44 protein-coding genes and 1 riboswitch (1 of these 45 running past the window's edge) are annotated in these 57,671 nt (G+C 72.4%); of the genes, 34 read left to right on the top strand and 10 right to left on the bottom strand.

Annotation, left to right across the window (positions count from 1 at the left end):
- The first annotated feature begins 740 nt into the window (after positions 1-740).
- Positions 741-2,015, top strand: a complete 1,275-nt coding sequence (locus tag ACF08W_RS32830; RefSeq protein WP_392281532.1) for a cytochrome P450 — start codon at positions 741-743, stop codon at positions 2,013-2,015.
- 330 nt (positions 2,016-2,345) lie between these two features.
- Here the strand turns inward: ACF08W_RS32830 and ACF08W_RS32835 are convergent, their stop codons facing one another.
- The 4 genes from ACF08W_RS32835 to gcvT all read right to left on the bottom strand — a co-directional run bounded on the left by ACF08W_RS32835 (position 2,346) and on the right by gcvT (position 6,821).
- Positions 2,346-3,728 carry an L-serine ammonia-lyase gene (locus ACF08W_RS32835; protein WP_352280706.1) on the bottom strand — a complete coding sequence of 461 codons (1,383 nt, stop codon included), beginning with the start codon at positions 3,726-3,728 and terminating at the stop codon, positions 2,346-2,348.
- 139 nt (positions 3,729-3,867) lie between these two features.
- Positions 3,868-5,127 (bottom strand): serine hydroxymethyltransferase, encoded by a 1,260-nt coding sequence (gene glyA / locus ACF08W_RS32840; protein ID WP_352280708.1) that lies wholly within the window; start codon positions 5,125-5,127, stop codon positions 3,868-3,870.
- A gap of 22 nt (positions 5,128-5,149) precedes the next feature.
- On the bottom strand, positions 5,150-5,527 hold the full coding sequence (gcvH, locus tag ACF08W_RS32845) for a glycine cleavage system protein GcvH (RefSeq protein ID WP_385211672.1): 378 nt from the start codon (positions 5,525-5,527) through the stop codon (positions 5,150-5,152).
- Positions 5,528-5,705: 178 nt separating this feature from the next.
- Positions 5,706-6,821: a glycine cleavage system aminomethyltransferase GcvT gene (gene gcvT / locus ACF08W_RS32850; RefSeq protein ID WP_385211674.1), complete on the bottom strand. Its 1,116-nt coding sequence runs from the start codon at positions 6,819-6,821 to the stop codon at positions 5,706-5,708.
- A 140-nt stretch (positions 6,822-6,961) separates the two neighbouring features.
- Positions 6,962-7,059: riboswitch (glycine riboswitch) on the bottom strand.
- 164 nt (positions 7,060-7,223) lie between these two features.
- Between gcvT and ACF08W_RS32855 the strand changes: the two genes are divergently transcribed.
- The 10 genes from ACF08W_RS32855 to ACF08W_RS32900 all read left to right on the top strand — a co-directional run bounded on the left by ACF08W_RS32855 (position 7,224) and on the right by ACF08W_RS32900 (position 18,334).
- On the top strand, positions 7,224-7,919 hold the full coding sequence (locus tag ACF08W_RS32855; protein WP_392281533.1) for an AAA family ATPase: 696 nt from the start codon (positions 7,224-7,226) through the stop codon (positions 7,917-7,919).
- A 145-nt stretch (positions 7,920-8,064) separates the two neighbouring features.
- On the top strand, positions 8,065-8,835 hold the full coding sequence (locus tag ACF08W_RS32860; protein WP_392281534.1) for an enhanced serine sensitivity protein SseB: 771 nt from the start codon (positions 8,065-8,067) through the stop codon (positions 8,833-8,835).
- 302 nt (positions 8,836-9,137) lie between these two features.
- On the top strand, positions 9,138-9,917 hold the full coding sequence (locus ACF08W_RS32865; RefSeq protein ID WP_385211678.1) for an enhanced serine sensitivity protein SseB C-terminal domain-containing protein: 780 nt from the start codon (positions 9,138-9,140) through the stop codon (positions 9,915-9,917).
- A gap of 511 nt (positions 9,918-10,428) precedes the next feature.
- A complete protein-coding gene (locus ACF08W_RS32870) occupies positions 10,429-11,442 on the top strand; it encodes an ABC transporter permease (RefSeq protein ID WP_392281535.1) in 1,014 nt (337 codons plus the stop codon).
- Between the two features lie 95 nt (positions 11,443-11,537).
- On the top strand, positions 11,538-13,307 hold the full coding sequence (locus tag ACF08W_RS32875; RefSeq protein ID WP_352280722.1) for an ABC transporter substrate-binding protein: 1,770 nt from the start codon (positions 11,538-11,540) through the stop codon (positions 13,305-13,307).
- Between the two features lie 145 nt (positions 13,308-13,452).
- Positions 13,453-14,454: an ABC transporter permease gene (locus ACF08W_RS32880; RefSeq protein ID WP_385212137.1), complete on the top strand. Its 1,002-nt coding sequence runs from the start codon at positions 13,453-13,455 to the stop codon at positions 14,452-14,454.
- Entirely contained in the window at positions 14,451-15,551 is a 1,101-nt protein-coding gene (locus ACF08W_RS32885) for an ABC transporter ATP-binding protein (RefSeq protein WP_352280724.1), read from the top strand. Before ACF08W_RS32880 ends, ACF08W_RS32885 begins: the two co-directional genes overlap by 4 nt.
- Before the next feature lie 41 nt (positions 15,552-15,592).
- A complete protein-coding gene (locus ACF08W_RS32890; RefSeq protein ID WP_385212139.1) occupies positions 15,593-16,690 on the top strand; it encodes an ABC transporter ATP-binding protein in 1,098 nt (365 codons plus the stop codon).
- An 18-nt stretch (positions 16,691-16,708) separates the two neighbouring features.
- Positions 16,709-17,380 (top strand): trimeric intracellular cation channel family protein, encoded by a 672-nt coding sequence (locus ACF08W_RS32895; RefSeq protein ID WP_352280726.1) that lies wholly within the window; start codon positions 16,709-16,711, stop codon positions 17,378-17,380.
- A 69-nt stretch (positions 17,381-17,449) separates the two neighbouring features.
- The gene (locus ACF08W_RS32900) at positions 17,450-18,334 is read left to right on the top strand and encodes a thioesterase family protein (protein ID WP_392281536.1); all 885 of its coding nucleotides are present in this window, start codon (positions 17,450-17,452) and stop codon (positions 18,332-18,334) included.
- 317 nt (positions 18,335-18,651) lie between these two features.
- Here the strand turns inward: ACF08W_RS32900 and ACF08W_RS32905 are convergent, their stop codons facing one another.
- On the bottom strand, positions 18,652-19,281 hold the full coding sequence (locus ACF08W_RS32905) for a TetR family transcriptional regulator (protein ID WP_385211685.1): 630 nt from the start codon (positions 19,279-19,281) through the stop codon (positions 18,652-18,654).
- Between the two features lie 116 nt (positions 19,282-19,397).
- On the opposite strand from ACF08W_RS32905, the gene ACF08W_RS32910 reads away from it, so the two are divergent.
- From ACF08W_RS32910 to ACF08W_RS32920, 3 genes are all read left to right on the top strand, one after another.
- Positions 19,398-19,559, top strand: a complete 162-nt coding sequence (locus ACF08W_RS32910; protein ID WP_385211687.1) for a hypothetical protein — start codon at positions 19,398-19,400, stop codon at positions 19,557-19,559.
- Positions 19,560-19,614: 55 nt separating this feature from the next.
- On the top strand, positions 19,615-19,911 hold the full coding sequence (locus ACF08W_RS32915) for a DUF4190 domain-containing protein (RefSeq protein WP_385211689.1): 297 nt from the start codon (positions 19,615-19,617) through the stop codon (positions 19,909-19,911).
- Between the two features lie 140 nt (positions 19,912-20,051).
- Positions 20,052-21,062 (top strand): helix-turn-helix domain-containing protein, encoded by a 1,011-nt coding sequence (locus ACF08W_RS32920; RefSeq protein WP_385211691.1) that lies wholly within the window; start codon positions 20,052-20,054, stop codon positions 21,060-21,062.
- A gap of 59 nt (positions 21,063-21,121) precedes the next feature.
- Here the strand turns inward: ACF08W_RS32920 and ACF08W_RS32925 are convergent, their stop codons facing one another.
- Positions 21,122-24,946 carry a S8 family serine peptidase gene (locus ACF08W_RS32925; RefSeq protein ID WP_392281537.1) on the bottom strand — a complete coding sequence of 1,275 codons (3,825 nt, stop codon included), beginning with the start codon at positions 24,944-24,946 and terminating at the stop codon, positions 21,122-21,124.
- A gap of 398 nt (positions 24,947-25,344) precedes the next feature.
- Here ACF08W_RS32925 and ACF08W_RS32930 point away from each other — a divergent pair, with 398 nt between their 5' ends.
- Positions 25,345-26,514 carry a cysteine desulfurase family protein gene (locus ACF08W_RS32930; RefSeq protein WP_392281538.1) on the top strand — a complete coding sequence of 390 codons (1,170 nt, stop codon included), beginning with the start codon at positions 25,345-25,347 and terminating at the stop codon, positions 26,512-26,514.
- A gap of 45 nt (positions 26,515-26,559) precedes the next feature.
- Here ACF08W_RS32930 and ACF08W_RS32935 read toward each other — a convergent pair whose 3' ends face one another.
- Entirely contained in the window at positions 26,560-27,237 is a 678-nt protein-coding gene (locus tag ACF08W_RS32935) for an N-acetylmuramoyl-L-alanine amidase (RefSeq protein WP_392281539.1), read from the bottom strand.
- Between the two features lie 61 nt (positions 27,238-27,298).
- On the opposite strand from ACF08W_RS32935, the gene mnmA reads away from it, so the two are divergent.
- On the top strand, positions 27,299-28,423 hold the full coding sequence (mnmA, locus tag ACF08W_RS32940) for a tRNA 2-thiouridine(34) synthase MnmA (protein ID WP_385211699.1): 1,125 nt from the start codon (positions 27,299-27,301) through the stop codon (positions 28,421-28,423).
- A gap of 70 nt (positions 28,424-28,493) precedes the next feature.
- Here mnmA and ACF08W_RS32945 read toward each other — a convergent pair whose 3' ends face one another.
- Positions 28,494-29,297: an alpha/beta fold hydrolase gene (locus ACF08W_RS32945; RefSeq protein ID WP_385211701.1), complete on the bottom strand. Its 804-nt coding sequence runs from the start codon at positions 29,295-29,297 to the stop codon at positions 28,494-28,496.
- 158 nt (positions 29,298-29,455) lie between these two features.
- On the opposite strand from ACF08W_RS32945, the gene ACF08W_RS32950 reads away from it, so the two are divergent.
- The 10 genes from ACF08W_RS32950 to ACF08W_RS32995 all read left to right on the top strand — a co-directional run bounded on the left by ACF08W_RS32950 (position 29,456) and on the right by ACF08W_RS32995 (position 41,786).
- Positions 29,456-29,995 carry a TIGR00730 family Rossman fold protein gene (locus ACF08W_RS32950; RefSeq protein WP_352280747.1) on the top strand — a complete coding sequence of 180 codons (540 nt, stop codon included), beginning with the start codon at positions 29,456-29,458 and terminating at the stop codon, positions 29,993-29,995.
- Positions 29,996-30,024: 29 nt separating this feature from the next.
- Entirely contained in the window at positions 30,025-30,714 is a 690-nt protein-coding gene (locus ACF08W_RS32955; protein WP_352280749.1) for an SDR family oxidoreductase, read from the top strand.
- Between the two features lie 80 nt (positions 30,715-30,794).
- Positions 30,795-31,820 (top strand): methionine synthase, encoded by a 1,026-nt coding sequence (locus ACF08W_RS32960; RefSeq protein WP_392281540.1) that lies wholly within the window; start codon positions 30,795-30,797, stop codon positions 31,818-31,820.
- A 30-nt stretch (positions 31,821-31,850) separates the two neighbouring features.
- The gene (gene ligA, locus ACF08W_RS32965; RefSeq protein WP_385211707.1) at positions 31,851-34,052 is read left to right on the top strand and encodes an NAD-dependent DNA ligase LigA; all 2,202 of its coding nucleotides are present in this window, start codon (positions 31,851-31,853) and stop codon (positions 34,050-34,052) included.
- A gap of 395 nt (positions 34,053-34,447) precedes the next feature.
- On the top strand, positions 34,448-36,631 hold the full coding sequence (locus ACF08W_RS32970; RefSeq protein WP_385211709.1) for a putative bifunctional diguanylate cyclase/phosphodiesterase: 2,184 nt from the start codon (positions 34,448-34,450) through the stop codon (positions 36,629-36,631).
- Between the two features lie 255 nt (positions 36,632-36,886).
- Positions 36,887-37,183 carry an Asp-tRNA(Asn)/Glu-tRNA(Gln) amidotransferase subunit GatC gene (gene gatC, locus ACF08W_RS32975; protein WP_007266718.1) on the top strand — a complete coding sequence of 99 codons (297 nt, stop codon included), beginning with the start codon at positions 36,887-36,889 and terminating at the stop codon, positions 37,181-37,183.
- Between the two features lie 6 nt (positions 37,184-37,189).
- Positions 37,190-38,692, top strand: a complete 1,503-nt coding sequence (gatA, locus tag ACF08W_RS32980) for an Asp-tRNA(Asn)/Glu-tRNA(Gln) amidotransferase subunit GatA (RefSeq protein WP_352280835.1) — start codon at positions 37,190-37,192, stop codon at positions 38,690-38,692.
- A complete protein-coding gene (locus tag ACF08W_RS32985) occupies positions 38,689-38,928 on the top strand; it encodes a hypothetical protein (RefSeq protein WP_352280833.1) in 240 nt (79 codons plus the stop codon). Before gatA ends, ACF08W_RS32985 begins: the two co-directional genes overlap by 4 nt.
- Positions 38,929-38,943: 15 nt before the next feature.
- On the top strand, positions 38,944-40,452 hold the full coding sequence (gene gatB / locus ACF08W_RS32990; protein WP_352280831.1) for an Asp-tRNA(Asn)/Glu-tRNA(Gln) amidotransferase subunit GatB: 1,509 nt from the start codon (positions 38,944-38,946) through the stop codon (positions 40,450-40,452).
- A gap of 38 nt (positions 40,453-40,490) precedes the next feature.
- On the top strand, positions 40,491-41,786 hold the full coding sequence (locus ACF08W_RS32995; protein WP_392281541.1) for an SLC13 family permease: 1,296 nt from the start codon (positions 40,491-40,493) through the stop codon (positions 41,784-41,786).
- Positions 41,787-41,807: 21 nt separating this feature from the next.
- Here the strand turns inward: ACF08W_RS32995 and ACF08W_RS33000 are convergent, their stop codons facing one another.
- Positions 41,808-43,790 carry a protein kinase gene (locus ACF08W_RS33000; RefSeq protein ID WP_392281542.1) on the bottom strand — a complete coding sequence of 661 codons (1,983 nt, stop codon included), beginning with the start codon at positions 43,788-43,790 and terminating at the stop codon, positions 41,808-41,810.
- Positions 43,791-44,025: 235 nt separating this feature from the next.
- Between ACF08W_RS33000 and ACF08W_RS33005 the strand changes: the two genes are divergently transcribed.
- The 4 genes from ACF08W_RS33005 (at position 44,026) to ACF08W_RS33020 (ending at position 50,639) form a co-directional block, all read left to right on the top strand.
- On the top strand, positions 44,026-46,140 hold the full coding sequence (locus tag ACF08W_RS33005; protein ID WP_392281543.1) for a phosphocholine-specific phospholipase C: 2,115 nt from the start codon (positions 44,026-44,028) through the stop codon (positions 46,138-46,140).
- A 79-nt stretch (positions 46,141-46,219) separates the two neighbouring features.
- On the top strand, positions 46,220-47,695 hold the full coding sequence (locus tag ACF08W_RS33010) for a hypothetical protein (protein ID WP_392281544.1): 1,476 nt from the start codon (positions 46,220-46,222) through the stop codon (positions 47,693-47,695).
- 185 nt (positions 47,696-47,880) lie between these two features.
- Positions 47,881-50,085 carry an MMPL family transporter gene (locus ACF08W_RS33015; RefSeq protein ID WP_385211720.1) on the top strand — a complete coding sequence of 735 codons (2,205 nt, stop codon included), beginning with the start codon at positions 47,881-47,883 and terminating at the stop codon, positions 50,083-50,085.
- Positions 50,085-50,639 carry a GNAT family N-acetyltransferase gene (locus tag ACF08W_RS33020; protein ID WP_385212141.1) on the top strand — a complete coding sequence of 185 codons (555 nt, stop codon included), beginning with the start codon at positions 50,085-50,087 and terminating at the stop codon, positions 50,637-50,639. The genes ACF08W_RS33015 and ACF08W_RS33020 overlap by 1 nt, the downstream gene beginning before the upstream one ends.
- On the opposite strand, the gene ACF08W_RS33025 is transcribed toward ACF08W_RS33020, so the two are convergent.
- A complete protein-coding gene (locus ACF08W_RS33025) occupies positions 50,630-53,065 on the bottom strand; it encodes a helix-turn-helix domain-containing protein (RefSeq protein ID WP_392281545.1) in 2,436 nt (811 codons plus the stop codon). The two genes, ACF08W_RS33020 and ACF08W_RS33025, sit on opposite strands and share 10 nt — an antisense overlap.
- A 259-nt stretch (positions 53,066-53,324) precedes the next feature.
- Here ACF08W_RS33025 and ACF08W_RS33030 point away from each other — a divergent pair, with 259 nt between their 5' ends.
- The 4 genes from ACF08W_RS33030 to ACF08W_RS33045 form a co-directional block, all read left to right on the top strand.
- Positions 53,325-53,552, top strand: a complete 228-nt coding sequence (locus ACF08W_RS33030; protein ID WP_392281546.1) for a hypothetical protein — start codon at positions 53,325-53,327, stop codon at positions 53,550-53,552.
- Between the two features lie 65 nt (positions 53,553-53,617).
- Positions 53,618-54,787, top strand: a complete 1,170-nt coding sequence (locus ACF08W_RS33035) for a serine hydrolase domain-containing protein (protein ID WP_392281547.1) — start codon at positions 53,618-53,620, stop codon at positions 54,785-54,787.
- Positions 54,788-54,848: 61 nt separating this feature from the next.
- Positions 54,849-55,937: an alpha/beta hydrolase gene (locus ACF08W_RS33040; protein ID WP_392281548.1), complete on the top strand. Its 1,089-nt coding sequence runs from the start codon at positions 54,849-54,851 to the stop codon at positions 55,935-55,937.
- A 90-nt stretch (positions 55,938-56,027) separates the two neighbouring features.
- On the top strand, positions 56,028-57,671 hold the 5' portion of the coding sequence (locus tag ACF08W_RS33045; protein ID WP_392281549.1) for a hypothetical protein. Its footprint extends 87 nt past the window's final position; only the first 1,644 of its 1,731 coding nucleotides appear in the window; the start codon lies at positions 56,028-56,030; its stop codon lies beyond the right edge, outside the window.

The raw sequence follows: 57,671 nt of genomic DNA on the forward strand, positions 1-57,671 counted from the left end.
GCGACCCCATGTCGAACTTCATCCAGTCCCCCTGCCAACCCGATCGACAACCGATCAAACAAACGTCCCGACCATCCCTATCAATCCCGCCACGACCGAAGCAATCCGAGCCTCGGTCCGTGAACCCGTCGTGACAGGGCCGCAGCGCGTTCCGGACGGAGCCGATGAAGTGCACGAACGCGGTGGCTGGGCGATCCGGCGGACGGATCGGGCCGTCCCGAGGTCACCGGGATCCAGGAATCCATCGGTAGGTCTTCACGCTACGTACACAAGCGGCGGGTCGCGAGGGCGAACGCGGCGCCGTCGCTCCGGCCGATGGAGCGCGACCGCTCCAGGAGGGCGGCCGTCGACGGTCGCCGCTCTTCGCGTGACGTCCTTCCCTGGCCCCCGTCCCTCGTCCTCGGTCACACCCCCGCCCCAACGGCTGTGTGGTTGATCACCGCTGACGGTGCGGGGGAGGGGATGAGGTCGGGAGCAGGGGTATGAACCGGGCATAGCGTGCATACCCATGGCCGCAGGCGCTGGCCCGGCACCGTCCCGGCACCGTTCCGGCGCCACCCCCGAGCCATCCGCTCACGTACTGGGACAGAATGCCGTGCGGTCACCGGCTGCCGAACGCATCCTGACCCGCCGTTCGTACGTCCTTATCCGTGCCCCCACCCGCTTTCCGTATCCGCTTCCTCCCGTCCGCACCCGGCGTGCGGGCCGAACGACGAGCACTGGAGTGCAGATTGACCGCGATGACGTTGCGTTCCCGTATCACCGCCCGGATCGGGCGCAGCTATCTGTCCCGGATCCAGAAGTACGGAATCGGGTCCTCCACGGTCCGGCTGCTCCCCGACGACCTGCTGATGATGCTGCGCCGGAACGGGCTCGACCCGGTGGACAAGCTCGCCAGGACCCGGGCGAAGCAGCCCGTGCACAAGGTCACGCTGCCGTTCGGCATGGACGCCTGGGTGATCACCGGCTACCAGGAGTCGAAGGCCGTCCTCGGTTCGGCGGACGGCTTCAGCACCGACTTCGCCCACCTCGCGACGAACGCCGGGGTGGCCGCCGAGCAGAGCCCCGGCGGGCTCGGTTTCAGTGATCCGCCGGTCCACACCAGGCTGCGCCGCATCCTGACACCGGAGTTCACGATGCGCCGGCTGCGGCGGCTGACGCCCAGGATCGACGCCATCGTGGCGGAGCGGCTGGCCGCGATGGAGGCCGCTCCGGGCCCGGTCGACCTGGTGAAGGAGTTCGCGCTGCCGATCCCGTCGCTCACGATATGCGAGCTGCTCGGGGTGCCCTACGAGGACCGGGCGGACTTCCAGCAGCTCGCCATGGACCGCTTCGACCTCTTCGCCAGCACGACCGCCCCCTTCGGCGCCATGTCGGAGTCGATGGAGTACTTCCGGGGCGTGGTCAGGGAACAGCGGCGCAACCCCGGCGACGGGCTGCTCGGCATGATCGTGCGGGACCACGGCGACGACATCGGCGACGACGAACTCGCGGGCCTCGCCGACGGCGTGCTCACCGGCGGCTTCGAGACCACCGCCAGCACGATCGCGCTCGGCTCGCTCGTACTGCTCCGCGATCCGGACGTGCGGGAGCGGATACGCACCGACGACGCGGCGGCCGCCCCCTTCGTCGAGGAGGCGCTGCGCTACCTCTCGGCGGTGCAGATCGCCTTCCCGAGGTTCGCGCGCCGGGACATCGAGATCGGCGGGGTGGTGATCCCCGAGGGCGACATGGTGCTCTGCTCGCTGAGCGGCGCCAACCGGGACGCCGCGTACATCACCGACGACGGCCGCTTCGACCTGGACCGTGTCCCCGCCACCGGTCACCTGGCCTTCGGCCACGGCATCCACCGCTGCGTCGGCGCCGAACTGGCGCGGATGGAGCTGCGCGTCGCCTACCCGGCCCTGGTCCGGCGCTTCCCCGCGATGCGGCTCGCCGTCCCGCAGCAGAGCCTCGCCTTCCGCAAGCTCTCCATCGTCTACGGGATCGAGGAACTGCCGGTGCACCTGCGTTGACGAGGCGGGGCGGCCGGGGCGGTGGGGCCGGTGCGGGTGACACGCCGCTCCGGGGATGGCCGTGCGCGGCCGCCACGTCGTCACGATCATCGCCGCGGCGCCCACCCCCGCACCTGGAAACGGCCCGACGCCAGGAAGGGCAACGGTGACATGGGGAAGGGAGCCGCCCGCACCGCTTCCGCCACCGATCCAGGAGGCGTGCCGCGGCCGTTCACGCGGCGCGGTGGTGCCGGCAGCCGCTCCACCGGACGGACAGGGTGGGCCCCGACCGCGCCGGAAGAACGAAAACGCTGGTCAGGGCCTACATGCTCAGTATCAGGGCCTACATGCTCAGCACTCGATGATGTTCACCGCGAGCCCGCCCCGGGCGGTCTCCTTGTACTTGACGCTCATGTCGGCGCCCGTCTCCTTCATGGTCTTGATGACCTTGTCGAGGGAGACCTTGTGGCTGCCGTCGCCGCGCAGCGCCATCTTCGCCGCCGTGACGGCCTTGACCGCGGCCATGCCGTTGCGCTCGATGCACGGGATCTGGACGAGCCCGCCGACCGGGTCGCAGGTCAGGCCGAGGTTGTGCTCCATGCCGATCTCGGCCGCGTTCTCCACCTGCTCGGCGCTGCCGCCGAGCACTTCCGCGAGGGCGCCCGCCGCCATGGAGCAGGCGGAGCCGACCTCGCCCTGGCAGCCGACCTCGGCGCCCGAGATGGAGGCGTTCTCCTTGAAGAGCATGCCGATGGCCCCGGCCGCCAGGAGGAAGCGGACGACGCCGTCCTCCTTCTCCGCCGCGGTGGCGCCGCCGGCCGCGAAGTTCATGTAGTAGTGGAGCACCGCCGGGATGATGCCCGCGGCGCCGTTGGTGGGCGCGGTGACGACCCGGCCGCCCGCCGCGTTCTCCTCGTTGACCGCCATCGCGTAGAGGGTGATCCACTCCATGGCGTGGGTCTGCGGATCGCCCTCGGCGCGCAGCTGGCGGGCGGTGGTCGCGGCGCGGCGGCGGACCTTCAGGCCGCCGGGGAGGATGCCCTCGCGGGACATGCCGCGCGAGACACAGGCCTGCATGACGTGCCAGATGTCCAGCAGCCCGGAGCGGATCTCGTCCTCGGTGCGCCAGGCCTTCTCGTTCTCCAGCATCAGCGAGGAGATGGACAGGCCGGTCTCCTTCGAGAGCCGCAGCAGCTCGTCGCCGGTCCGGAAGGGGTGCGTGAGCACGGTGTCGTCGAGGACGATCCGGTCCTCGCCCACCGCGTCCTCGTCGACGACGAAGCCGCCGCCGACCGAGTAGTAGGTCTTCTCCAGGAGCAGGGCGCCGTCGTGGTCGAAGGCGTGGATGCTCATGCCGTTGGCGTGGTACGGGAGGGCCTTGCGGCGGTGCAGGACCAGCTGCTCGTCCGCGTCGAAGTCGATCTCGTGCATGCCCAGCAGGTTGATCCGGCCGGTGGAGCGGATGTGTTCCACCCGCGCGTCCGCCGACTCGACGTCCACCGTGCGCGGCGACTCGCCCTCCAGGCCGAGCAGGACCGCCTTCGGGGTGCCGTGGCCGTGGCCGGTCGCGCCGAGCGAACCGTACAGCTCGGCGCGTATCGAAGCGGTGTGGGCGATCAGGCCCTCGTTCTTCAGCCGGCGAGCGAACATACGGGCGGCGCGCATCGGGCCGACCGTATGGGAGCTGGACGGGCCGATGCCGATCGAGAACAGGTCGAAGACCGAGATGGCCACGGGGACTCCTCAGGGGGCTGGTAGACGTCGTTGTCTGCCGGGTGGTGCCGGGTGGTGCCGGGGTGGGACAAGGGTGGGGGCACCGCGCCCACGAGAGTGCGCGCGGTGCCCCGCCCGGTGGTGCGAGCCGCTTCCCGGATCAGCCGAGACCGGGGTACAGCGGGAACTTCTCGGCCAGCGCGACCACGCGGGCCTTCAGCGCGTCCGCGTCGTACGACGGCTTCAGCGCGGCGGCGATGATCTCCGCGACCTCGGTGAAGTCCTCGCTCTGGAAACCGCGGGTGGCCAGGGCCGGCGTACCGATCCGCAGACCCGAGGTGACCATCGGCGGGCGCGGGTCGTTCGGGATCGCGTTCCGGTTGACCGTGATGCCGATCTCGTGGAGCCGGTCCTCGGCCTGCTGGCCGTCCAGCTCGGAGTTGCGCAGGTCGACCAGGACCAGGTGCACGTCCGTGCCGCCGGACAGGACGGAGACGCCGACCTCGGTGACGTCCGGCTGCACCAGACGCTCGGCGAGGATGCGGGCACCGTCCAGGGTGCGCTGCTGGCGCTCCTTGAACTCCTCGGACGCGGCGACCTTGAAGGAGACCGCCTTGGCCGCGATCACGTGCTCCAGCGGACCGCCCTGCTGGCCCGGGAAGACCGCGGAGTTGATCTTCTTGGCGAGCTCCTGCGTCGACAGGATGACACCGCCGCGCGGACCGCCGAGGGTCTTGTGCGTGGTGGTCGTGACGACGTGGGCGTGCGGCACCGGGTTGGGGTGCAGGCCCGCGGCCACCAGGCCCGCGAAGTGGGCCATGTCGACCATCAGGTACGCGCCGACCTCGTCCGCGATCCGGCGGAAGGCGGCGAAGTCGAGCTGACGCGGGTACGCGGACCAGCCGGCGACGATCAGCTTCGGCTTGGACTCCTTGGCCAGCCGCTCGACCTCGGCCATGTCCACGACACCGGTCTCATCGACGTGGTAGGGCACCACGTTGTAGAGCTTGCCGGAGAAGTTGATCTTCATGCCGTGGGTCAGGTGACCGCCGTGGGCCAGGTTGAGGCCCATGATCGTGTCGCCCGGCTTGAGCAGCGCGAACATCGCGGCGGCATTGGCCTGCGCACCGGAGTGCGGCTGGACGTTCGCGGCCTCGGCGCCGAACAGCGCCTTGATCCGGTCGATGGCGATCTGCTCGACGACGTCGACGTGCTCGCAGCCACCGTAGTAGCGGCGGCCGGGGTAGCCCTCGGCGTACTTGTTGGTGAGGACGGAGCCCTGGGCCTCCATGACCGCGACCGGAGCGAAGTTCTCCGAGGCGATCATTTCGAGGGTGGACTGCTGGCGGTGGAGCTCGGCGTCGACGGCGGCGGCGACGTCCGGGTCCAGCTCGTGGAGGGAGGAGTTGAGAAGCGACATCAGGTGGTCCCTTGGGGTCTCTTTAGTTGCCGGAGAACTCGGTGTACTCGTCGGCGGAGAGCAGGTCCTTCGGCTCCTCCGCGACGCGTACCTTGAACAGCCAGCCGCCCTCGAAGGGTGCGGTGTTCACCAGCGACGGGTCGTCCACGACGTCCTGGTTGAACGCCGTGACCTCACCGGTCACGGGCGAGTACAGGTCGCTGACGGACTTGGTCGACTCCAGCTCGCCGCAGGTCTCGCCCGCGGTCACCTCGGAGCCGACCTCGGGAAGCTGGGCGTAGACGACGTCGCCGAGGGCGTTCGCCGCGAACTCGGTGATGCCGATCGTGGCCACACCGTCCTCCACGGCCGACAGCCACTCGTGCTCCTTGCTGTACCGCAGCTGCTGGGGGTTGCTCATGGTCTGAATTCTCCTGTACGCGGGGGAGTGCTGATGAACGGTGGTCTTACGGTGTGAGACGCGATTACGTCACTTCTGTGAAGTCGCCGCGCCGTTTCCTCCGGCCCGGCAGCATCGTTCCTTCGGCGCGGCCGTGCCGGTTCGCGGGGCGCCGGTGGGGTTCCCGGTGCCCGGCGCGTCACTTCTGACGCTTGTAGAACGGCAGCGCCACGACCTCGTACGGCTCCTGGCTGCCCCGGATGTCCACGGCGACGCCCTCGGAGCCCGGCGCGGCGTGCGCGGCGTCGACGTAGGCCATGGCGATCGGCTTGCCCAGGGTGGGCGAGGGGGCGCCGGAGGTGACCTCGCCGACGACCTCGCCCCCGACGGTCACGGGGAAGCCGGCGCGCGGCACCCGGCGGCCCTCGGCGACCAGCCCGACCAGCTTGCGCGGCGGGGCGGTCTCGGCGCGCTCGGCGGCGGCCTCCAGGGCCTTGCGCCCGACGAAGTCGCCCTCCTTCTCGAACTTCACGACCCGGCCGAGACCGGCGTCGAACGGGGTCAGCCCGGTGGTCAGCTCGTGCCCGTACAGCGGCATGCCCGCCTCCAGGCGCAGCGTGTCGCGGCAGGACAGCCCGCACGGGACCAGGCCGCGCCCGGCGCCCGCCTCGGTGAGCGCCTTCCAGAGCTGCTCGGCGTCGGCGGGGGCGACGAACAGCTCGAAGCCGTCCTCACCGGTGTAGCCGGTACGGGCGATCAGCGCGGGGACCCCGGCGACCGTGCCCGGCAGCCCGGCGTAGTACTTCAGGCCGTCCAGGTCGGCGTCGGTCACCGAGGCCAGGATCGCGGGGGACTCCGGGCCCTGGACGGCGATCAGCGCGTACGCGTCGCGGTCGTCGCGGACCTCGGTGTCGAAGCCCTCGGCCCGCGCGGTCAGCGCGTCCAGCACGATCTGGGCGTTGCCCGCGTTGGCGACGACCATGTACTCGGTCTCACCGAGCCGGTAGACGATCAGGTCGTCCAGGATGCCGCCGTCCTCGGCGCAGATCATCGTGTAGCGGGCCCGGCCCACGGCGATGGTGCCGATGTTGCCGACCAGCGCGAAGTTCAGGAAGGCCGCCGCCCCGGCGCCGGTGACGGTGATCTCGCCCATGTGCGACAGGTCGAAGAGTCCGGCCCGGGTGCGCACCGCGTTGTGCTCGTCGCGCTCACTGGCGTACCGCAGCGGCATGTCCCAGCCCGCGAAGTCGGTCATGGTCGCGCCCAGCGAACGGTGCAGGGCATCGAGGGCGGTGAGGCGGGGTGCGGTGCTCATGAGTATGACTCCCGGAACATGACGACAAGGACGATCCCTCCCCATCTGTCATCGGAACCTGAGAGGTTCGCCGAGAGCCCCGGACGGGTTCGGCTTGCACCTTGGGTGGAGCCGCGAAGCGGCCCGCTTTTCAGATCTGCCTCATCCACGCGGTACGGGGCCTGAGAGATTCAAGGGAGGAACTTGCTCCTTCGGCGCCCGGCACGGACAGTGACCGGGACTCTCCCGCGCGGATTCAAGCGGCCTTTATGCAGTTGGCGGGGTCATCATCGCACGCATCGCGCGGGAATGGGCCCCCGGTCCCCCGGTGGAAACCACCGACACGGGCGGTTGTGCCGCATTACCTTTTCTTTACACTTCAGGGGCATGGGGCTGGGGTGGGCCGACCGATGGGGGAGGGCGATGACGTTGCAGCGGTACGCGACGACCGCGGGGGGCGCACGGGGTGCGCCGGCCGAGCGGCCGGGGGGCGCGGTCCGGGCGGTGCCCGCCGGGTCGGCGCCCGTCGTGCGGGACCTGCGCGCGCGGGCCGGGCGCGGCCCGCGCGGGCTGCGCTTCGCGGCGGGGGACGTGGTGGTGGTCTCCGGGCTGCCCGGCAGCGGGAAGTCGACGCTGATCCGGCGGGTGGTGACGACCGCCCACGCCGTCGATTCGCAGGACGTCCGGGACCGCTGGGCGCGGGTGATGCCCCGGTTATTGCCCTACGCCCTCTACCGCCCGCTGGTCCGCCTCGACCACTACTGGGGGCTGTGGCGGGTGCTGCGTTCCGGCGAGTCGGCCGTCGTCCACGACTGCGGGACCCAGTCGTGGGTACGGGGCTGGCTGGCCCGGGCCGCCCGGCGCCGGGGCCGCCTCCTGCACCTGGTCCTGCTCGACGTCGACCCGCAGACCGCCCGGGACGGGCAGCGCGAGCGCGGGCGCGGAGTGTCGGCGTACGCCTTCGCCCGGCACCGCCGGGCGGTGGGCCGACTGATGGCGGCCACGGCGGACGGGGTGCTTCCGGCCGGCTGCGCCTCGGCGGTGCTCCTGGACCGGGAGGCGGCGGGGCGGATCGGGCGGATCGTCTTCACGGCCGGCCGGCCGCGGGCGGGGGCCTGACCCCCGGCCGGCCCGGGGAGCCGGTGGCCGGTGCCCGGCGTGGCCGGGGAGCCGCGGCGCCGGCCGCGGGGCCGCCCCGGGCCGGGCGCTAACCTTCTGCGCGGAAGCGCGGAAGCGTGGGTGAGAAGGGGAAGCAGGGGAAGCAGTGGACATTCCGGCGCAGGCCCAGGCGCATCCGCAGAGCGGGTGGCCGGCCAACGAGCTCGAAGAGGTGCTGATGGCCTCGCTGGGCAACCCGGAGGCGGGCGGCCGCCTCGTTGAGGTGCTCGGCCGCAGCCAGGTCTGGGTGCCGTTGCCCAACGGTGGCGGACCGGACTCCCCGTCCCTCGACCTGCCGACGATGGAGTTCGACGGCGCCGCGTACGTCCCCGTCTTCAGCTCCGAGCAGCAGTTCCTCGCCTGTGTCGGCAGCCACCTCTCCTTCACGGTCGCGCCCGCCCGCGACTTCGCCCGGGGGCTGCCGCCGCAGCTCGGCATCGTGGTGAACCCGGGCGGCGCGGTCGGTATGCCGCTGCCGCCGCCCGCCGTCGCCGAGCTCTGCCGGATCGGCCGCACCCCGCTGGACGGCCCGGCCAGCGGCGGCCGGGTCCGGCTGTTCGAGCCGGACTGGCAGGAGGAGCCCGTCGACTTCCTCGCCGCGGCGGCCGGGGAGTTCGAGGAGAGCGGCGTCGTCCTCACCGCCCGGCGGGCCCTGGCCAGCATCGAGGGCGGCGACCCCGTCCTCTTCGTCGGAGTGGAGTTCTCCACCTGGGAGGGGGCCGGGCGGAACGCCCCGATGGACGCCCTCGGCCGCGCCCTGGGCCGGGTCGAGGTGCCCTGGCCGGTCAACCTGGTGCTGCTCGACGTCGCCCAGGACCCGGTCGGCGACTGGATGCGGGAGAAGATCCGACCGTTCTACCAGCGCGCCGGCCAGTAGGGCGTGCTTCGGAAGTCCCGTCCGCCCCGGGGGCGCCCGGCCCCATGGCTCGCCGCGCTGCCGGGATCGCACGCACCGGACACCCCCGGGCCCGCCCTTCGGGCGGACGGCGCTCGCTTCCGAAACACGCCCCCGTACCTTTCCGGCCGCGCCGGACCCGGACACCGGCGCGCCCCATGGCGTCAAGTCGGTGTCATGACCGGCGCATAAGCTGGTTTCATGGCGGGTGCCTCGGCACCGGCCGCGCCCGTGTGCCCGGGAGCGGCCGGGCGGCACAGTGGATCGAAGAGGGGCGGGACCAGGTGAGTGCGTCAGGCACCGCGGCGGCCGGGCAGGTCGAGCACATGCTGGGCCAAGTGACGCCCGGACGCTACGACGCGTACGAGGCGCTGCTCCAGGCCCTCGCCCACGGCCGGATCTGGATGCTCCTGTGGCAGGGCCAGGCCGGATCGCCCGACGCCCAGTACGGGAACATGGAGGTGGACGGCCTCGGCTACGCCCCCTGCGTGACCTCCGCGCAGGAGCTCTCCGCCAGCGGCTGGAACCGCGCCCACGAGCTGGTCGACGGCGTGGACATCGCCCGCGCCCTCTTCCCCGACCGCTGGGGCATCTGGCTCAACCCGCACGCCCCCGGCGGCGGCGTCGGCATCCCCTGGCTGGACCTGCGCCGGATCGCCACCGGCCTCGACCGGATGCCCGCCGGCCCGCTCAGGCTCACCGAGCCCGCCATCGAGATCCCGCAGTTCTACGCCCTGCTCACGCAGACCGCCCACCGCACCCCCGCGGTCCGCTCGCTGCGCCGCGCCTGGGTGCAGCCCGCGCTCGGCGCCCCGTACCTCACCATCGGGCTCGACCTCTACGACGCCTCCCCGTCCTCGGTGGACGCGGCGCGCACGATGATGCAGCAGTCGGTCTCCGCCGTCCCGGACGGGCTGCCCGTCTCCACCGTCGCGATGTCCGACGAGTACGACCCGGTCGCGATGTGGCTGCGCGCCAACGCCCGCCCGTTCTACGACCGTGAGGCGCACGCCCCGGCGGCCCCCGCCACGGGATACGGCTACCCGCCGCAGTCCGCGTACTGATACCGGCAGGCCCCCGCCCGGGGAGCGGGGGCCGCCCCGTGTCGGCCGGCGCCCGTCCGCGTACCGGCCCGGAGCCCCGAAGCGCGCCGAAAGCCCCGAGAAGCGGAATGCGACATTACGTTTCCAGTCTCGCGTAACGTGCGCATATGCCACCAACCCCTCCTGCCCTGGAGGGAGTTCACCCCGGTCCGGACCCATCACGCCTTCAATGTCCGGGATTTGCGCCCCGCGCACCCCTGGTGGTGATTGCGCGGCGATTCTGCGGGACTGCCCCCTTGTGCCTCAACTGCCCCCTGTTCGGCGGTCGTTCGGCGGCGTCCGGATAACGGAACACCCAGGACCGCATCACGGTTAGGCATCCATTCGCCTGCCGGTATGGCTCCCTGTAGTGACGGCAATGAAGACTCCCGCAGCAAGGGCGTCTTGCCGCTCGCGTACGACTGACTGATCCGCGCCGCCACTGCGGCCAGTTCGGCCCGGCCACCGCCGGTTGAGAGGGGTCCTTGCCACGATGACGGCACCACTGCACGAGCCGACCAGGGAAGCGGATCCGGACGCGGTCGGCGGCCCCGTGGTCGACTCCGTCGACTCCGGGGCGAAGAAGGTCGAGGGGCGGTCGCTCAAGCAGATCGCCTGGAGCCGTCTGAAGCAGGACAAGGTCGCACTGGCCGGCGGCATCACCGTTCTCGTCCTCGTCCTGGTGGCGGTCTTCGCGCCGCTGATCGTCAGCCTGCTGGGGCACCCGCCCAACGACTTCCACCAGGACAAGCTCGACCCGCTGACCAACCTCCCGCAGGGCAGCCTGGGCGGGATGAGCGGCGACTTCCTCTTCGGCGTCGAACCCAACAAGGGCCGCGACATCTTCAGCCGTATCGTCTACGGCGCCCGGATCTCCCTGCTGGTCGCGTTCCTGGCGGCCCTGGTCGCCGTCGCGCTCGGCACCCTGTTCGGGATCATCGCCGGGTACTTCGGCGGCTGGATCGACTCGGTGATCAGCCGGATCATGGACGTGCTGCTCTCCTTCCCGCAGCTGCTCTTCATCATCTCCCTGGTGTCGGTCCTCCCCGACGACCTGCTCGGCCTCACCGGCAGCGGCGTGCGCATCGCCGTGCTCGTCGCCGTCATCGGCTTCTTCGGCTGGCCGTACGTGGGCCGTATCGTCCGGGGCCAGACGCTCTCGCTGCGGGAACGCGAGTACGTGGAGGCGGCCCGCAGCCTCGGCGGCGGACGGACCCACATCCTCTTCCGCGAACTCCTGCCCAACCTGGTGGCGCCGATCACCGTCTACGCGACGCTGATGATCCCCACCAACATCCTCACCGAGGCCGCGCTCAGCTTCCTCGGCGCCGGTGTCCGCCCGCCCACCGCCTCCTGGGGCGGCATGCTCCGGGACGCGCTGGAAACGTACGAGCACGACCCGATGTTCATGGTCTTCCCCGGCGTCACGATCTTCATCACCGTGCTGGCCTTCAACCTCTTCGGGGACGGGCTGCGCGATGCTCTGGACCCCAAGGGAACCCGATAGCCCACGACCTGCCCCTGCCGCATCGTCAGGTGGCTCTTTCCATGGTTCTTTGGCAAGCAACTGCCTGGGACCGCGATCTCGGAGGTTGCGAGAAAATGTCCACAGTCACCTCGAAACGACGGCTCACCGCGGGTGCGGCCCTCGTGGTCGCGGCGCTGATGACCACCACGGCGTGCGGCGGCGGCGACGGCGAGGACGGCGGCAGTGCGAAGGGCGCCGGATACAACGCGGCGTTCAACAAGGTCGCCAACCCGTCCACCAAGAAGGGCGGGACGCTGAAGTTCGTCGGCAAGCAGGACCTCGACTCCGCCGACCCCCAGCGCGCCTACTACGGCATGGCCTGGGACTTCATGCGGTTCTACACCCGCCAGCTGGTCACCTACGACACCAAGCCGGGTCAGGCCTCCACCAAGCTGGTCGGCGACCTGGCCACCGGCCCCGGTGAGATCACGGACGGCGGCAAGACCTACACGTACAAGCTGCGTGACGGTCTGACCTGGGAGGACGGCTCCAAGCTGACCTCCAAGGACGTCAAGTACGGCATCGAGCGCATCTGGGCGACGGACACCATCACCGGTGGCCCGCAGTACCTCATGCAGACGCTGGACCCCAAGGGCGAGTACAAGGGCCCCTACAAGGACAAGTCCGCGGACAAGCTCGGCCTGAAGGCGATCGAGACGCCGGACGACAACACCATCATCTTCAAGCTGCCGAAGCCCAACGGTGACTTCGAGCAGTTCCTCGCCATGCCGTCCGGCTCGCCGGTGAAGGCCGAGAAGGACACCGGGACGAAGTACACCCAGCGCCCGTTCTCCAACGGCCCGTACAAGTTCGAGTCGTACAAGCCGGGCAAGAACATCGTGCTCGTCCGCAACGACAAGTGGCAGAAGTCCTCGGACCCGGTGCGCGCCGCCCTCCCGGACAAGATCACGGTGACGATCTCCGCCAACCTGGAGGAGAACGACAAGAAGCTGATGGCGGGCGACTACGACGTCGACCTCAACGGCACCGGCATGACCCAGTCCGGCCGCGTCACCGCCGTCCAGAAGTACAAGGACAGCGTCGACAACATGCAGACGTCCTTCGTCCGCTACGTCGCCCTGGTCCACACGGCGAAGCCGTTCGACAACGTCCACTGCCGCAAGGCCGTCTTCTACGCGACGGACTTCGCCGGTCTCCAGCAGACCCGCGGTGGCGAGCTCGCCGGCGGCGCGATCGCCAACAGCACGCTGCCGGCCTCCATCAAGGGCCACAGCGACTACGACCCGTACGGCGTCCTCGCCCGCAAGGGCAAGCCGGACCTGGCCAAGGCCAAGGACGAGCTGAAGCAGTGCAACCAGCCGAGCGGCTTCTCCACCAAGCTCAGCGCCCGTAACAACAACCCGGGCGAGGTCGACGCCGCCGAGGCGCTCCAGGAGCAGCTCGGCAAGGTCGGCATCAAGGTCGAGGTGGACCCGATCGACGGCGCCGAGGCGTCCAGCATCACCGGCTCGCCGTCCGTCGTGAAGAAGCGCGGCTACGGCATGACGATGAGCGGCTGGGGCCCGGACTTCCCGTCCGGCCAGGGCTTCGGCCAGCCGCTGTGGGACAGCCGCTTCCTCTCGGAGACCGGCAACTACAACGAGTCGCAGCTGAACGACCCGAAGATCGACGGCCTCTTCGACAAGGCGATCGCGGAGACCGACCCGGTCAAGGCCGGTGAGGTCTACGCGGAGCTCGACAAGCGGATCCTCGACCAGGCCGACTGGATGCCCTTCCTCTACGAGAAGAACATCACCTGGCGCGGCAGCCGTCTGACCAACGCCTACATGTCCGACGCCTACAACGGCCGCTACGACTACGCCTCGCTCGGCGTCGTCAAGTAGTCGCTCCGGTCGACAGCATTCGCAGTCAACCCCGTTGACTGCCCCTCCGCCGCCGAAACCCGCCAGTCCGAAGGGCAGGTGATGGCCGGGGCGGTGGCCGGGAACCCCGCGCAGGGGTTCCCGGCCCACCGCCGGGCCGCGCACAGTGCTTGCTTATCTCATCCGGCGCCTGTTCGCCGTAGTCATCATGGTGCTCGTCGTACTGCTCGCGACGTTCACCATCTTCTTCATGCTGCCCAAGTGGGCGGGTCAGGACGTCGCAGTCCTCTTCGCCGGCAAGGCTTCCGGTGCCGAGCAGCTCCAGGGCATCCGGATCAAGCTGGGTCTCGACGACCCCCTCCTCGTCCAGTTCTGGGAGTTCGTCAAGGGCATCCCGATGGGACGCGACTACGCGAACGGTGCCGACGTCACCCACTGCGCCGCGCCCTGCTTCGGGTACTCCTTCCGTACCGAGGTCCCGGTGTGGACCACCCTGAAGGACGCGCTGCCCGTCACCGGCGCGCTCGCCGCGGGCGCCTGCGTCCTGTGGCTCCTCGGCGGTGTCGCCACCGGTGTGGTCTCGGCGCTGCGCCGCGGCACCATCTGGGACCGGGCCGCGATGACCACGGCCCTCGCCGGTGTCTCGCTGCCGATCTTCTTCACCGGCATGGTCGCCATGGGCCTGTTCGTGCACACCCTCGGCTGGGTGCGGATCGCCGACAACCTCTCCACCGACGACGGCATCGGCGTCTGGTTCCAGTCGCTGATCCTGCCGTGGATCGTGCTCGCCTTCCTCAACGCCGCGATGTACGCCCGGCTCACCCGGGCCACCATGCTCGAAGTGCTCGGCGAGGACTACATCCGCACCGCCCGCGCCAAGGGCCTCGGCGAGAGCACCGTCATCACCCGGCACGCCCTGCGTTCCGCGATGACGCCGATCCTCACCGTCTTCGGCCTCGACATCGGCGTGCTCCTCGGGGGCGCCGTGCTCACCGAGTCCACGTTCAACCTGCCCGGTCTCGGGCTCGCCGCGGTCCAGGCGATCAGCAGCAAGGACCTTCCGGTGATTCTCGGCGTCACCCTGTTCGCGGCACTCGCGATCGCGGTCGCCAACCTCGTCGTCGACATCATGTACGCCGTCATCGACCCGCGAGTGAGGCTGGGATGACCGAACCGAACAAGACCGGTGCCGCGCTGGGCGAGCCCACGAGCTCCGGCTCGCCCGCCCCCACCGCCTTCCTGGAGGTCCGCGACCTCAAGGTGCACTTCCCGACCGACGACGGCCTGGTCAAGTCCGTCGACGGGCTCAGCTTCCAGCTGGAGAAGGGCAAGACCCTCGGCGTCGTCGGCGAGTCCGGCTCCGGCAAGTCCGTCACCTCGCTCGGCATCATGGGCCTGCACACCACCGGCCAGTACGGCAAGCGCAAGCCCCGCGTCTCCGGCGAGATCTGGCTGGACGGCAAGGAACTGCTCTCGGCCGACCCGGACGAGGTGCGCAGGCTGCGCGGCCGCGACATGGCCATGATCTTCCAGGACCCGCTGTCCGCGCTGCACCCGTACTACACGATCGGCAAGCAGATCGTGGAGGCGTACCGGGTCCACCACGACGTCGACAAGAAGACCGCCCGCAAGCGGGCGATCGAGATGCTCGACCGGGTCGGCATCCCGCAGCCCGACAAGCGCGTCGACAGCTACCCGCACGAGTTCTCCGGCGGTATGCGCCAGCGCGCGATGATCGCGATGTCGCTGGTCAACAACCCCGAACTGCTGATCGCCGACGAGCCGACGACCGCGCTCGACGTGACCGTCCAGGCGCAGATCCTCGACCTGATTCGGGACCTGCAGAAGGAGTTCGGCTCCGCGGTCATCATCATCACCCACGACCTGGGTGTCGTCGCCGAGCTGGCCGACGACCTCCTGGTGATGTACGGCGGACGCTGCGTCGAGCGCGGCCCGGCCGAGAAGGTGTTCTACGAGCCCCGCCACCCCTACACCTGGGGGCTGCTCGGCTCCATGCCGCGCCTCGACCGCGAGCAGACCGACCGGCTCATCCCGGTCAAGGGTTCCCCGCCGTCACTCATCAACATCCCGTCCGGCTGCGCCTTCAACCCGCGCTGCCCGTACGCGGACGTACCCAAGGACGACGTCACCCGCACCGTACGGCCCGAGCTCCAGGAGGTCGGCAGCCGGCACTGGGCGGCCTGCCACATGTCGCAGGAGCAGCGGGAGCGTATCTGGACCGAAGAGATTGCGCCCAAGCTGTGAGCGAGGACAAGGCCGTGACGAGCGAGGACAAGGGCGCGGACGTGCCCGAGCAGAGGTCGGCCGCGCCCGATGCCCCGGCCGGCGACATCCCTCCCGGCGAGGTGCTGCTCCGGGTGACCGGGCTGCAGAAGCACTTCCCGATCAAGAAGGGGCTGCTCCAGCGCACCACCGGCGCCGTGAAGGCGGTCGACGGGATCGACTTCGAGGTGCGCTCGGGCGAGACCCTGGGCGTCGTCGGGGAGTCCGGCTGCGGCAAGTCGACGATGGGCCGCCTGATCACCCGGCTGCTCGAACCCACCGCGGGAAGCGTCGAGTTCGAGGGCAGGGACATCACGCACCTCGGCGTGGGCGGCATGCGCCCGATGCGCCGGGACATGCAGATGATCTTCCAGGACCCGTACTCCTCGCTGAACCCGCGGCACACGATCGGCACGATCGTCGGCGCCCCCTTCAAGCTCCAGGGCGTCACGCCCGAGGGCGGCATCAAGAAGGAGGTGCAGCGGCTGCTGGAGGTCGTGGGCCTCAACCCCGAGCACTACAACCGCTACCCGCACGAGTTCTCCGGCGGCCAGCGCCAGCGCATCGGGATCGCCCGCGCGCTCGCGCTCAAGCCCAAGCTGGTCGTGGCCGACGAGCCGGTCTCCGCGCTCGACGTGTCGATCCAGGCGCAGGTGGTCAACCTGCTCGACGACCTCCAGGCCGAACTGGGCCTCACCTACGTGATCATCGCCCACGACCTGTCAGTGGTCCGGCACGTCTCGGACCGGATCGCGGTGATGTACCTCGGCAAGATCGTGGAGCTGGCCGACCGCGAGTCGCTCTACCGGGCGCCTATGCACCCGTACACCAAGGCGCTGCTCTCCGCGGTCCCGATCCCCGACCCGAAGCGCCGTTCGGCCAAGAGCGAGCGCATCCTGCTCAAGGGCGACGTCCCCTCGCCGATCTCGCCGCCCAGCGGATGCCGTTTCCACACCCGGTGCTGGAAGGCCACGGAGGTCTGCAAGACGCAGGAACCGCCGCTGGCCGCGCTGCGGACCGGCCACCAGGTGGCCTGCCACCACCCGGAGAGCGTGCCGACGGACGGGCCGGCCGCCCCGGCCGCGGCGTCCGATACGCCGGAGGACAGCACAGAGGGGTAGTACCGGCACAATTGCCCGGTGCTCACCGAACTGTTCACGCCCTCCGTCCAGCATGCGCTCGACATCGTCGGAATCTTCGTCTTCGCGATCTCCGGCGCTCTGCTCGCCGTACGCAAGAACTTCGATGTCTTCGGCATCGCGGTGCTCGCCGAGGTGACCGCGCTGGGCGGAGGGCTGTTCCGTGACATCGTCATCGGAGCGGTCCCGCCCGCCGCCTTCACCGACCTCGGCTACTTCACCACCCCGCTGCTCGCGGCCGTGCTGGTGTTCTTCCTCCACCCGCAGGTCGAGCGCATCCAGGTGGCCGTCAACGTCTTCGACGCGGCGGGCCTCGGGCTGTTCTGCGTCACGGGCACGGTCAAGGCGTACGACTACGGGCTCGGCCTCACCGCCTCGGCGGCGCTCGGGCTCGCCACCGCGGCGGGCGGCGGTGTGCTGCGCGACGTCCTGGCCAACGAGGTGCCCTCGCTGCTGCGCTGGGACCGCGACCTGTACGCGGTGCCCGCCGTCGTCGGCGCCGCGATGACCGTCCTGTGCATCCGCTTCGGCATGCTGAACGCCCTCACCAGCGGCGCCGCCGTGATCGTGGCCTTCGTGCTCCGGCTGATGGCGATGCGCTACCACTGGCGGGCCCCGCGCGCCTTCAACCGGAAGTCGGCGGCGGCCGAGGAGAGCGCCGCGGCGGCCTGAGCCGCGCACCGCTGTGATCCGCACCAAAAAGCTACCGCTCAGTAATACAATCGGTGTACGGTGCGTCGCATGGCACAGGCAGCAGAGCAGGCGGCGCAGACCGGACCGGCGACCATCGGGTCCCCGGCGACCATCGGTGACAGCGAGTTCGACCGCGACACCGCGGTCACCCTTCGCGAGGAGGGCGTCTACGACGCCGAGCTCTCCGCGGGCTGGACGATCATCCACGCCGTCAACGGCGGCTATCTGCTCGCCATGCTCGGCCGCGCGCTGGGCCAGGCCCTGCCTCACCCGGACCCCTTCTCGGTCTCCGCGCACTACCTCACCGCGTCCGTCCCCGGCCCCGCGGTGATCCGGACCCAGACCGTCCGCACCGGCCGCACCCTCTCCACCGGCCAGGCGTCCCTCTTCCAGTACGCGGAGGACGGCTCGGAGGTCGAGCGCATCCGGGTCATCGCCACCTACGGCGACCTGGACGCGCTGTCCGACGAGGTCCGTACGGAGGCGAAGCCGCCCGCCATCCCGCCGCTGGAGCAGTGCCTCGGCGCCAACGACGGCCCGGCCCCCATCCCCGGCAGCTCCGCCATCACCGGCCGGCTCGACATCAGGCTCGACCCGGCGACGGTCGGCTGGGCGGTGGGCGCGCCCTCGGGCAAGGGCGAGATGCGCGGCTGGTTCGGCCTCGCGGACGGCCGCGACGCCGACGCGCTCTCGCTGCTGCTCACCGTTGACGCGCTGCCGCCCACCTCCTTCGAGCTGGGCCTCAAGGGCTGGACGCCCACCGTCGAGCTCACCACCCACGTCCGCTCCCGCCCCGCCCCGGGCCCGCTCCGCGTCTCCATCACCACCCGCAACCTCGCGGGCGGCTTCCTGGAGGAGGACGCGGAGGTCTGGGACAGCGCCGACCGCCTCGTGGCCCAGTCCCGCCAACTCGCCCGCGCCCCGCGCCCCTGACGCCTCCGGCCCTGCCCCCGTGCGCCCCGTGAGGCGTGACGGGGGCAGGGTGCCGGCCGGGGCGGGAGTGGGCCCTCGCGCAGTGTTGTCCCCGCGTGTGCGGGGGTGGTCCGGGCGCCATCAAGGGCGTGATCGACCTTCTGAACGTTCTCCCCGCGGGTGCGGGGGTGGTCCGGCACTGCTCGGTCTCCAGCGGCGCGGATACCTGTTGTCCCCGCGGGTGCGGGGGTGTTCCGGACTACGCCGACGCCGCGGCGGCCGTCCGGCCGTTGTCCCCGCGCACGCGGGGGACGCCCGACCGCCCCTCCCCGCGCGGCTCACGCGCCCCCGTCGTCCAGCCAGTGCGCCCGGCCGAGGGTGACCAGTCGGAGCCGGCGGCGGGCCGTTTCGGCCACCTCCCGCTCGCCCTCCGGGCCCGCGTCCAGCAGGGCCGACGCGGTGATCACCATGTGGTCGACGTAGAAACCGCCCAGCATCAGCAGGTCCCCGTCGCTCCAGCCCCGGGACTCGGGCTCCTCGGCGAGCGACGCCGCCACCTCCTCGGCGAACCGCCGCAGTTCGGCCGCGATGGCCTCCCGCACCGGGCCCACACCGCCGTGCTGCTCGCGCGCGATGAAGCGGAAGTGCGCGGGCTGGTCGGCGACATGGCGCAGGATCAGCCCGATGCCGCGCCCGAGCCGCTCCTCGCTGTCCCCGGACTCGGCGAGGATCGCGCCGATCACCCCGTGCAGGCTGCCCAGCGCCTCCTCGACGAGTGCCACGCCGAGCGCCGCCGTGTCGTCGAAGTGCCGGTAGAAGGCGGTGGGTGCGACCCCGGCGGCGCGAGTCACCTCCCGCAGCCCGAGGCTGCTGAGGCTCTGGTGCTCCAGAAGCGCGAGCGCCGCGTCCAGCAGCGCCTGACGCGTCCTCATCTTCTGGGCCAGCCGGGTGCCGGCGGTGTGACTCATGCCATTCAGTAAACAACTGTTCTCCGGAGTGGGGAAGCCATGCGTGTGTTTAGACTGATGAGTCAGTGAACAGTCGTACTCTCAAGTGCTCGCGAGGGTCCGGGGAAAGGCTGAACATGGTCGTTCTTGTCGCCGTACTGCTGCTGTTCGGGGTCGTGATCGGGGCGGTGGCCCAGATCCCCCTGCCCTTGAGCTTCGCGCTCGCCGCCCTGATCGGCTGCTGGCTGCTCGTCTTCGCCGTACGGGAGCGGACCGGCGCGCAGCGACGTTCCCGCTGACCCCGCCCGGCCCCGCCCGCGTTCCCCCACCGCAGCACCGAAGGAGCCCGCACCCATGACCCTCGCCGCGCCGGTCCGCCACCCCGACACGGAGGACGTACGCGCCGACCGCTCCGTCCGGGACGCGGACGGGCTGGCCGTCGCCTCCTTCGTGCTCGGGCTCGTCGGCCTCCTGGTGATGAACATCCTGCTCGGCCCGGCCGCCATCGTGATGGCGATCCTCGCCCTCGTCCGGTCCACCACCCGCCGCGGCCGTGCCTGGCTCGGGCTCGCCCTCGGCGTCGCCGACCTCGTGGTCCTCGCCCTCCTCGTCACCGGAAACGGCGCCGTCGTCTGGAGTTTCGGCGGCTGAACCGGGCGCGGCGGCAGCGCCGGGGGCCACGGAACCCGTGGTGTCTCCTTGATCGCCCGGCGGGGCGACCGCATCCTGTTCGATCATGGACGGCACAGTGGGCGTCCGCTCGGGGTGGGTTGCGGGGAGGGAGAAGGCGCGTGCTGGAGATAGCCGGGATCGGGGCGGCGGAGGAGCGGCTCTACCGACACTTGGTGGAGGTACGGGGTGCGGGCGTGGACGAGATCGTCCAACAGCTCCACCTCCAGGAGCACGAGGCGGCGTCGCTCCTGTCCTCCCTGCACGACAAGGGCATGGTCGGGCGGCTGCCGGGCGACGGCGGCATGCGGTACGTACCCGTCCCGCCGGACGTGGCGCTGCAGCCCCTGCTGACGCGCGGCCAGGAAGCGCTGGAGTGGGCGCGGCGCGGAGTGGAACAGCTGGCCGAGGAGTACCGGGCGGGCGGTCGGCGCCATGACGCCGGACAGCTGGTCGAGGTGATCACCGGGGCCGGCGCCATCCGCCAGCAGCTGCGCCAACTCGCCTACGGGGCCCGCAGCGACCTGCGGTGGTTCTGCAAGGCCAACCCCGTGGCGCTGCGCGCCCAGGACAACCACGAGGAGTTCGAGCTGCTCGCCCGGGGCATCCGCTACGAGGCGATCTACGAACGGGCCTGCCTGGAGGCGCCCGGCATGGTCGACAACGTCGCCCAGGGCATCCGCGCCGGTGAAGTGGCCCGCGCCACCAGCACGATCCCCGTACGGATGGTCATCGTCGACAGCTCCGTCGCCGTCTGCCCGCTGATGCCGAGCAGCACGACCGGCGTCCGCGGCGAGCCGACCGCCGCGATCATCCGCAGCAGCACGCTCCTGGACGCCCTCGTCGCCCTGTTCGACATCCAGTGGGCGGCCGGGACCCCGCTGCACGTCACGGAGACGGGCGAGCTGGCCGACTTCGCCGGCGGCATGAGACCGGGCGGCAGCCTCGCCGGCGACGAGCGCTACCTGCTCTCCCTGGTCGTCGCGGGCGTGGCGGACAAGGCCATCGCCACCCAGCTGGGGGTCAGCCACCGCACGGTGCAGCGCCGGATCACCGCGCTGATGCAGCGGGCGGGCGCGAAGACGCGCACCCAACTGGTGTGGCAGGCGGCGCGGCGCGACTGGCTGTCGTAGGACGCACGGAAGCCGCGACCGGGGGTCGGCCGCGGCTTCCGGATCCCGCGTACTGCCTCCTACCTCAGCGCGTACGCCCGCTCGACCCGCTGGGTCACCTCGTTGCCCGCGTCGTCCCAGACGCGGACCCGCAGCGTGACGTACCCGCTGGAGCGGGCGGTCGAGGGATGGGTGACCCGGACGCGGTAGGCGCCGTCACCCCGGGCGGACACCGTCGCGGCCCGCCAGTGCCCGCCGTCGTCGTACGAGACGGACACCTCCATGCCCTTCACGGAGCGGCCCGTCAGACCGTCCGGGTAGCGGGCGCTCACTCCGAACGCGAAGGCCCCGGAGTCGGGGGCGGCGCCCCGGAGGTCGGTGGCCACGTCGTAGTCGAGCTGGAGGAGGGGGAGCAGGGACCGCTCACCCTCGGCCGGGCGGGGGGCCGTGAACGACCAGCGGGTGCTGGTGGCCCGCGAGAGGGTGCCCTCGGGGCTGCTGCGCTTCACGTCCAGGTCCAGCTGGTAGCGGCCGTCGTCCCCGCCCGCGGGGAAGACCCCCCACGCCCGGGGCCCCTCGGCGAGGACCTTGCCGTCGCGGCGCAGTACGGCACTGGTCCCGTCGGGGTACGGGGTGTCGGCCTTGGTGGCGGGCAGGGCGAAGCCGTAGTGGCCGGCGGTGCTGTCGGCGAACTCGGGGATGCCGATGGTCAGCTGGTCGCCCTTGCGGAACGCGAGCCCGTCGACGCCCCGGGGGATCGCCGGGCGCACCACGGCCCCGTTCCAGCTCTCCGTGACGCGCTCACCGGGCCGGTAGGTGCGCTGGGGGCCGAACATGCCGGTCCCCACCGCCTGGAGCGCCCAGGCGGTACGCGGGTTGACCCAGTGCAGCCACCGGGTGTCGGCGGGGCCGCTCAGGTACTCCGTACGCACCTGCCCGGTGCGGACGTACCGGGACCGGATGGAGAGGACCCCGCTGTCCCCCTCCCACGGCCGCCAGGACGGCCGGTCCTCCGTGACGTAGCGGACGCCGTTCGTGTCCGGGTAGCGCGAGACCACGGTGGCGGTGTTCCCCGGTTCGACGGTGTGGACGACGCGTTCGGGGACGCGCTGCCGGGAGGACTGCACGACGTCGTAGACGTAGGGGCTGTCCGGGGTGCCCTTCAGCTCCAGCACGGTGCCCGGCTCGCGCAGCCGCTCCGCGGTGGCGTGGGAGGCGTACAGCCCGATCGCCGGAAGCCGGGCTCCCACCGGCTGCCAGGACGCGGACGAGTACAGGTTGCCCTCGGCGGTGGTGAGGGCGGCGGCGGCTCCGGCGCGGGCCGCCTCGGCCACCGCCTCGTCGTACTCGAGTCCCTCCAGCGCGACGAGCACCGCCGCGCCGCGGACGTCCGTGCCGCGGGCGCGCAGCGCCGCGTAGTCCTCGGGGCGTCCGTGACCGGCGTCCACCACCTTCAGGCGCCGCTTGCTCTCCACGGCGGGGGAGTTGTGCAGCAGGCGGAGGGGGACACCGGCGGTGCTGCTGCGGGAGACGGCGCGTGCGGTGAGCAGCGGCGCGGCCAGCTGCCAGCGGGAGGAGAACTCGAACTCCCCCTCGGTGTACTTCTTGGTGGGGGTGACGTAGAGGCGGTATCCGCCGCTGTGCCCGCTGGTGTAGAAGCTGATGAAGTCCCGGTCCCCGGCCGTCCAGTGCGTGGAGAAGACCACCGTGCCCCGGTGCTCGGCCGGCTTGGGGGTCCGGATGTCGACGGGGACCGCCTTGCGCGCGTCGAGCACCACGTCGGTGGCGCCGTCCACCCGGAGCTGGGGGTCGACGACCAGGCTGGCGCTCGCGTTCTCCTCCGTGGCCTGCGGGATGACGCCGTGCAGGTAGTACGTGCCCGAGGGCACCTCCACCGCCGCGGTCTCCCCGGCCGGCACCGACCCGATGATGTCGAAGCGGCCCACGGGGCCCAGCAGGATCAGCGGGGAGATGTCCGCCGGCTGTCCGGCGCGGTCGATGCCGCGCAGGGTGACCTTGTGCTTGGCCGGGTCCTTCGACGCGGAGAGAACGGTGTGCGTGACGGTGCCGCCGTCGGCCGAGGTCGCGGTGAGACGGCCGCCGTAGACGCCCTGCGGCAGTGCGGACGCGTCGAGGGTCACGGTCACGTCGGACGTGCCGTGGGCGGCCACGGTGACCTGCGCGGGGGCACTGACCACACCCGCCGGGGCCGGGGAGTCGAACATCCCGTCGAAGGTGGTGTCCAGGGCGAGGGTGACAGGCGTGTCACCGTCGTTGGTGTAGGTGACGTGCACCTGCTGCGGGCCCGAGTCGGGGTCCAGGGAGCCGAAGCCGGTGGTGCCGGTGGCGCGCACCTGCTGGCGCACCGAGCGGGCCACGTCCACCCGGCCGGTGCCCTGTTCGTAGACCGTCCGGTCCGGGGTGGTCCGCGTCGTGCTCATCAACGCGTCCTTGAGCTGCTGGGCGTTCCAGTCCGGGTGCCGGCCGGCGAGGATCGCCGCCGCGCCCGCCACGTGCGGGGTCGCCATGGACGTACCCGACGCGGCGGTGTACGAGGCGTCCACCGGGCTGCCCATGGACGTGCCGGCCGCGCGGGCGGCGACGATGCCGACGCCGGGCGCGGTGAGGTCGGGCTTGGCGCCGTTGTCCCCGACGCGCGGGCCGCGGCTGGAGAAGGAGGCCAGCTGGTCGTCGCGGTCGACGGCGCCCACGGTCAGCGCGCGGGCCGCGGCGCCCGGGGAGCCCACCTGGTAGTCCGCGCCCGAGTTGCCCGCCGCCACGACGAAGAGGGCGCCGGTGTCCTCGGTGAGCTGGTCGAGGGCGATGCTCAGGATGTCGTTGCCGTCGGTGGGCCCGCCGCCCAGGCTCATGCTGATGACGTCGGCGCCCGCGTTGGCGGCCCACTCCATCCCGCCGAGGATCGCGGAGTACGGGCCGGAGCCGGTGTGGTCCAGCACCTTCCCGATCATCAGCCGCGCCCCCGGTGCCACGCCCTTGCGCGAGCCGCCCGAGGCGGTGCCGCTGCCGGCGACGGTCGAGGCGACATGGGTGCCGTGGCCGTGGCCGTCGTTCGCGGTGGGGTCCGTGGTGAAGTTGCGTACCTCGCCGAGCCTTCCGGCCAGGTCGGGGTGGGTGGCGTCGACTCCGGTGTCCAGGACGGCGACGGTCGCGCCCTTCCCGTCGTATCCGGCCTGCCACGCCTCGGGCGCACCGATCTGCGCGGTGCTGCGGTCGAGGGAGACGTGCGCCTTCGCGTCCAGCCACAGCTTCTCGACGCCGTCCTCGAAGGCCGCGTTCTTGAAGGCGGATCCCCTGGAGGCGCTCCTCGCGCCGCTCCCGGCGAGGTTCTTGGCGAGCGCGTCGTCGTCGATGGCCTTCCAGAACCGCCCGGCCTGCTTCTTGTCCGCCTTCAGCGCCGAGCCGCGCAGGCTCTTGATGACCAGGCCCTTGCGCGAACCGGTGGGCGCTCCCTTGGCCGTGGGGTTCGTCCCGCGGGTGTAGCGGGCGATCAGCGGGATGGCGGAGGTGTGGGCGTCGTCGTAGCCCTGCTCGATCAGGGAGGTGATGTTGAACAGCTGCCGGTCCAGCTTCCCGGAGGAGATGTACGGGAGCGCGGCGCGGGGCAGCACGTACGTCTGCTTGTCGATCTCCAGCTGGGTGAAGTCGGCCTGCGTGGCGCCCGGGGCCGGTTCGACGGAGACGGCCTTCCGGCCGCCGGGGAAGGTCTCCAGCCGCACCCGGTCACCGGTCACGAGGGTGACGGAGACGACCTTGGGGCGGCCCGCGGAGTCCGCTCCGACGGAGGGGGAGACCGGAGCGGCGTTCGCGCCGGAGGCGACGGGGGACAGAGTGGCGATGAGGACGCCCGCCGCCAGAACGGCGGCGGAGCGATGCCGTATGTGCATCGGAACCTTTCCAGGGGGCAAGGAAACGGACACGCGGTGCGGCTCAAGACTGGGGCCCGCACTGATCGCCGCACCAGACCTCTCCGGTGCCGTGCTTGCGACATGTCGCCAAGACGACACGGTGGCTCCGCCGCGCGGACCGGGTACTCCACCGCGGATCGGGTACGCCGCCGCGCGGACCGGCGGGACCACCGGGACGGGCGCCCCTCCCCCCCCGCCGGAGACCGCCTCGCCGCCCGGGAACCCGCGGGCCGGACCGGGCGCGGAACCCGGTGCCCCCACCTGCCCGGACGCGCCCCGGAACGGGGCGGTGAGGGCCGCACCCGGCCGTGCGCGGGTGCCGGGGCGCCATGCGCCCGCCGTACGCCCCGCCCCCGCCTCGTAGAATCGGGCCCACCATGGCATACCTCGACCACGCCGCGACCACGCCGATGCTTCCGGAAGCGATCGAGGCGATGACCGCCCAGCTCGCCCTCACCGGCAACGCGTCCTCCCTGCACGCCGCCGGGCGCCGGGCCCGCCGTACCGTCGAGGAGTCGAGGGAGACCCTCGCCGAAGCCCTCGGCGCACGCCCCAGCGAGGTGGTCTTCACCTCCGGCGGGACCGAGGCCGACAACCTCGCCGTGAAGGGGCTCTACTGGTCCCGCCGCGCCGCCGACCCGCGCCGCACACGGGTGCTGGCCAGCCCGGTCGAGCACCACGCGGTGCTGGACGCCGTCGACTGGCTCGCCCGGCACGAGGGCGCGAACGTCGAGTACCTCCCCGTCGACCGGCACGGCCGCGTCCACCCGGACGCGCTGCGCGAGGCGGTCCTCCGCGACCCCTCCGACGTCGCGCTGATCACCGTGATGTGGGCCAACAACGAGATCGGCACCATCCTCCCGGTCCGCGAACTCGCCGCAGTGGCGCAGGAGTTCGAGATCCCCATGCACGCGGACGCGGTGCAGGCCGTCGGACAGCTGGCGGTCGACTTCGCCGCGTCCGGACTGGCCGCCATGACCGTCAGCGCGCACAAGATCGGCGGCCCGTTCGGCATCGGCGCGCTGCTGCTGGGCCGCGAGCACACCCCCGTGCCCGTGCTCCACGGCGGCGGCCAGGAGCGGCACGTCCGCTCCGGCACGCTCGACGTGCCCGCCATCGCCTCCTTCGCCGTCGCCGGGCGGCTGGCCACCGGGCGGCGGGAGGACTTCGCCCGCGAGATCGGCGGACTCCGCGACGACCTGGTGGCGGCCGTGCTGGCCGCCGTGCCCGACGCGATCCTCGGCGGCGACCCGGCCCCCGGCGGCCGGCTCCCCGCCAACGCCCACTTCACCTTCCCCGGCTGCGAGGGCGACTCCCTGCTCCTGCTGCTGGACGCCCAGGGCATCGAGTGCTCCACCGGCTCCGCCTGCACCGCCGGGATCGCCCAGCCGAGCCACGTACTCCTGGCCACCGGCACCGATCCCGACCTGGCCCGCGGCACCCTGCGCTTCTCGCTCGGCCACACCTCCACCAAGGCGGACGTCGACGAGCTGGCCCGGGCGATCGGACCGGCGGTGGAGCGGGCCCGTACGGCCGGGCTCAGCTGACCGCCCGGCCCCGCCGACCGCCCGCGCCGGGCGGCGGTCCGGACGTCACCGCGGGCGCGCCGCCCGGACCAGCTTCAGATAGCGGTCCCAGTCCCAGTGCCGGCCCGGGTCCGTGTGGTCGGCGCCGGGCACCTCGGCGTGCCCGATGATGTGCTTCCGGTCCACCGGTATCCCGTACCGCTCGCAGACCGCCGCCGTGAGCCGGGCGGAGGCCTCGTACATCCGCGCCGTGAAGTCCTGCGGGCGGTCCACGAAGCCCTCGTGCTCGATGCCGACACTGCGCTCGTTGTACGCGCGGTTGCCCGCGTGGAACGCCACGTCCAGCTCGCGGATCATCTGCGTCACCCGGCCGTCCTTGCGCACCACGTAGTGCGCGGCCGCCCCGTGCGCCGGATCCTGGAAGGCGCGCACGGCGCCCGCGTAGCCGCCCTGGGTGACATGGACGACGACCCGGTCGATCACGTAGTCGTCGGGGCGGTCGGCCCGGCGCCAGTTCGCCGGGGACGCCTCGACCCAGCGGGCCCCGGCGTGATCCACCTCGCCGGGCTTGCGCGGCTTCTCCACCCCGGGCAGCCGCCACCATGCGCGCCGCAGATCGTCCCGCGCCAGCGCCGCGGCGCCCGCGGCCGTGACGGCGGCGCCGATCAGCAGCCCGCGCCGGCCGATGCCGCTCCCGGACTTCTCCCCGCCGCCCCCGGCCCCCGACGTCCCCTTGCTCCCCATGTGATCCACAACGCATATCGAGGAGCGTTCGGTTCCCGGCGCCCCGTACTCTGGTGAGGCTATGACTGAGACTTCCCAGCGCCCCCTCCGCGTGCTCGCCGCCATGTCGGGCGGTGTCGACTCCGCCGTCGCCGCGGCCCGCGCCGCCGAGGCCGGCCACGACGTGACGGGTGTGCACCTCGCCCTCTCCGCCAACCCGCAGTCCTTCCGTACCGGGGCGCGCGGCTGTTGCACGATCGAGGACTCCCGCGACGCCCGCCGCGCCGCGGACGTGATCGGCATCCCGTTCTACGTCTGGGACCTGGCGGAACGGTTCCGCGAGGACGTCGTGGACGACTTCGTCGCCGAGTACGAGGCCGGCCGCACGCCCAACCCCTGCCTGCGCTGCAACGAGAAGATCAAGTTCGCCGCGCTCCTCGACAAGGCCCTCGCCCTCGGCTTCGACGCCGTCTGCACCGGTCACTACGCCACCGTCGTACGCAACGCGGACGGCGGCCGGGAGCTGCACCGGGCCTCGGACATGGCCAAGGACCAGTCGTACGTCCTCGGGGTGCTGGACGAGAAGCAGCTCGCCCACGCGATGTTCCCGCTCGGCGACACCCTCACCACCAAGGACGAGATCCGCGCCGAGGCCGAACGGCGGGGCCTCGCCGTCGCCAAGAAGCCCGACAGCCACGACATCTGCTTCATCGCCGACGGCGACACCCAGGGCTTCCTGGCGAGTCGGCTCGGCACCGCCGAGGGCGACATCGTCGACGAGTCGGGCACCAAGGTCGGCACCCACGAGGGCGCGTACGGCTTCACCATCGGCCAGCGCAAGGGCCTGCGCATCGGCCACCCCGCCCCCGACGGCAAGCCGCGCTACGTCCTGGACATCTCCCCGGTGGACAACACCGTGACGGTCGGCCCGGCCGAGGCCCTCGACGTCACCGCGCTCACCGCCATCAGGCCCCGCTGGTGCGGCACCGCCCCGGCCGGCCCCGGCACGTACACCGCGCAGCTCCGCGCCCACGGCGGCGAGACCGAGGTCACCGCCGAACTCGTCGACGGCACCCTGCACGTCGCCTTCACCGAGCCGGTCCGCGGCGTGGCCCCCGGCCAGGCCGTCGTGCTCTACGACGGCACCCGCGTCGTCGGCTCGGCGACGATCGCCACGACGGCCCGCCGCCAGGTCACGACGGCCTGAGCGGCCCCGCCCCCGCGCGTCCGCGTCCGACCCCCGTACGGGCGGGGACGCGCGGGGCGGAGCCGCCGCCTCAGGACGCCCGGCGGAGGTCCAGGCCGTCCTGCGCGAAGAACTCCGCGAGGACCGGTGCCACCGCCTGCGGCGCCAGGTCCCGGGTCTGCCCGGTCAGGATGCGGTGCCGGGCGCGCGGCAGGGCGTCCGCCAGGGCGCGGGCGGACAGCCGCGCCGGGGTGGGGCTGGAGCCGCCGCAGACCACCAGCGTGCGCGTGGTGACGGCGGCGAACCGCTCGGCGGGGATCGAGCCGTCCCCGAGCAGCGCGTCGTCGTACGCCAGGGTGTGGGCCATCGCCACCAGGCCGTTCCACAGCGGGGCCCGGCGCATCCGGGCGATCAGGTCGGAGGGCACCCCGGTCACCGACAGGTACAGCTCGACGGCGCCCGCCCGGTCCCCGCAGTCCAGCAGCCGGCGCAGCCGGTCCGTGCAGCACGCCTTGTAGCGCAGCCCGGCGGCGCCCGGCGTGTACGGCGGCTCGTACACCGCCACCAGGTCCAGGGGCACCCCGGCGGCCCGCGCCTCCAGGGCGAGCGCGCCGCCGGCGCCCACACCGAACACCGAGGCCGCGCCGCCGACCGACCCGACGAGCGCCGCCAGGTCCTCGATCTCGCGCTCGCGCGCGTAGGGGCCGCCGTCACCGCTGGCGCCCCGGCCGCGCCGGTCGTACGTCACGACCCGGAAGCGCGGCGCCAGCAGGCGCGCGAGCGGCGCCCCCGTCTCCGCCGTATCCAGCGAGCCGCCGACCAGGACCACCGGCGGGCCCTCGCCCCGGTGCCGGTACGCGATCGACGTGCCGTCGCGGGAGAGAATCTTGTCCATGCGAGGGTGGACCGCCGACCCCGGAGAAACTCATCGCTCCGGCCCAAGATTTTTTGAGATTCCACGAAATCGCAGGTCAGGGCGGTAGAACCCGTTCTGGTGGCCGGTTAGTGACGGTGGGCGGACCGGCTGTCGGCGGTGGCGTCTACGGTGGTCGCATGAAGATCTGTGTCTTTCTCTCCGCCGCCGACCTCGACGCGCGTTACACCGTGCCCGCCCGTGAGTTCGCCGAACTGCTCGGCAGGGGCGGGCACACCCTCGTCTGGGGCGGCTCCGAGAGCGGGCTGATGAAGGTCGTCGCCGACGGGGTCCAGGAAGCGGGCGGACGGCTGGTGGGGGTCTCCGTCGACTTCCTCGCCGCGAAGGCGCGGACCAACGCCGACGAGATGGTGATCGCCCGCGACCTCGCCGAGCGCAAGGCGCTCCTTCTGGAGAAGGCGGACGCGGTCGTGATCATGGTCGGCGGCACCGGGACGCTCGACGAGGCGACCGAGATCCTGGAGCTGAAGAAGCACGGCAAGCACGACAAGCCGGTCGTCCTGCTCAACACGGCGGGCTTCTACGACGGGCTGCGCCAGCAGTTCCAGCGCATGGAGGACGAGGGCTTCCTGCCCGTGCCCCTCACCGACCTGGTGTTCTTCGCCAAGGACGGGGTGGGCGCCCTGGCCTACCTGGAGGAGTGGTCCGGGCTGCGGTGACGGGGCGGCGGGGTGCGATCATGAAGGGCATGTCCACTCATGTCATCACCGGCGCCGGATCCGGCATCGGAGCCGCCGTCACCCGTCGTCTGCTGGAGCGCGGTGACGAGACCGTGCTGATCGCCCGGGACGCGGGCCGGGCGCGGGAGCTCGCCGAGCTCCACCCCGGCGCGCGCACGCTCGTCGGCGACCTCTCCAACCCGGACCGGCTCTCCTGGGCGCTCGCCCACCAGAAGATGCCCGAGCGGGTCGACTCGCTGCTGCACGTCGCGGGCACCGTGGAGCTGGGGCCGGTCGGTGAGCTGACGCCCAAGGCATGGCACCTCCAGCTCAACGCCAACCTGGTCGCCCCCGCCGAGCTGACCCGGCTCCTCCTGCCGCAACTGCGCGTCGCCCAGGGCCACGTGGTCTTCGTCAACTCCGGCGCCGGCCTCGCCGCGCACGCCGAGTGGAGCGCGTACGCCGCGAGCAAGCACGGCCTGAAGGCCCTCGCCGACTCGCTGCGCCACGAGGAGCACGGCAACGGGGTCCGGGTGACCTCCGTCTACCCCGGCCGCACCGCCACCCCCATGCAGGCCAAGGTCCACCGCCAGGAGGGCAAGGAGTACGACGCCGCCCGCTGGATCGACCCCGAGTCGGTGGCCACCACGATCCTGATGGCCCTCGACCTGCCCCGCGACGCCGAGGTCAACGACCTGACGGTCCGCCCGGGCCGCTGACCGCCGACCATCGACCGGCTCCGGACAGGCCCCGAGGGCTGTTCCGTCCTCCCCGACGGGACAGCCCTTAGTCTTTCCGGGTGAGCGAGAAGAGCGGGTTCAGCGGTTGTCAGGCCACCGGAATCGGGTCCATGCCCGGGGGAGACGCCCGGGAGGCGGCGAAGACCGTCACCGGCTCCTTCGCGGGCGGTGAGGGGCTGCCGTACCTGGCGGAGCTGCCCGCCCGCGGACCCGGCGCGGACATGATCGGACGGACGATCGGACTCCTCGTCGACCTGTACGGGCATGTCGAGCCGAGCGGCTGGCGGATCAGCGACCGGCCCGGCCGCGACACCCGCCGGGCCCGGTCCTGGCTCGGCGAGGACCTCGACGCCCTGGAGGAGTTCACCCAGGGGTACGAAGGGCCGCTCAAGGTCCAGGCCGTCGGGCCGTGGACGCTGGCCGCCGCGCTGGAACTCCGGGGCGGCGAGGCCGCGCTCGGCGACCCCGGCGCCTGCCGCGACCTGGCGGGCTCGCTCGCCGAAGGGGTGCGCGCCCACCTCGCGGAGGTGCGGCGCAGGGTGCCCGGTGCCCGGATCGTCCTCCAGCTCGACGAACCCTCGCTCACCGCCGTACTGCGCGGGCGGGTCAGGACGGCCAGCGGCTACCGCACCCACCGCGCCGTGGACCGCCAGATCGTCGAGGGCACGCTGCGCGACGTCCTCGCGGCCGCCGGGGACGGGCCGACGACGGTGCACACCTGCGCCCCCGAGGTGCCGTTCGCGCTGCTGCGCCGGGCCGGGGCCGGCGGGATCTCCTTCGACTTCTCGCTGCTCACCGAGCGTGAGGAGGAGGCGATCGGGGAAGCCGTCGAGGGCGGCACCCACCTCTTCCTCGGCGTGGTGCCGAGCACCGACCCGGCCTCGGGCGGATTGTCGGACCCGGGCGGTAGCGTCATGGGTGTCAGGACGCTGTGGCGCAGGCTGGGGCTGAATCCGGGGACTCTGTCGGAGTCCGTGGCCATCACCCCGTCGTGCGGGCTGGCGGGTGCCTCGCCCGCCTACGCGCGCGCCGCGCTCGCCCACTGCGTCCGGGCCGCGAGATCGCTCGCGGACAACCCTGAGTAACGGGGCAACGGGTAACGGGAGGACGAGACGATGGCCGGCGAACAGCAGACGACGGTGCCCGCACAGGCCCAGGAGCGCCACAAGCTCCTCGCCGAGCAGATCGAGGAGCACCGCTTCCGCTATTACGTGAACGACCAGCCGACCGTGAGCGACGCCGAGTTCGACCGGCTGCTGCGCGAACTGGAGGCGCTGGAGGAGACGTACCCCTCGCTGCGCACGCCGGACTCGCCGACCCAGAAGGTCGCCGGGCCGTACCGCACGGAGTTCACCTCCGTCGAGCACCGCGAGCGGATGCTCTCGCTGGACAACGCCTTCGACGAGGAGGAGCTGGCCGCCTGGGCGGAGCGGATCGCCAGGGACGTCGGCACCACCGACCACCACTTCCTGTGCGAGCTGAAGGTCGACGGCCTGGCGGTCAACCTCACCTACGAGCACGGGCGGCTGACCCGGGCCGCCACCCGGGGCGACGGCCGCACCGGCGAGGACATCACACCCAACGTCCGGACGATCGCCGAGATCCCGCACCGGCTGAAGGGCGACCGGGTGCCGGAGCTGGTCGAGATCCGCGGCGAGGTCTTCTTCCCGATGGACGCCTTCGAGGAGCTGAACGCCCGGCTCGTCGCGGCCGACGACAAGCCGTTCGCCAACCCGCGCAACGCGGCGGCCGGCTCCCTGCGCCAGAAGGACCCGAAGGTCACCGCCACCCGCCCGCTGCACATGGTGGTGCACGGCATCGGCGCCCGCGAGGGCTTCGACATCGACCGCCTCTCGCACGCCTACGAGCTGCTCCACGAGTGGGGGCTGCCCACCGCCAAGTACAACAAGGTGGTCGGCTCCCTGGCCGAGGTGCGGGAGTTCATCGCGTACTTCGGGGAGCACCGGCACTCGGTGGAGCACGAGATCGACGGGGTGGTCGTCAAGCTCGACGAGATCCCGCTCCAGGGGCGGCTCGGCTCCACCTCGCGCGCCCCGCGCTGGGCGATCGCCTGGAAGTACGCCCCGGAGGAGGTCAACACCAAGCTGGTCAACATCCGGGTCGGCGTCGGCCGGACCGGCCGGGTCACGCCGTACGCCCAGGTCGAGCCGGTCGAAGTGGCCGGTTCCGAGGTCGAGTTCGCCACCCTGCACAACCAGAACGTGGTGAAGGCCAAGGGCGTCCTCATCGGGGACACGGTGGTGCTCCGCAAGGCCGGTGACGTCATCCCGGAGATCCTCGGCCCGGTCGTCGACCTGCGCGACGGCACCGAGCGGGCCTTCGTGATGCCGTCGCACTGCCCCGAGTGCGGTACGGAGCTGCGGCCCATGAAGGAGGCCGACATCGACCTCCGCTGCCCCAACGCCCGCTCCTGCCCCGCCCAGTTGCGCGAGCGCGTGGCCTATCTCGCCGGGCGCAAGAGCCTCGACATCGACCACTTCGGCTATGTCGCCGCCGCGGCGCTCACCCGGCCGCTGGAGCCCGCCGAACCGCCGCTGCGCGACGAGGGCGATCTGTTCGGGCTGACCGTCGAGGAACTGCTGCCGATCCGGGCCTACGTCCTGGACCAGGACAGCGGGCTGCCCAAGCGCGATCCGAAGACCGGTGAGGAGAAGATCGCCCGGGTCTTCGCCAACCAGCAGGGCGAGCCGAGGAAGAACGCCCTGGCGATGCTCGACGCCATCGAGGCGGCGAAGAACGCCCCGCTGGCCCGCATCCTCACCGGGCTCTCCATCCGCCATGTGGGCCCGGTCGCCGCCGCGGAGCTGGCCCGTCAGTTCCGTTCCATGGACCGGATCGACGAGGCCACCGAGCAGGAGCTGATCGACGCGGACGGGGTGGGCGCGATCATCGCCGCCTCGGTGAAGCAGTGGCTGGCGGAGGACTGGCACCGGGAGATCCTGCGCAAGTGGCGCGAGGCCGGGGTCCGGATGGAGGACGAGACGGGAGCGGAGGACGAGGGGCCGCGCCCCCTCGAAGGGCTCACCGTCGTCGTCACGGGCACGCTCGCGGGCCACACCAGGGATGGCGCGAAAGAGGCGCTCCAGAGCCGTGGTGCGAAGGTGACGGGTTCCGTTTCGAAGAAGACCTCCTTCGTGGTCGTCGGGGACAACCCCGGTTCCAAGTACGAGAAGGCCGTGCAGCTGAAGGTTCCGGTACTGGACGAGAGCGGCTTCGCCGTCCTGCTCGAACAGGGTCCGGACGCGGCGCGCGAGGCGGCGGTGCCGGCCGAGGGGGCGGCGGAGGGCAGCGGATAGGCGGAGGAACGGGGGCGGAACGCCGCCGCCGGGCGGCACGGGGCGGACGCGGGGGCCCCGGCGGGCGCCGACGGCGGTGGCCGCCCGGCCGGGACCGGCGACGGGCGGACGCCCCGCGGGCCGGGGCGAATCGGCGGATCGGGGGCGTCACCGGACGGAACGGGGCGAGCGTCCCGGCGGATGTCCGGTTCACCCGATCGGTGCATAGCAGATGCTGACGGACGGTCGGTTCGCATTCGGGCAAGAGCGTCCGAGCGCTGCCCGTAAGCACCTTCCGCGGCCTACTGTTGAGACGTGCACCCGCCGTGCCCGGCCGCGGGGTGGGAGACCGGGCCGTGCCGCGGGGAGCGGAACCAACAGGTGACATCGGCATCGCCGGCTGTGAGAGGGACGGAATGAAACCGACCGAGAGCGCCGCACCGATGTCGCGGCCGCAAGGTTTCGTCGGCCTCGCACCGAGCGTGGGGGCCGTTCTCATCGTGATCGCGGCCGCTCTGATCGCGACCGGTTTCTATCGCACGGTGAGCGCGGGCGAAGCGCTCTTCCCCGACGGCCGGGTCGGCTGGGCCCTCGCCGTCCTGACCGGGATCATCGTCGGCCATCTCGTCGCGCTCGGCCGCGACCGCTGGTGGGGAGGGACCGGTTCCGGCGCCTCCCTGACCCTGGCCGTGCTGCTGCTCTACGGCTGGGTCTCCGCCGGGCTGGTCAGCCTGGTGGTGGTCGTCCTCGTCGGGGTCGCCCGCCGGCACCGCTGGTACCAGGGGCTGCTGCACGGCGCGGTGGACGTCCTGGGCATCGGCGCGGCGGGCCTGGTGCTCGTGGCGTTCGGCGAGGCGCACACCGTCGTCTCGCCCTGGCACCCACTCGACTGGGGCATCGGCGCCGTCCCGGAGGTCCTCCTGGCCGCCGCCACCTACCTCCTGGTCACCCGGGTCCTGCTCTGGTACGCGCGGACCCCCCAGGGCGGCGGGCTGCCGACCATCGCCCGGACCGCCCTGCTGCGGCAGGGGACGGCCGCGCTCGGCCTGGTCGCCATCGCGCCGCTGATCTGCGTCGTCGCGATGACCACCCCGATCCTTCTGCCGCTCTTCGCCGTCCCGCTGATCGCCCTCGACTCCGCCCTCTGGATCGCCCGGGCCCGCGCCGAGGAGCAACTGCGCGACCCGCTGACCGGGCTGCCCAACCGGCAGTGGCTGCTGGAGCGCACCTGGACGGCGCTGGAGGAGGCCGAGTCCGTCGGGGCCAGGGCCGCGCTGGTCCTGATCGACCTCGACCGCTTCCGCGCGGTCAACGACACCCTGGGCCATCTCGCCGGGGACCGGCTGCTGCTCCAGATAGCGGACCGGCTCCGGCTCGCGCTGCCCCGGGGCGCGGAGGCCGCGCGGCTCGGCGGCGACGAGTTCGCGGTGCTGCTGCCGACCGCCGACTCCACCACCAGCGCCCAGCGGGTCGCCCGCCACCTGGTCGCCGAGCTCTCCTCCCCGCTCGACCTCGACGGGCTGACCCTGGTGCTGGAGGCGAGCGCCGGAGTCGCCGTCCACCCCGATCACGCGCTGGACGCCGAAGGGCTGCTCCGGCGCGCGGACGTGGCGATGTACCAGGCCAAGCGGGACCGTACGGGCGTCGAGGTCTACGAGTCGAAGCGGGACAGCAACACCCCGGACCGGCTGGGACTGCTGGGCGATCTGCGCCGCGCGCTCGACGCCGGCGAGGTCGAGCTGCACTACCAGCCGAAGGTCCGTTTCGACGGGCAGGTCGCCGGGCTCGAAGCGCTGGTGCGCTGGGTGCACCCGGAGCGCGGGCGGGTCCCTCCGGACGAGTTCATCGCGATCGCCGAATCGTCCGGCCTGATGCCGCACCTCACGGAGTACGTGCTGGAGACGGCGCTGGCCCAGGTCGCCCGGTGGCGGGCCCAGGGCCTGTTCGTCCCGGTCGCGGTGAACGTCTCCCCGCGCGACGTCCACACCCCGGGGTTCGCGGGCGGCGTCGCGGCCCGGCTCGCCCGGCACGGCGTCCCGGCCGGGGCCCTCCAGCTGGAGATCACGGAGCATGTGCTGCTGGAGGACCCGCAGCGGGCCGCCGACACGCTCGCCGGGCTGACCGGGCACGGCGTGAAGATGTCCCTCGACGACTTCGGCACCGGGTACTCCTCCCTCGTCCATCTGCGGCGGCTGCCGGTCAGCGAGCTGAAGATCGACCGTTCGTTCGTGGCCCGGCTCGCCGTGGACAACGAGGACGCCGAGATCGTCCGCTGCACGATCGACCTGGCCCACTCGCTCGGCCTGCTGGTCGTCGCGGAGGGCGTCGAGGACGACGAGACCTGGGAGCGGCTGCGCGATCTGCGCTGCGACGCGGTGCAGGGCTGGCTGGTGGCCGCCGCGATGCCGCCGCAGGAGACCACGGCCTGGCTGCGGGCGCGCGGGCGGCACGGCTGGCGGCGTCCGGCCGAGCTGGCGGCCGCCGCCGCCGCGGCGGCCGCGGGTGGAGCGCCGGAACCGGAGCAGCGTCCGGGCGCCCGGACGGCCGCCCCCCGCCCGGCGCCGCGCCCCGCGCCGCCCCGGGGCCGCGCGGCGACCTGACCGGGCCGGGGCCCCGGGCGGTACGCGCGGCCGGCACCGGCACGCGACGGCCCGCCCCGTCCGGGCACCGGGCCGGGCGACGGGCGACGGGCCGTCCGGGAATCCGTGCCGCTGCCGGAAATCCCGCTCCGGCCCGGACGATGGCCCAGGTGGCGGAAGACGCGGCGGGCGACCCCATAGGATTGGGGGCCGGTGGCACATTTCCACCTGCCGCCGGCCCCGGCCGAAACCACACCAACCCCTGAGGATCGCTGCATGCCTGGCATCACGCGCGAGGAGGTCGCCCACCTCGCCCGGCTGGCGCGTCTGGAGCTGAAGAGCGAAGAGCTCGATCACTTCGCCGGTCAGCTCGACGACATCATCGGCGCGGTCGCCCGCGTCTCCGAGGTCGCCGACCAAGACGTACCGCCGACCTCCCACCCGCTGCCGCTGACCAACGTCATGCGCGCGGACGAGGTCCGTCCGTCGCTCACCCCCGAGCAGGCGCTCTCCGGCGCCCCGGCCCAGGAGCAGCAGCGTTTCAAGGTGCCGCAGATCCTGGGGGAGGACTAAGAAGCCATGACGGACAACAGCATGATCATCAAGCTCACCGCGGCCGAGATCGCCGGGAAGATCGCCTCCGGCGAGCTCACCGCCGTCCAGGTCACCGAGGCCCACCTCGCCCGGATCGACGCGGTCGACGAGAAGGTCCACGCCTTCCTGCACGTGGACCGCGAGGGCGCCCTCGCGCAGGCCCGCGCCGTCGACGCGAAGAAGGCCGCCGGCGAGAAGCTCGGCCCGCTGGCCGGTGTCCCGCTCGCGCTGAAGGACATCTTCACCACGAAGGACATGCCGACCACCGTCGGCTCCAAGATCCTCGAGGGCTGGGTCCCGCCGTACGACGCGACCCTCACCCAGCGGCTGAAGGCCGCCGACGTCGTCATCCTCGGCAAGACCAACATGGACGAGTTCGCCATGGGGTCCTCCACCGAGAACAGCGCCTACGGCCCGACCGGCAACCCCTGGGACCTCACCCGCATCCCCGGCGGCTCCGGCGGCGGCTCCTCGGCCGCCCTCGCGTCGTACGAGGCCCCGCTCGCCATCGGCACGGACACCGGCGGCTCCATCCGCCAGCCCGCCGCCGTCACCGGCACCGTCGGCGTCAAGCCCACCTACGGCGGCGTCTCCCGCTACGGCATGGTGGCCTTCTCCAGCTCCCTGGACCAGGGCGGCCCCTGCGCCCGCACCGTCCTCGACGCGGCCCTGCTGCACGAGGCGATCGGCGGCCACGACCCGATGGACTCCACGTCCATCGACGCCCCCGTCCCGCCGGTCGTCGAGGCCGCCCGCAACGGCAGCGTCGAGGGCATGCGCGTCGGCGTCGTCAAGCAGTTCTCCGGCGAGGGCTACCAGGCCGGTGTCGTCCAGCGCTTCAACGAGTCGGTCGAGCTGCTGAAGTCGCTCGGCGCCACCGTCGTCGAGCTGGACTGCCCCTCCTTCGACCTGGCGCTCTCGGCGTACTACCTGATTGCGCCGTCCGAGTGCTCCTCCAACCTGGCCCGCTTCGACGCCATGCGCTACGGCCTGCGGGTCGGCGACGACGGCACGAGGTCCGCCGAGGACGTCACCGCGCTCACCCGCGAGGCCGGCTTCGGCGACGAGGTCAAGCGCCGCGTCATCCTCGGTACGTACGCGCTCAGCTCCGGCTACTACGACGCGTACTACGGCTCCGCCCAGAAGGTCCGCACGCTCATCACGCAGGACTTCGAGAAGGCCTTCGAGCAGGTCGACGTCATCGTCTCCCCGACGACGCCCACCACCGCCTTCCCGATCGGCGAGCGCGCCGACGACCCGATGGCGATGTACCTCGCGGACCTGTGCACCATCCCGACCAACCTCGCGGGCAACGCCGCCATGTCGCTGCCGTGCGGTCTGGCCCCCGAGGACGGGCTGCCGGTCGGGCTGCAGATCATCGCCCCCGCCATGAAGGACGACCGGCTCTACAAGGTCGGAGCCGCCGTCGAGGCCGCGTTCGTGGAAAAGTGGGGTCACCCGCTGCTGGAGGAGGCTCCGTCGTTGTGAGCGCACTGACCAAGGCCAAGGGATTCAAGAAGTCCAAGGCCGGTACGTACCTGTCCATCGGCACCACCGCCTTCGGCGCGGTCGGCGTGCTCAAGCAGGCCAGGCAGGCCCGCTCCGAGCACGACACGCTCCGGCTGATCGACGCCGTCGTCTCCGCCGCCGCCATCGCCACCGGTGTCGCCCTGCTGCTGCGCGAGCTCAAGCGCCTCGGCGACGACGACGTACTGCTGGGCTGAGAGGGAAGTTTCACCGTGACTGTCACCGACCTGGTGCCGTACGAGGACGCGCTCGCGTCCTACGACCCCGTCATGGGCCTGGAGGTCCATGTCGAGCTCGGCACCAAGACCAAGATGTTCTGCGGCTGCTCCACCGAGCTCAAGCAGGACGCCAACTCCCAGACCTGCCCGGTCTGCCTCGGCCTGCCCGGCGCGCTGCCGGTCGTCAACGAGATCGGCGTCGAGTCCGCCATCAAGATCGGCCTCGCGCTGAACTGCGAGATCGCCGAGTGGTGCCGCTTCGCCCGGAAGAACTACTTCTATCCGGACATGCCGAAGAACTTCCAGACCTCCCAGTACGACGAGCCGATCGCCTACGACGGCTACCTCGACGTGCAGCTGGAGGACGGGGAGATCTTCCGCGTCCAGATCGAGCGCGCCCACATGGAGGAGGACACCGGCAAGTCGACCCACGTCGGCGGTGCCACCGGCCGTATCCACGGCGCGTCCCACTCCCTGCTCGACTACAACCGGGCCGGCATCCCGCTCATCGAGATCGTCACCAAGCCGATCGAGGGCGCGGGCGCCCGCGCCCCCGAGGTCGCCAAGGCGTACGTCGCCGAGCTCCGCGAGCTCATCAAGGCGCTCGGCGTCTCCGAGGCCCGCATGGAGATGGGCCAGATGCGCTGCGACGTCAACCTGTCGCTGCGCCCCAACGGCACCGAGACCTTCGGCACGCGCTCCGAGACGAAGAACGTGAACTCGCTGCGCTCCGTCGAGCGGGCCGCCCGCTTCGAGATCCAGCGCCACGCCGCGGTGCTGTCCTCCGGCGGCACGATCGTGCAGGAGACCCGGCACTTCCACGAGGAGGACGGCTCCACCACGGCCGGCCGCATCAAGGACAACGCCGAGGACTACCGCTACTTCCCCGAGCCCGACCTGGTGCCGGTCGCCCCGGCCCGCGCGTGGGTCGAGGAGCTCCGCAAGGGCCTCCCCGAGCTGCCCCGGCTGCGCCGGGCCCGGCTCAAGGAGGAGTGGGGCGTCTCCGAGCACGACATGCAGTCCATCCTCAACGCCGGCGCGGTCGACCTGATCGTCGCCACGACCGACGCGGGCGCCCCCTCGGACCAGGCCCGCAAGTGGTGGATGGGCGAGCTGGCCCGTAACGCCAACGAGACCGGCCGCGGTCTCGACGAGCTGCCGATCACCCCGGCGCAGGTCGCCCGGGTCGCCGCGCTCGTCGCCTCCGGCGACCTCAACGACAAGCTGGCCCGCCAGGTCATCGAGGGCGTCCTCGCGGGCGAGGGCGACCCGGACACCGTCGTCGAGAAGCGCGGCCTCAAGGTCGTCTCGGACGAGGGCGCGCTCTCCGCGGCCGTCGACGAGGCCATCGCGGGCAACGCGGCCATCGCCGACAAGATCCGCGGCGGCAAGGTCGCGGCGGCGGGCGCGCTCGTCGGCGCGGTCATGAAGGCCACCCGCGGCCAGGCCGACGCGGCCCGGGTGCGCGAGCTGATCCTGGAGAAGCTCGGCGTCGAGGGCTGACCCGGTACCTTTCCCGAGGGGCGGCACACCTGTGGAGGGTGTGCCGCCCCTTCCCTGTCCGGACGGAGGGTCCGCTGAACACCGTCACCGCCGAGATCGTCTCCGTCGCCCTGCTGCTCGGGGTGCTGGTCTTCGCCGTGGTGCGCCCGCGGGGGCTGCCCGAGGCCGCCGTCGCCGTACCCGCCGCCGTGCTGGTGACCGCTGTCGGGGCGGTCTCCTGGCCCGAGGCCCGCGCCCAGGTGGAGAGCCTGCTCCCGGTCGTCGGCTTCCTCGCGGCGATCCTGGTCCTGGCGAAACTCTGCGCGGACGAGGGGCTGTTCACGGCCGCCGGGGATCTGGTCGCCCGCGCCTGCCGGGGGCGGACCGGGCCCCTGCTCGGCGGGGTCTTCCTCGTCGCGGCCGTGATCACCGCCGTACTCAGCCTGGACGCCACGGTCGTCCTGCTGACCCCGGTCGTCCTCGCCACCGCCGCCCGGGTGGGTGCCCGCCCCCGGCCGTACGTTTACGCCTGCGCGCACCTCGCCAACTCGGCCTCCCTGCTGCTGCCGGTCTCCAACCTGACGAACCTGCTGGCGTTCACCGCGAGCGGCCTCTCCTTCACCCGGTTCGCCGCGCTGATGGCCCTGCCGTGGGCGACTGCCATCGCCGTGGAGTACGCCGTCTTCCGCCGGTTCTTCGCCGACGACCTGGCGGCCGGGGCCCACCCGCCGGAGCCGGACGCGGACCGCCGCCCCGTCCCCGTCTTCACCCTCGTCGTCCTCGCCCTCACCCTGGCTGGATTCGTCGCCACCTCGTTCGCGGGCGCCGAGCCGCTCTGGGCGGCGCTGGCGGGCGCCGCGGTGCTGGGGGTCCGGGCGCTGGCCCGTCGCGACACCACCGTCACGGGCATCGTCCGCTCCGCCCACCCGCTGTTCTGCCTCTTCGTCCTCGCACTGGGCGTCGTGGTCCTGGCCGTGGTGGACAACGGGCTCGGGGCGGGCATCGAGGCGTTCCTGCCGGACGGCTCCTCGCTGCCCGCGCTGCTGGCGGTGGCCGCGGTGGCGGCCGTACTCGCCAACCTGATCAACAACCTGCCCGCGATCCTCGCCCTGCTCCCGGTCGTCGCGGCGGCCGGTCCCGGACCGCTGCTCGCCGCCCTGATCGGCGTGAACCTCGGCCCGAACCTGACCTACGTCGGCTCGCTCGCCACCCTGCTCTGGCGCCGCATCCTGCACGCCCACGGCATCGCCCCCGAACTCGGCCACTTCACCCGGCTCGGCCTGCTGACCGTACCGGCCACCCTGGTCGCGTCCACGGTGGCGCTGTGGGGGTCGTTGCAACTGATCGGGGTGTGAGGCGGACCCGCCACGGAGGGGTCACCTCTTGAGGAGCGGGGTGCCGAGCGCGAGTTTCGCGCCGTCGCAGTCCTCGTCCACGGCGATGCGCAGCCGCAACCCGTTCTCGACGTTCAGGGACAGCTTCTGGGGCTTGCCCAGGACGAGCTTGCCGACCCACAGCGTGGTGTCGTCCACCTTGATGGTCAGCCGCCCCGACTCGTAGTACGAGTCGTCGTCGATGCCCGCGGTCAGCTCGAAGGTCCGCCAGGCGCGGCCGAGGCCGAACTCCATGTACGGGGCCTCGCTGCATGCGGGCGACGCCACGTAGGCCTCCGGGTGCTGCTGGGCGTTGAGGGTCGCCGAACCCACCTCGAAGTAGTTGGGATCGGCGATCGGGCTCAGCGTGGTCAGCGACACCTCACGGGCATCGGCGACGGTGCCGGGCGTCGAAGGGGTGGCGGAGGGGTCGCTGTCCCCGCCGTCCGTGCCGTCGGAATCCGGCTCGGGCGTGTCGCCGTCGGTGCCGGGCTCCGGGGGCGTGGGGGTCCGGGAGGAGGTGTCGGCGGCGTGGTCCGTCCTGCCGCTGTCGCCGTTCTCGTGCAGGAGCGCCCATGCCCCGCCCGCGCCGAGCGCGGCGGCGACGAGCACGGCCGCCACCGTCAGGGCGACGGCCGACCGCTTCCCCTTCTTCTTCCCGGGCGTCCCGGAGGGCCGTGGCGGGTCCGGGACGGACGGCCCCCGCGAGACGTCCGGCCGCTGCTCCGGGGCGGTGGCGGGAGCGGCCGGGGGCGCGGTCGCAGGCCCGGAGCGGACGGTGGTGGGCGGTGCCACCCCGGGAGCGGCGGACGCGGTGATCGGCGGCGGGAAGGCGGGGGCCGCGTCGGCACCGGGGACGGCGGGCGGCAGGGAGGGCGGCGGTGGCACGGCGGGCATTCCCACGCCCGGTACCGCCGACCCCGCTGTTGCCGTACCCGCCGTTTCTGTGCCCGCTGTTCCCGTATCGGCCGTCTCCGTACCCGCTGTTCCCGTGCCGGGCGCTTGCGAGCCCGGGGCGGTCGGGACCGCGTCCGCCGCCCTCGCGCCCGGTACGGCGTCGTGGACCGGGGCGACGGCCGACGCCCCGGTGACCGTGGTCGACACCACCGCCGAGCGCACGTCCTTCACCCAGGACGTCAGGTTCTCCGGCCGCCGGTCCGGTTCGGCCGCGCAGATCCGCAGCAGTCGCTCCACCCGGTCCGGGGCCGCCGCGGCCACCTGGGGGAGGGCGGACAGGGCGGCCCGCAGCTGCTCAGGGGTGCTCGGCGGGGACTGGCCGCTCAGCAGGAAGTAGGCGATCGCGCCGAACGCGTACCGGTCGGTGTGCGGCGTCCGTTTGCCCTCGAAGACCTCCGGCGCCGCGTATCCCGGGGTGAACCAGACCTCCGCCGTCCGGTGGTCGGCCGTCAGCTTGCTCAGCCCGAAGTCGACCAGCGTGGCCTGCCCGTGCACGTCGATCATCACATTGCCCGGCGACAGGTCGCCGTGCACGACGGTCCGGCCGGAGGGTGTCGCCCGGCCCGAGTGCAGCCAGTCCAGCACGTCGGCCAGCTGCTCCAGCGTCCGGAGCACCTCGCGCCGCTCGGCGTGGCTGGTGAGGGTGCGTTCCTCCCGCCAGTCGCGCAGGTCGAGACCCTCCACATGGTTCATGACCAGGACGAGCGAGCGCCCGGCGGCGGTGGAGGACGCGCCCCGCCCGTGGATCGGCGGCCCCTCGAAGTGCTCGCGCACCCCCACCACACCAGGACGGTTCACGAACCGCAGCAGCTCCGCCTGCTCCTGCCACTTCGCGCTGAGCCGCTGGAACTGTTCGACGGTGACCGTGGTCCTCGAGTCCATGACCTTGACGACCACGGTCTCCGGCGCCCCGTCGAGCTCGATCTCGGCCCGGTAGAGAACGGCTTCACCGCCCCGACCGATCGAATTGAGCAGGCGGTATCTGTCCGGAGCGGAATCCGGCCCGATGTGGTGCGAAGCGCTGTTCAACTGGTCCCCCCATGACGGTAATTGACGACGCATAAGGTTGCCGCCCGGGAGGGGGCCGGTCAATGCGCGAACGCCTCCGGACGGGTCCTGCCGGTCGGGCGCAGCCGGGCCGGGCAGCCTTGGACTTCCCGGCCCGACCTGTTGGACGTTCACCGCACAGCCGTCCCGAGTCCTTCCGCCCGCCATCCGGCCGGATTAGCTTCCGGGCTGAACGACAGGACTCGGGAGGCCCCACTTGACCACGGACATCTCACGGCGTCGGCTCCTCGCGATCGGTGGCGGCGCACTCGGCGCCGCGGCGGCCGGGTCGCTGCTGCCGCCCTCGCTCCAGGCCGCGATCGCCGCACAGCCCGCCCACGCCGGCGGGGCCGGCCGGGACGGGCTCGGCGCCATCAAGCACGTGGTGATCCTCATGCAGGAGAACCGGTCCTTCGACCACTACTTCGGCACGCTCCGCGGCGTACGCGGCTTCGGCGACCGCAACGCCGTCGAACTGCCCGGCGGGAAGCCGGTCTTCGAGCAGCCCGCACCGGCGGGCGCCTCCGTACTGCCGTTCCCGGTGCGTGACGCCGCCGAGGCGCAGAAGAAGGACCTCCAGTACATCGGCGCGCTCGACCACTCCTGGAGCGGTGGCGGCAAGGCGTGGGCCGGTGGCTGGATGAACGGCTGGGTCTCCGCGAAGACCGCCGCCACCATGGCGTACTACGACCGCCGTGACCTCCCGCTCCACTACGAGCTCGCCGACACCTTCACCGTCTGCGACGCCTACCACTCCTCCATCCACTCCTCCACCAGCCCCAACCGCAACCACCTCTGGAGCGGGAAGACCGGCAACGAGCCGAACGGCAAGCGGGCCGTCGGCAACGACGCGTACGACGAGGGCACCCACCCCGGCTACGACTGGGGCACCTACGCCGAGCGGCTGGAGAAGGCCGGGCACAGCTGGCGCACGTACACCGAGTGGGAGAACTTCACCGACAACCAGATCGAGTTCTTCGCCACCTTCAAGCGCGTCGCCCGCAAGGCGCTGGCCCGGACCGGCGGCCACACGTACATGGAGTCGTTCTACTCCGCGATACGCGACGCCGACGACGCCGAGCGGCAGCGGCTGTTCGGGCTGCTGGAGGAGGGCGTCGCCACCCTGGACAAGGCCGAGCGCAGCCTCTTCGAGCGGGCGCTGCGCCGGGTGGAGACCGGGAAGCTGGCCGAGGAGTTCGCCAAGGACGTGGCGGCCGGGACGCTGCCCGAGGTCTCCTACCTGGTGCCGTCCGCCGCCGACTCCGAGCACCCGAGCGTCTCCTCGCCGGTGCACAGCGCCACGATCGTCTACAAGATCCTCGACGCCCTGGGCAAGCACCCCGACGTGTGGCGGCACACCGCGGTCTTCATCAACTACGACGAGAACGACGGCTTCTTCGACCACGTGCCGCCGCCGGTCGCCCCGGCCGAGGTGACCGAGGAGCAGTGGGAGGGCAAGCCCACCGGCCTCGGCGTCCGGGTCCCGATGCTGGTCGTCTCCCCGTGGACCGTCGGCGGCTACGTCTGCTCCGAGGTCTTCGACCACACCTCCGTGATCCGCTTCCTGGAGCGCTGGACCGGGGTGAAGGAGCCGAACATCGGAGCCTGGCGGCGCACCGTCACCGGCGATCTGACCTCCGCCTTCGACTTCACCCGCGCCCGGCGCCGCCCCGAGGTGGAGCGGCCCGGCACCATCCCGCCGTTCAGCGGCCGCTGGGCGCCGAAGCCGCCCGCCGTGCAGCGGATGCCCGAGCAGGAGCCCGGCCGCCGCCCGGCCCGCGCGCTGCCCTACCAGCCGGACGCGCGGGCGAGCCTGGTGGACGGCGCGGTACGGGTGGTGCTCAGCAACACCGGCCGCTCCTCCGCCCACTTCGCCCTCTACCCGTACGCGGGCGAGTTCCCGGCCCCGGTCCACCGGGACGTGAAGGGCGAGGCGCGGTGGACGGTGCCGGTCGCCGGGGAGGCGTACCGCTTCACGGTCACCGGGCCGAACGGCTTCCGCCGCGAGTTCGCCGGATCGGCGCGGAACGGCGCGGCCGAGGTCGCCTCCCGGATCGACGCCCACGAGCGCGACCTCCACCTCACCCTGCGCAACACCGGCCGCGCCACGCTCACCTTCACCGTGCGCCCGTTGGGTTACGTCGAAGAGGCGGACCTGCGCGACTGGACCCGCACCGTCACGGTGAAGCCGGGCCGCAGCCGTACGGTGGTGCACTCCGCGGCCGACGCGCACGGCTGGTACGACCTGGCCGTCACGGTGGACGGGGACGACGTCTTCCGCCGCCGGCTGATGGGGCACATCGAGAACGGCCGGGCGAGCGTCTCGGGCTGACGCCCCGCCCGGCAGGCTCTCCGCAGGGGAGCCCGGTGCCCACCGGAACCACGGCGGCGCGGCCCACGTGTCCCTGATCATGAACGAACTGATCGAGAAGTGGGACCGAGTCACGGCGGGCGCCGCCCCCGACGAGGCGGATCCCGTCGTCCTGGAGTGCGCCCGCCTGCTCGCCGCCGAACCGGACGGCGAGCAGGCGGTCCTGCTGGTCTTCGGGCTGGTGACCATGGCGCCGTACGTCCTCGGGCGACGCGGCGCGGCCGTCGAGCGGGCCGTGGTGGACGCGCTGGGCGCCGCCGCCGACGCCCTGGACGAGCGGGTCCTCCGGGCCGGCGGGTGCGGGCACGCGGACCATCCGTACACCGACAGCCTGGAGGAGTGGGAGTCGGACGTGGACGGACTGTCCGACGCGCCGGACGTCGAGGTTCCGTTCGACGAGTGGGACGGGGCCGACTCCTGCCCCCGCAATGCCGCCGGATGGGCGCGGACGGCCGCCGACGTGATCCTGCCGGGCAGCGCGGACGGCATCCCCGAGATCGTCCCCGAAGACCATCAGAGGTACATCCGCCGCCTGGGCAGTGTGCTCAACGACTATCCGAACGGTGAACCGCTCTGGGACCTGGAGATCCACGCCGTACCGCCCGGCGACCCCTCCCGGGCCGCTCTCGCCGGCTATGTCGTCGTCGCCCATGCGAACTGCTGGTACGCGGGGTCGGGCCGGATCAGACAGCGGTCGCTGCTCGACGACATGATCGAGGGCCTGGAGTCCGTACTGCCGCTGCTGCCGGACGGGGCCTGCGCGCACGGGGACGGCGACCACCCGGCACTGCGCTCCGGCAGCGACCAGCAGGCCGCCGAGGGCATCCACCTGCAGAGCCCCGGCGGCCGTGCCGTCCTGCGTCGGGAGCACGCGGACGGATACGGGGCCCCGCTGGAGGCATGGACATGCCCCGCTTTCCTGCGCGCCCTCGCCGTCGAGGCCCGGGACCATCTGCGCGAAGCGGTCGACCGGCTCTTCGGCACCCGGGAGACGGCACATCTGGACCGGGTGTACCTGCGCCCCGACGGCCGGCTCGACATCGAGTCGCTGAGCGCGCGGCACGCCCCGTTCCAGGACGAGACGGCCTCCGAGGAGGCGGCGCTCTGGGCGGCCCGGCGCTACGAGCGGCTCGGCCCGGACGGACCCGACCCCGAGCGGACCGTCCTGCTGCTCCTGATGGGCACGGCGGCCGACTCCCTGGAGCTGTCGTACGGAATCGCCCGCGAGATCCTCGGCATCCTCCGTACCGCCGCCACCACCCTGCCCGGCGGCGCCTGCGACCACCCGGACGGCCATGCGCCCGGCCGCGAGCGCGCGTCCGACCGCTTGGCACGCGTCGTGCGCCTCTACACCCCCGGAACGTGCCCCGCCCCCGGCGCGGATTCCGGCCAGGGCTTCGGGAGCGAGCCGCTGACCTGCCCCGTCCATCTGGCGGAGGTCGTGAGGAAGGGCATCGCGGAGATCGAGGAGCAGTTCGAGGACGAACTGGAGGCGGAGGAACAACGAGTCGGGTGAGACGGCCGGACCGCCGTCGCGGAGGGGGCCGCGGCGCCCCCTCCGCAGCTGTTGTGAGTAAGGCCACGAAAGAGACAAAGGATCATATTCGGCTGCAAGAGTGACAGTTCTCAGGTCATGCGTCCTGTGCGGCAGATCCATGTTCCATGCTGCCCGGGGCCACGAACCAGCAGGGAGCACGTCCGTTGGCTGCCATCGCCCGCTGGTGCATCAGGCACCGTCTCCTCACCGTTCTCCTCTGGCTGCTCGCCCTCGGCGGCACGGCCACCGCGGCGGTCCTCGCGGGTTCCGCGTACTCCAACGACTACAACGTCCCCGGCACCGAGTCCGGCCGGGCCGCCGATCTCCTCAGGAGCGGCTTCACGGACCTCGGCGGTGACACCGACACCATCGTCTGGCACACCTCCGACTCCACCGTGCGGGCCGACGACGTCCGCCAGACGATGACCCGGACCCTGCACGCCGTCGAGGAACTGCCCGGGGTCGGCGCGGTCACCGGCCCGTACGGGGCGTCCGGCACCGCGCAGATCAGCGGCGACGGACGCACCGCCTACGCCGCGATCACCTTCGACCAGCGGGTCGAGGACATCCCGGCCCAGCAGGTCGGGGCCGTCGTCGACACCGCGCGGGCGGCCGCCGGGGACCATCTCCAGGTGGAGCTGGGCGGCCCCGCCGTCGCCCTCACCGAGGCGCCCTCCGCCCATCTCAGCGAGGTCGTCGGGGTCCTCGTCGCGGCGGTCGTCCTGTTCCTCGCCTTCGGCTCGCTCGCCGCCAGCACGCTGCCCATCGCCACGGCCCTGGTCTCCGTCGGCACCGCCTACGCGGGCACCGTGCTGCTCGGCCATCTGATGACGGTCGCCGACTTCGCCCCCATGCTGGGCATGCTGATCGGGCTCGGCGTCGGCATCGACTACGCCCTGTTCATCGTCACCCGGCACCGCAGGGGGCTGCGCGGGGGCCTCTCCGTCACCGAGGCCGCGCAGAACGCCGTCGCGACGACCGGCCGCGCGGTGGTCTTCGCCGGAGCCACCGTCTGCATCGCGCTGCTCGGCATGCTGATCCTGCGGCTCGGGTTCCTCAACGGGGTGGCGATCGCCGCCTCGCTCACCGTCGTCCTGACCGTGGCCGCCTCGGTGACCCTGCTCCCGGCCCTGCTGTCGTTCATCGGCACCCGGGCGCTGAGCAGGCGCGAGCGCCGGCGGCTCGCCGAGCACGGTCCGCAGCCGGAGGTGCCCACCGGTTTCGCCGCCCGCTGGTCCGCCTTCGTCGAACGCCACCCCACACTGCTCGGGGCGCTGGCCGCCGTGGTGATGCTGGTACTGGCGCTGCCCACCTTCTCCCTGCACCTGGGCAGCTCCGACCAGGGCAACAACCCCGCCGCGTCGACCACCAGGAAGGCGTACGACCTGCTGGCGGACGGATTCGGCCCCGGCGTCAACGGGCCGCTGACGATCGCCGCGCAGCTGGACGGCGCGGACGACCGGCTCGCCATGGACGGACTGCCCGCCACCCTGCGGACCACCCCGGGCGTGGCCTCGGTGGGCCCGGTCACGTACAACAGCGGCGGCGACACCGCCTTCGTCACCGTCGTCCCGGACTCCGCGCCGCAGTCCCGGGAGACCAGCGACCTCGTGGACCGGCTGCGCACCGACGTCCTGCCGCGCACCGCCGAGAACACCTCGCTCCAGGCCCATGTCGGGGGAGTGACGGCGAGCTACGACGACTTCGCCCGGATCATCGTCGGCAAACTCCCGCTCTTCGTCGGCGTGGTCGTGGGCCTGGGCTGCCTCCTGCTGCTGCTGGCCTTCCGGTCGGTCGCCATCCCGCTGAAGGCCGCCGTGATGAACGTGGCGGCGGTCGCCGCCTCCTTCGGGGTCGTCGTCGCGGTCTTCCAGTGGGGCTGGGGCAGCGAGGCGCTGGGCCTCGGCAGCTCCGGTCCGATCGAACCCTTCCTGCCGGTGATCATGGTCTCGGTGCTCTTCGGGCTCTCGATGGACTACCAGGTGTTCCTGGTGGGGCGGATGTACGAGGAGTGGCTGGAGACCGGCGACAACCGGCGGGCGGTCCGGGTGGGCCTCGCGGAGACCGGCCGGGTGATCAACTCCGCCGCCGTGATCATGATCTCGGTCTTCCTCGCCTTCGTCCTCAGCGGCGACCGGGTCATCGCGATGTTCGGCATCGCCCTCGCCGCGGCCGTCGCGCTCGACGCCTTCGTCCTGCGGACCCTGCTGGTCCCGGCGCTGATGCACCTGCTGGGCGGGGCGAACTGGTGGCTGCCGCGCCGGCTGGACAGGCTGCTGCCCCGGATCAGCATCGAAATCCCCGACGCGCGGGAATCCGGCCGTGCGAAGATCCCGCAGACACCGGAAGCGGTACGAGAAGGAGCATGATGTTCGCGGTATCCCTGGGGGACGACGGGGCGGAGCTGCGCCCGCTGGAGATCTGGCAGGCGCAGGAGTTCCTCGACCACGTGGACCGGGCCCGGGAAGTCGTCGACCCGTGGATCCCGTTCGCCTCCTTCGCCACCGACCTCGCCTCGGCCCGCGACCTGCTGCGGCGGTACGCGGAGAAGCAGGCGTCCGACACCGGGCGGCTCTACGGCATCTGGCTGGACGGCACCCTCGTCGGCGGCGTGCTGTTCCGGGTCTTCGACGCCGCGTCCGGCAACTGCGAGATCGGCTGCTGGCTGGAGCCGGCGGGCCAGGGCCGCGGACTGGTGACCCGCGCCTCCCGGAAGCTGATCGACTGGGCGGTGTACGAGCGCGGCATGCACCGGGTGGAGTGGATCGCCTCGGCCGGGAACACCGCCAGCACCGCCGTCGCCCGCCGGCTCGGCATGACGCGCGACGGGGTGCTCCGTGAGAGCTACCTGTACCGGGGCGAGCGGCACGACTCGGAGGTCTGGGCGGTGCTCGCCCCGGAGTGGCGCTCGCGTCAGGACTGACGGGAGGGCGGCGCGGCGTCGAAGCGGGCCGGTGCGTATCCCCTGCGGTGCTCGCGGTACGACCGGGCCAGATGGTGCTGGAGCCGGATGTGCCGGAACTGGTACACCGCACCGGTCTGCCGCAGCACGCCCCGGCGGTACGCGTCGTCCAGGAAGGCCATCGGGTCCCGGGGCAGCCGGCCGGTCAGCGGCAGCCACACCCGCGACAGCACCAGCCAGCGCCCCCAGGCGGTGAACGAGAGCGCGTACGCGAAGGCGCCGCCGAGCCCGCCGACGGCCCCGATGAACACCGCGTCCGCCAAGGGCCAGTACAGCGGCCCGAGGACGCCGTCGAGCAGTTCGGCGAACAGGCGGCCGCCCACCGCGATGGCCAGGGTCAGCAGCGGGGCCAGGACGAGCACCTGACGGACCACCGTCGCCCGGTTCGAGGCCAGCAGCCCGGCCGGAGTGGCCGCCGAGGCGACGTCCAGCGGCGCCTCCAGCGCGGCCATGACCCCGAAGACCAGCCCGGCGCCCGTTCCGAAGATCAGCCCGAAGACCAGCATGTTGACGAGGGTGCCCTCGATCACCGCCCCGTCGGTGAGCGGGACCCCGTGGAACACCGCGCGCTGGAGGGCCAGGGCCAGCGCGCAGCCGACGCCCATCACGAACCCGCCCGGCAGCACGGCACCGAACCGGGCGGCGAAGGTGCGCACCGGCCCCCGGCCGACCCCGGTCCCGGTTCCGGGCAGCCGCAGCCGCACATGGGCGGGCTCGAAGGCCATCCCGCCGAGGCGGACCAGGACCGCGTGGACGCACCCGAACGCGAGACCGGCGACCACCCCCATGGAACCGCCCACCAGGAGCACCTCGCCGTTCGGATACGGCAGACGGAACAGGTTGACCACCCAGTAGGCGAGCGCGACGCAGAGCGCCGAGGCCGCCACCACCGCCAGCAGCCGGACGGACAGCCGCAGCGAATCACCGATGCGCCACCACGCCAGGTCCTGCTGGTCGCGGTCGGAGCGGGCGAGGTGGTGGGCGAGATGGCCGAGCCAGAGCTCGGCCCGCTTGGGGTCCGGGTGGCGCACGCGGGGGCCGGTGGCACCGCGTTCGGCGACGCGGCGCCGGTAGACCGTCGGCACGAACCCCGCCAGCAGGTGCTCCTCCAGCGCGTTCTCGTCGGGGAACAGCCCGGTGTCCAGCAGGTCCGCGGGGTCGCGGTCGGGGGAGTCGCTGTACATCGTCCGCGCCAGCACGACCATCAGCGGGGTGCGCAGCACCCGGGCCAGCGGAGGCGCGGCCCCGGCCCCCGGGGCGCGCAGCCGGTCCAGTACGGCGGTCCAGACCGCCGGGCTCGCGCCGTCCTCGCGGGGGACCGGCCGGGCCGTCCGGGGCAGGTAGTCGGCCAGGTCGTCGAGGGTGAGGTCGGTCAGCTCGATCCCGGCGGCCCAGACCAGCGGGGCCCGGACCTTCTCGACGGCCTCGGCGAACTCGGCGCGCCGACTGGTCAGGACGAGCGGGACCGAGGTGGCGTTGAGCACCTCCAGGGCCGTACCGCGCAGCCCCTCCGCGATCTCGTCGAACCCGTCCAGGACCGGCAGGACGAGATCCGCGTCGACCAGCGCGGCGGCCAGCGTCGACCCGCCGGGGGCGCGGCGGGTGAGATGCGGGTGGTCGCGCAGCAGCCGGTCGATCAGCCAGTCCCGCAACGCCACGGCGGTGGGGTCCCAGGAGCCGACGCTGAAGAGCACCGGCACCCGTTCCCGCTCCCGCCGGTCCGCCAGCCGGTCCAGCACGAACCGGATCGTCAGCACCGACTTGCCGGAACCGGCCCGGCCCAGCACCACCAGCCGCCCGGACAGGACGCGCCGGTAGACCTCGGCGACGCCGCCCAGTTCGCCGCTGAGGTCCATCCGGCCCGGGGTCGCCCCGGGCGGCAGGCGCTGAATGTTCTCCGAGAAGTCGGTCAGCGATGCGGGGGCGTCCCGCCAGCGCACCGGGAGCGGAAAGGGATCGTGCACCCGGCGGTGCTCCTCCTCGCGCTGCCAACGCCGCCGGATCTCCCGTGCCAGTTCATCGGCCGCGGTGGCGATGGAGCGAGGAACGGATGCGGCCGCGGGGGAATTCCGGTCCGCCGGAACGGGTGAATTCCCGGATTCCCTCTCCTCGTCCGCCCCGGAATTCCGGGCGGGAACGGGGGAGGGCGCCGGAGCCCCGGCGGCCGGTCCCGCGAGCGTGGCCACGAGCCGCCGCCGGTCCTCGGCCCCCGCCTCCAGCGCGTCCGCCAGCGACTCCACCGTCCCCAGCCGGTAGTCGCCGGACCCGCCGGTCTCCAGTCTGCGGATCGTGCGCACGCTCACCCCGGACCGCTCGGCCAACTGCTCCTGCGTCAGTCCCGCTCCATGACGCAGCCGACGCAACAACGTGCCCAGCCGGTCCGCCACTTCGACACCCCTCCCACCACCGTGCGCGGTCGCGAAGACCCTACCGGCGGCGACCGGTCATATATGGCCGGTCGCATGTCCTGTACGCCGATCGGCGTGAACGCGACGATCGGTGGTGCCCGGCAGGGAGCGCCGACACGGGGCGGCGCACCCGTCGGGACCCCGGGCGCGAACGGCGCCCGGGGGACACGGACCGGCCCGACGCCGGACCCGGCCGCCTCTCGTGGCTCTCTCCTTCCGTGACTCATGAGGAATTGACATGGCCTTCCGGTTCTGGTGCGGCGAATGCGGATTCAAGACGGCGTGGCTCGCCGAATACGAGGGCGCCCAGCGGCAATTGGAGCATTACGCGAAACAGCACCCGGGAATTCCCGCGGGCGGCCATGTGGAGACCAACCGGAAGAACCCGGAGGGAAGATCCGGCTGTCTGCGGACCCTGGGCGTTCTCGTCCTCCTCCTGATCCTCACGGCCATGTGCCGGTACTGAGGAACGGCAGCGTCGCGCGGGGCGGTCACGGAACGCCCGGACAACCGAAAGGGACAGAGAAGAAGATGACGAACCTCAACGGACCCCTGCCGCGCCGCCACCGCCGGTGGCTGCTGCCGGTGGCCACCGCCGCCTGCCTGCTCGCCACCGGCGTCGGCCCGGCCGTCGCCGCCCCGGCCGCCGCCGGGCAGACGCCGGCCGAGATCCTTCGGGCGGGGGCCCAGCAGGGCGTCGCCGACGGCTACCCGGGCGTGACCGGCATGGTCAGGAAGGGCGACACCGCCCAGTACGTGCACGCCGGCTACGGCGACGTCGCCAACAAGGTCCCCGCCGACCCGAAGGCCCAGTACCGCATCGGCAGCAACACCAAGGCGTTCGTCTCCACCGTCCTGCTCCAACTGGAGGGCGAGGGCAGGCTCTCGCTGGACGACACCGTCGACCGCTGGCTGCCGGGTGCGGTCGCCGCCAACGGCTACGACGGCAAGCGGATCACGATCCGCCAGCTGCTGAACCACACCTCCGGCCTGCCCGACTACCTCCGCTCCGTCCAGATCAGCACGCCGTACTTCCTCAACATCAACCAGCGGCAGGCGTACCCGCCGCAGACCCTGGTCGACGTCGCCCTCGGGCTGCACGCGCCGACGAGCGTCCCGGGCGAGAAATTCGGCTACTCCAACACCAACTACGCGCTCGCCGGCATGGTCGTCAAGGCCGTCACCGGTGCCGAACCGGCCGAGGAGATCCAGCGCCGCATCATCGCCCCGCTCGGTCTGAACGACACGAGCTTCCCCACCTCCGACCCCGCCCTCCACGGCAACCACCTGCACGGCTACGCACTCCGGGCGATCTTCGTCAACGACGACACGGTCTCCAACGTGCAGGTCTCCGGCAGCGCCGGGGCCATGGTGTCGACCCTGGACGACCTGGCCGCGTTCTCCCGGGCGCTGATGACCGGAAAACTCCTGAAGCCCCAGCAGATGACCGAGCTGAAGACTACGGTTCCCGTGACCACCGACGTCGGCTACGGGCTGGGCATCGAGCACCAGAAGCTGCCCTGCGGGAAGTGGGCCTGGGGCCACAACGGCGCGGTGCTCGGCTACTTCAACAACTGGCTGAGCAGCGAGGACGGCACCGAACAGGTGCTGCACGTCAACAACGAGTTCCACATGCAGGGCGGCACGCCGGGCCAGGCCCACACGGGCAAGGCCCTGACGGACGCGTTCTGCGCACTGTGACCCGCTCCGCCGACTCCACCCACGCGTGCCATCCACCCACCCTTCCCGGAGAGGACCCCCGATGAGAACGTCCCCGCCGACCACCTGGCGAGCCCGGACGAGAACGGTCGTCGCCGTCGCCGCGCTGACCACGGCCCTGGCCCTCACCACCCCGCTCGCCCACGCCGAGGGGCCCGCCGCCCCACCGGTACTGACCGACGGATTCGGCCTGACCCAGGTCGCCGGAGGCACCGAGGTCCACTCGGACACCGACTTCACCATCACCGTCACCACCCCGCAGCTCTCCGGGCAGCACAAGATCCGCGTCTTCCTGCCCAGCGGCTACCGCACCCAGCCGGACAAGCGCTGGCCGGTGACGTACTTCCTGCACGGCGGTCCCGGAAGTCCGGACGACGCCGCGGCCGTCCCCGCGCTGCGCTCGGACAAGATGATCACCGTCGTACCGGACGGCGGACGCAAGGGCTGGTACGCCGACTGGGTCATGCAGAACACCGCCGAGGGCGCGGCGAACTGGGAGACCTTCCACCTGAAACAGGTCGTCCCCTTCATCGACGCCAATCTGCGCACCCTCGCCGACCGGGGCCACCGCGCCGTCACCGGGCTGTCGATGGGCGGCTTCGGCGCCCTGCACTACGCCGAGGCCCGCCCCGACCTCTTCGGCCATGTCGCCGCGCTCTCCGGCGGCATCGACTTCGGCATGGCGGAGGTGCGCGCGGTCGTCCTGGCCACGGAGCTCAACCTGCCCGGCGCCTGGTGCGCCCTGAGCACCTCCGGTACCGGCGACTGCACCGGCTACGGGCCCGTCGTCGACAGCGACGCGATCTTCGGCTCCCCGTACCCGGTGTTCGACGCCGACCGGATCTGGAAGGCGGTCGACCCGGCCGCCCCGGTCAACCTGGCCAGGCTCGACGGCACCGGCATCACCCTCTACACCGGCGACAACGACCTCATCGACCACTACACCGCGATCGCCTCCCGGAACGTCAAGTCCCGGCTGGACGCGCTCGGCCTGAAGAGCCGGTTCGTCGACTACGGCGACGGCTCCTCGCTCTCGCCGCAGTGCAACGGCGGCCACAACTACGGCTGCTGGGCCGCCGCCTTCGCCGACTACATACCCCGTCTCACGTCCGCCTTCGACGCCGCGGACTGACCCGGCACCAGCGGCAGGGACCGTGCCCCGGCGCGACCCGCCGGGGCACGGTTCCCCCCACATCGCGAGGACAACGGAGGAGAGCGCCACATGACCGAACATCGACCCGGGCAGCGCCCGGGAACGAGCGACGGGCGCGGCGGAGCCGGCCGGCCGGCCTCCCACGACGGCAGGGCGCGGCGCCCCGGCAACGCCCCGTACGAAGGCAGACGCAGCGACGCCACCCGGCTGCTGTGCGCGGGGGTCCACCTCGACAGCGACTTCCGGCGACGCGTGATCCAGGAACTCGTCCTGCACGAGGAGCGCCCGGTCGCCCCCTCGCTCGGTGTCGACGCGCTGCCGGTCCTCGCGCACGCGCTGCGCGCCCGCCGCGCGGAGGTCCGCACCGCGCTGATGCTGCTGGTCCTGTGGATCCTGTTCATCGGGCTCGGATTCGCCGGTGTGGGGTCCGAGCCCCTGCTGCCGCTGCCCTGGTGGCTGGGGTACGCCCTGGTCTGCGTCCTCCTCGGCGGGGTACGCGTGGCGACCGGACTCGGGGTCGCGCTCTTCACCCTGGACCGGCGGATGGTCGAACAGGCCACCAGCGGCCGGCTGAAGATGCTGCTCCCGGTCCTGCCCGCCGTCGCGGCGCTCACGTACTGGGTCGCCGCGGTGTTCGCCCTCGTCAGCGGGACCGGCGCCTGGACGGCGGTGGTCCTCCCCCTCCTGCTGACGCTGCCGGTGTGGGCCTACCGCAGCCACGTCACCCGGGTCATGCGCACGGAGCTGGGCTCCGAGGACTTCCCCGGAATGAAGCGCGAGCCGCTCCCCGACACCGCCCGCTACCGGCGCATCGCCGGGGCCATCGCCCGCGAGCAGTACGCGACCCTCACGATCTACGACCCGTTCCGCCCCTTCATCGGTGCCGGACGGCCCTACGAGGAGCCGTGGTCGCTGGTGATGGAGCTGAGGAAGCGCGACGGCGGACGGGCGGACGGCCTGCCCGGCCCCCGCCCGGAGCCGGACTCCGGCACCGCGGCCGGTCCGCTCACCGGACGGGAGGTCATCGACCTCATCAAGCCGCAGCTGGAAGCCCTGCGCACCTCCGCCGCGGCCTCCGGAAGGGACCGTCTGCGGGCCCTGGAGGTCGAGGAGTTCGTCTACCTCCCGACCGGCTCGGCCCGCTGGGAGGTCGACTACGGACCGTCGGCCGTCGACCAGCACCTCGCCGAGGCGGTCGGCGAGGGCGCGGAGGGCCGCCGCCACTTCCTGCGCATCCGGGTCGGGGCATGGGACGAACAGATCGTGGTCTCGGTGCTCGTACGCGTCCACACCCAGGGCGGCATGCTCGTCCTGGAGGTCGTCCCGCACGTCCTCACCCCGGTGCGGCCGGAGTTCCAGGCCGTCGACGTGATCGAGGCCCGGGGCGAACCCGACCCCCTGCGCGACGCGGTCCGCGCCGTGCTCGCGACACCCGCCGCCAACTTCGCGGCGGGGACCTCCCTGGCGAACGCGGTCATGGCCGAGTTCCGCACCTGGCTGGCCAACCCGCGCCGCGCCTTCCCCGACGGACCGGTCACCTCCGTACGGGAGCTGGGCAGCACGGCCGAACTGTCGGTGTTCCAGGAGATGGACGTCAAGCGGTACGTACGGACGGTGCAGGACCGGATCGCGACCGGGGTGCGCGAGGCGCTGCGGGCGAAGAACTACGAGACCGGAGACTTCGAACGCCAGGTCGTCACCGTCAGCGGGGGC

Source organism: Streptomyces sp. NPDC015144 (assembly GCF_043079735.1).
Lineage (GTDB): Bacteria > Actinomycetota > Actinomycetes > Streptomycetales > Streptomycetaceae > Streptomyces.

Bases quoted from the DNA above. Each gene is read 5' to 3' on its own strand.
- ACF08W_RS32830 (WP_392281532.1), top strand. From the start codon at position 741: ATGACGTTGCGTTCCCGTATCACCGCCCGGATCGGGCGCAGCTATCTG.
- glyA (WP_352280708.1), bottom strand. From the start codon at position 5,127: ATGTCGCTTCTCAACTCCTCCCTCCACGAGCTGGACCCGGACGTCGCC.
- gcvH (WP_385211672.1), bottom strand. From the start codon at position 5,527: ATGAGCAACCCCCAGCAGCTGCGGTACAGCAAGGAGCACGAGTGGCTG.
- gcvT (WP_385211674.1), bottom strand. From the start codon at position 6,821: ATGAGCACCGCACCCCGCCTCACCGCCCTCGATGCCCTGCACCGTTCG.
- ACF08W_RS32855 (WP_392281533.1), top strand. From the start codon at position 7,224: ATGACGTTGCAGCGGTACGCGACGACCGCGGGGGGCGCACGGGGTGCG.
- ACF08W_RS32870 (WP_392281535.1), top strand. From the start codon at position 10,429: ATGACGGCACCACTGCACGAGCCGACCAGGGAAGCGGATCCGGACGCG.
- ACF08W_RS32875 (WP_352280722.1), top strand. From the start codon at position 11,538: ATGTCCACAGTCACCTCGAAACGACGGCTCACCGCGGGTGCGGCCCTC.
- ACF08W_RS32885 (WP_352280724.1), top strand. From the start codon at position 14,451: ATGACCGAACCGAACAAGACCGGTGCCGCGCTGGGCGAGCCCACGAGC.
- ACF08W_RS32900 (WP_392281536.1), top strand. From the start codon at position 17,450: ATGGCACAGGCAGCAGAGCAGGCGGCGCAGACCGGACCGGCGACCATC.
- ACF08W_RS32905 (WP_385211685.1), bottom strand. From the start codon at position 19,281: ATGAGTCACACCGCCGGCACCCGGCTGGCCCAGAAGATGAGGACGCGT.
- ACF08W_RS32910 (WP_385211687.1), top strand. From the start codon at position 19,398: ATGGTCGTTCTTGTCGCCGTACTGCTGCTGTTCGGGGTCGTGATCGGG.
- ACF08W_RS32915 (WP_385211689.1), top strand. From the start codon at position 19,615: ATGACCCTCGCCGCGCCGGTCCGCCACCCCGACACGGAGGACGTACGC.
- ACF08W_RS32925 (WP_392281537.1), bottom strand. From the start codon at position 24,946: ATGCACATACGGCATCGCTCCGCCGCCGTTCTGGCGGCGGGCGTCCTC.
- ACF08W_RS32930 (WP_392281538.1), top strand. From the start codon at position 25,345: ATGGCATACCTCGACCACGCCGCGACCACGCCGATGCTTCCGGAAGCG.
- ACF08W_RS32935 (WP_392281539.1), bottom strand. From the start codon at position 27,237: ATGGGGAGCAAGGGGACGTCGGGGGCCGGGGGCGGCGGGGAGAAGTCC.
- mnmA (WP_385211699.1), top strand. From the start codon at position 27,299: ATGACTGAGACTTCCCAGCGCCCCCTCCGCGTGCTCGCCGCCATGTCG.
- ACF08W_RS32945 (WP_385211701.1), bottom strand. From the start codon at position 29,297: ATGGACAAGATTCTCTCCCGCGACGGCACGTCGATCGCGTACCGGCAC.
- ACF08W_RS32950 (WP_352280747.1), top strand. From the start codon at position 29,456: ATGAAGATCTGTGTCTTTCTCTCCGCCGCCGACCTCGACGCGCGTTAC.
- ACF08W_RS32955 (WP_352280749.1), top strand. From the start codon at position 30,025: ATGTCCACTCATGTCATCACCGGCGCCGGATCCGGCATCGGAGCCGCC.
- ligA (WP_385211707.1), top strand. From the start codon at position 31,851: ATGGCCGGCGAACAGCAGACGACGGTGCCCGCACAGGCCCAGGAGCGC.
- ACF08W_RS32970 (WP_385211709.1), top strand. From the start codon at position 34,448: ATGAAACCGACCGAGAGCGCCGCACCGATGTCGCGGCCGCAAGGTTTC.
- gatC (WP_007266718.1), top strand. From the start codon at position 36,887: ATGCCTGGCATCACGCGCGAGGAGGTCGCCCACCTCGCCCGGCTGGCG.
- gatA (WP_352280835.1), top strand. From the start codon at position 37,190: ATGACGGACAACAGCATGATCATCAAGCTCACCGCGGCCGAGATCGCC.
- ACF08W_RS33010 (WP_392281544.1), top strand. From the start codon at position 46,220: ATGAACGAACTGATCGAGAAGTGGGACCGAGTCACGGCGGGCGCCGCC.
- ACF08W_RS33020 (WP_385212141.1), top strand. From the start codon at position 50,085: ATGTTCGCGGTATCCCTGGGGGACGACGGGGCGGAGCTGCGCCCGCTG.
- ACF08W_RS33030 (WP_392281546.1), top strand. From the start codon at position 53,325: ATGGCCTTCCGGTTCTGGTGCGGCGAATGCGGATTCAAGACGGCGTGG.
- ACF08W_RS33035 (WP_392281547.1), top strand. From the start codon at position 53,618: ATGACGAACCTCAACGGACCCCTGCCGCGCCGCCACCGCCGGTGGCTG.
- ACF08W_RS33040 (WP_392281548.1), top strand. From the start codon at position 54,849: ATGAGAACGTCCCCGCCGACCACCTGGCGAGCCCGGACGAGAACGGTC.